This window comes from Stenotrophomonas sp. 3(2025) (genome assembly GCF_052665395.1).
In genome coordinates, this window is sequence record NZ_JBQOIF010000010.1 from 1 (window position 1) to 56271 (window position 56271).

At 66.8% G+C, this 56271-nt stretch carries 50 protein-coding genes and 1 riboswitch (1 of these 51 only partly in view); of the genes, 31 read left to right on the top strand and 19 right to left on the bottom strand.

Going from position 1 to position 56271, the window contains the following annotated elements:
• Window positions 1-503 (bottom strand): DUF2059 domain-containing protein (locus tag ACUXVE_RS09535; protein WP_445514301.1); only part of this gene is annotated, 503 nt, incomplete at its 3' end.
• Between the two features lie 134 nt (window positions 504-637).
• Between ACUXVE_RS09535 and arfB the strand changes: the two genes are divergently transcribed.
• The 3 genes from arfB to dcp all read left to right on the top strand — a co-directional run bounded on the left by arfB (window position 638) and on the right by dcp (window position 3944).
• Window positions 638-1069 (top strand): alternative ribosome rescue aminoacyl-tRNA hydrolase ArfB, encoded by a 432-nt coding sequence (gene arfB / locus ACUXVE_RS09540; RefSeq protein ID WP_025875829.1) that lies wholly within the window; start codon window positions 638-640, stop codon window positions 1067-1069.
• Between the two features lie 4 nt (window positions 1070-1073).
• Window positions 1074-1676, top strand: a complete 603-nt coding sequence (locus tag ACUXVE_RS09545; RefSeq protein WP_222387967.1) for a lysophospholipid acyltransferase family protein — start codon at window positions 1074-1076, stop codon at window positions 1674-1676.
• A gap of 111 nt (window positions 1677-1787) precedes the next feature.
• On the top strand, window positions 1788-3944 hold the full coding sequence (gene dcp, locus ACUXVE_RS09550; RefSeq protein WP_222387966.1) for a peptidyl-dipeptidase Dcp: 2157 nt from the start codon (window positions 1788-1790) through the stop codon (window positions 3942-3944).
• Between the two features lie 166 nt (window positions 3945-4110).
• Here dcp and ACUXVE_RS09555 read toward each other — a convergent pair whose 3' ends face one another.
• Together ACUXVE_RS09555 and ACUXVE_RS09560 are read right to left on the bottom strand one after the other, a co-directional pair.
• Window positions 4111-4557, bottom strand: a complete 447-nt coding sequence (locus ACUXVE_RS09555; RefSeq protein WP_025875822.1) for a hypothetical protein — start codon at window positions 4555-4557, stop codon at window positions 4111-4113.
• Window positions 4558-4560: 3 nt separating this feature from the next.
• A complete protein-coding gene (locus tag ACUXVE_RS09560; protein ID WP_032978120.1) occupies window positions 4561-4962 on the bottom strand; it encodes a hypothetical protein in 402 nt (133 codons plus the stop codon).
• Between the two features lie 233 nt (window positions 4963-5195).
• Between ACUXVE_RS09560 and lepB the strand changes: the two genes are divergently transcribed.
• Window positions 5196-5822 carry a signal peptidase I gene (gene lepB / locus ACUXVE_RS09565; RefSeq protein ID WP_445514302.1) on the top strand — a complete coding sequence of 209 codons (627 nt, stop codon included), beginning with the start codon at window positions 5196-5198 and terminating at the stop codon, window positions 5820-5822.
• Between the two features lie 120 nt (window positions 5823-5942).
• On the top strand, window positions 5943-7199 hold the full coding sequence (locus tag ACUXVE_RS09570; RefSeq protein WP_093820806.1) for an MFS transporter: 1257 nt from the start codon (window positions 5943-5945) through the stop codon (window positions 7197-7199).
• A gap of 84 nt (window positions 7200-7283) precedes the next feature.
• Here the strand turns inward: ACUXVE_RS09570 and ACUXVE_RS09575 are convergent, their stop codons facing one another.
• Both ACUXVE_RS09575 and ACUXVE_RS09580 read right to left on the bottom strand, forming a co-directional pair.
• The gene (locus ACUXVE_RS09575; protein ID WP_032978127.1) at window positions 7284-8192 is read right to left on the bottom strand and encodes a LysR family transcriptional regulator; all 909 of its coding nucleotides are present in this window, start codon (window positions 8190-8192) and stop codon (window positions 7284-7286) included.
• Window positions 8193-8522: 330 nt separating this feature from the next.
• Window positions 8523-9491: a LysR family transcriptional regulator gene (locus tag ACUXVE_RS09580; protein WP_033832747.1), complete on the bottom strand. Its 969-nt coding sequence runs from the start codon at window positions 9489-9491 to the stop codon at window positions 8523-8525.
• Window positions 9492-9600: 109 nt separating this feature from the next.
• Between ACUXVE_RS09580 and aceB the strand changes: the two genes are divergently transcribed.
• From aceB to ACUXVE_RS09600, 4 genes are all read left to right on the top strand, one after another.
• Window positions 9601-11223, top strand: coding sequence for a malate synthase A (aceB, locus tag ACUXVE_RS09585; RefSeq protein ID WP_445514303.1), 1623 nt, complete (start codon window positions 9601-9603; stop codon window positions 11221-11223).
• 69 nt (window positions 11224-11292) lie between these two features.
• On the top strand, window positions 11293-12594 hold the full coding sequence (aceA, locus tag ACUXVE_RS09590; protein ID WP_025875808.1) for an isocitrate lyase: 1302 nt from the start codon (window positions 11293-11295) through the stop codon (window positions 12592-12594).
• A 365-nt stretch (window positions 12595-12959) separates the two neighbouring features.
• Window positions 12960-14000 (top strand): GGDEF domain-containing protein, encoded by a 1041-nt coding sequence (locus tag ACUXVE_RS09595; RefSeq protein WP_080150337.1) that lies wholly within the window; start codon window positions 12960-12962, stop codon window positions 13998-14000.
• 15 nt (window positions 14001-14015) lie between these two features.
• Window positions 14016-16511 carry a putative peptide modification system cyclase gene (locus ACUXVE_RS09600; protein WP_445514304.1) on the top strand — a complete coding sequence of 832 codons (2496 nt, stop codon included), beginning with the start codon at window positions 14016-14018 and terminating at the stop codon, window positions 16509-16511.
• Between the two features lie 7 nt (window positions 16512-16518).
• Here ACUXVE_RS09600 and ACUXVE_RS09605 read toward each other — a convergent pair whose 3' ends face one another.
• Complete coding sequence (locus ACUXVE_RS09605; RefSeq protein WP_025875803.1) at window positions 16519-16815, bottom strand: NHLP-related RiPP peptide; 297 nt, start codon at window positions 16813-16815, stop codon at window positions 16519-16521.
• A gap of 146 nt (window positions 16816-16961) precedes the next feature.
• On the opposite strand from ACUXVE_RS09605, the gene ACUXVE_RS09610 reads away from it, so the two are divergent.
• On the top strand, window positions 16962-18119 hold the full coding sequence (locus ACUXVE_RS09610) for a putative peptide maturation dehydrogenase (protein ID WP_445514305.1): 1158 nt from the start codon (window positions 16962-16964) through the stop codon (window positions 18117-18119).
• A 64-nt stretch (window positions 18120-18183) separates the two neighbouring features.
• Here ACUXVE_RS09610 and ACUXVE_RS09615 read toward each other — a convergent pair whose 3' ends face one another.
• From ACUXVE_RS09615 to ACUXVE_RS09630, 4 genes are all read right to left on the bottom strand, one after another.
• Window positions 18184-18498, bottom strand: coding sequence for an NHLP-related RiPP peptide (locus ACUXVE_RS09615; protein ID WP_445514306.1), 315 nt, complete (start codon window positions 18496-18498; stop codon window positions 18184-18186).
• Window positions 18499-18718: 220 nt separating this feature from the next.
• Window positions 18719-20701 (bottom strand): acetyl-CoA carboxylase biotin carboxylase subunit, encoded by a 1983-nt coding sequence (locus ACUXVE_RS09620; RefSeq protein WP_445514307.1) that lies wholly within the window; start codon window positions 20699-20701, stop codon window positions 18719-18721.
• Between the two features lie 26 nt (window positions 20702-20727).
• Window positions 20728-22338, bottom strand: a complete 1611-nt coding sequence (locus ACUXVE_RS09625; protein WP_025875797.1) for a carboxyl transferase domain-containing protein — start codon at window positions 22336-22338, stop codon at window positions 20728-20730.
• Window positions 22339-22346: 8 nt separating this feature from the next.
• Window positions 22347-23510 carry an isovaleryl-CoA dehydrogenase gene (locus ACUXVE_RS09630; protein WP_445514308.1) on the bottom strand — a complete coding sequence of 388 codons (1164 nt, stop codon included), beginning with the start codon at window positions 23508-23510 and terminating at the stop codon, window positions 22347-22349.
• A 159-nt stretch (window positions 23511-23669) separates the two neighbouring features.
• Between ACUXVE_RS09630 and ACUXVE_RS09635 the strand changes: the two genes are divergently transcribed.
• The 3 genes from ACUXVE_RS09635 (at window position 23670) to ACUXVE_RS09645 (ending at window position 26596) form a co-directional block, all read left to right on the top strand.
• On the top strand, window positions 23670-24278 hold the full coding sequence (locus ACUXVE_RS09635; RefSeq protein ID WP_025875794.1) for a TetR/AcrR family transcriptional regulator: 609 nt from the start codon (window positions 23670-23672) through the stop codon (window positions 24276-24278).
• A 205-nt stretch (window positions 24279-24483) separates the two neighbouring features.
• The gene (locus ACUXVE_RS09640) at window positions 24484-25002 is read left to right on the top strand and encodes a c-type cytochrome (RefSeq protein WP_025875793.1); all 519 of its coding nucleotides are present in this window, start codon (window positions 24484-24486) and stop codon (window positions 25000-25002) included.
• A 154-nt stretch (window positions 25003-25156) separates the two neighbouring features.
• On the top strand, window positions 25157-26596 hold the full coding sequence (locus ACUXVE_RS09645) for an ExeM/NucH family extracellular endonuclease (RefSeq protein ID WP_445514309.1): 1440 nt from the start codon (window positions 25157-25159) through the stop codon (window positions 26594-26596).
• A 72-nt stretch (window positions 26597-26668) separates the two neighbouring features.
• Here the strand turns inward: ACUXVE_RS09645 and ACUXVE_RS09650 are convergent, their stop codons facing one another.
• A complete protein-coding gene (locus tag ACUXVE_RS09650) occupies window positions 26669-27529 on the bottom strand; it encodes an EamA/RhaT family transporter (protein ID WP_445514310.1) in 861 nt (286 codons plus the stop codon).
• 43 nt (window positions 27530-27572) lie between these two features.
• Between ACUXVE_RS09650 and ACUXVE_RS09655 the strand changes: the two genes are divergently transcribed.
• The 4 genes from ACUXVE_RS09655 (at window position 27573) to ACUXVE_RS09670 (ending at window position 33417) form a co-directional block, all read left to right on the top strand.
• A complete protein-coding gene (locus tag ACUXVE_RS09655; RefSeq protein WP_093820789.1) occupies window positions 27573-28244 on the top strand; it encodes an alpha/beta hydrolase in 672 nt (223 codons plus the stop codon).
• Window positions 28241-29341, top strand: coding sequence for a cell division protein ZapE (zapE, locus tag ACUXVE_RS09660; protein ID WP_025875783.1), 1101 nt, complete (start codon window positions 28241-28243; stop codon window positions 29339-29341). Before ACUXVE_RS09655 ends, zapE begins: the two co-directional genes overlap by 4 nt.
• 519 nt (window positions 29342-29860) lie before the next feature.
• Window positions 29861-32272, top strand: coding sequence for a ribonucleoside-diphosphate reductase subunit alpha (locus ACUXVE_RS09665; RefSeq protein ID WP_445514311.1), 2412 nt, complete (start codon window positions 29861-29863; stop codon window positions 32270-32272).
• A 125-nt stretch (window positions 32273-32397) separates the two neighbouring features.
• The gene (locus ACUXVE_RS09670) at window positions 32398-33417 is read left to right on the top strand and encodes a ribonucleotide-diphosphate reductase subunit beta (protein ID WP_025875781.1); all 1020 of its coding nucleotides are present in this window, start codon (window positions 32398-32400) and stop codon (window positions 33415-33417) included.
• 143 nt (window positions 33418-33560) lie between these two features.
• On the opposite strand, the gene ACUXVE_RS09675 is transcribed toward ACUXVE_RS09670, so the two are convergent.
• Window positions 33561-34196 (bottom strand): LysE family translocator, encoded by a 636-nt coding sequence (locus tag ACUXVE_RS09675; protein ID WP_222387958.1) that lies wholly within the window; start codon window positions 34194-34196, stop codon window positions 33561-33563.
• Between the two features lie 92 nt (window positions 34197-34288).
• On the opposite strand from ACUXVE_RS09675, the gene ACUXVE_RS09680 reads away from it, so the two are divergent.
• The 3 genes from ACUXVE_RS09680 (at window position 34289) to ACUXVE_RS09690 (ending at window position 36819) form a co-directional block, all read left to right on the top strand.
• On the top strand, window positions 34289-34699 hold the full coding sequence (locus ACUXVE_RS09680; RefSeq protein ID WP_025875773.1) for an acyl-CoA thioesterase: 411 nt from the start codon (window positions 34289-34291) through the stop codon (window positions 34697-34699).
• 43 nt (window positions 34700-34742) lie between these two features.
• Window positions 34743-35549 carry an NAD-dependent protein deacetylase gene (locus ACUXVE_RS09685; protein WP_025875771.1) on the top strand — a complete coding sequence of 269 codons (807 nt, stop codon included), beginning with the start codon at window positions 34743-34745 and terminating at the stop codon, window positions 35547-35549.
• Window positions 35550-35715: 166 nt separating this feature from the next.
• Window positions 35716-36819: an NADH:flavin oxidoreductase/NADH oxidase gene (locus tag ACUXVE_RS09690; RefSeq protein ID WP_105163262.1), complete on the top strand. Its 1104-nt coding sequence runs from the start codon at window positions 35716-35718 to the stop codon at window positions 36817-36819.
• A gap of 3 nt (window positions 36820-36822) precedes the next feature.
• Here ACUXVE_RS09690 and ACUXVE_RS09695 read toward each other — a convergent pair whose 3' ends face one another.
• Window positions 36823-37734 carry a LysR family transcriptional regulator gene (locus tag ACUXVE_RS09695; RefSeq protein WP_222387957.1) on the bottom strand — a complete coding sequence of 304 codons (912 nt, stop codon included), beginning with the start codon at window positions 37732-37734 and terminating at the stop codon, window positions 36823-36825.
• 195 nt (window positions 37735-37929) lie between these two features.
• Between ACUXVE_RS09695 and ACUXVE_RS09700 the strand changes: the two genes are divergently transcribed.
• The 3 genes from ACUXVE_RS09700 to purU are packed head-to-tail and all read left to right on the top strand — an operon-like array spanning window position 37930 to window position 40232.
• Window positions 37930-38445, top strand: coding sequence for a hypothetical protein (locus tag ACUXVE_RS09700; RefSeq protein ID WP_222387956.1), 516 nt, complete (start codon window positions 37930-37932; stop codon window positions 38443-38445).
• Between the two features lie 6 nt (window positions 38446-38451).
• Window positions 38452-39324, top strand: a complete 873-nt coding sequence (locus tag ACUXVE_RS09705; protein ID WP_222387955.1) for a hypothetical protein — start codon at window positions 38452-38454, stop codon at window positions 39322-39324.
• Between the two features lie 56 nt (window positions 39325-39380).
• Window positions 39381-40232, top strand: a complete 852-nt coding sequence (gene purU, locus ACUXVE_RS09710; protein ID WP_093820901.1) for a formyltetrahydrofolate deformylase — start codon at window positions 39381-39383, stop codon at window positions 40230-40232.
• A gap of 87 nt (window positions 40233-40319) precedes the next feature.
• Here purU and pncA read toward each other — a convergent pair whose 3' ends face one another.
• Both pncA and ACUXVE_RS09720 read right to left on the bottom strand, forming a co-directional pair.
• Window positions 40320-40946 carry a bifunctional nicotinamidase/pyrazinamidase gene (gene pncA / locus ACUXVE_RS09715; protein ID WP_093820777.1) on the bottom strand — a complete coding sequence of 209 codons (627 nt, stop codon included), beginning with the start codon at window positions 40944-40946 and terminating at the stop codon, window positions 40320-40322.
• Between the two features lie 57 nt (window positions 40947-41003).
• Window positions 41004-41675, bottom strand: a complete 672-nt coding sequence (locus ACUXVE_RS09720; RefSeq protein ID WP_093820775.1) for an epoxyqueuosine reductase QueH — start codon at window positions 41673-41675, stop codon at window positions 41004-41006.
• 142 nt (window positions 41676-41817) lie between these two features.
• Window positions 41818-42034: riboswitch (cobalamin riboswitch) on the bottom strand.
• Window positions 42035-42161: 127 nt separating this feature from the next.
• On the opposite strand from ACUXVE_RS09720, the gene ACUXVE_RS09725 reads away from it, so the two are divergent.
• A complete protein-coding gene (locus ACUXVE_RS09725; protein WP_445514312.1) occupies window positions 42162-44039 on the top strand; it encodes a patatin-like phospholipase family protein in 1878 nt (625 codons plus the stop codon).
• 49 nt (window positions 44040-44088) lie between these two features.
• On the opposite strand, the gene ACUXVE_RS09730 is transcribed toward ACUXVE_RS09725, so the two are convergent.
• Window positions 44089-45042, bottom strand: a complete 954-nt coding sequence (locus ACUXVE_RS09730) for a DUF1028 domain-containing protein (RefSeq protein WP_222387953.1) — start codon at window positions 45040-45042, stop codon at window positions 44089-44091.
• Window positions 45043-45318: 276 nt separating this feature from the next.
• Window positions 45319-46713, bottom strand: coding sequence for a helix-turn-helix domain-containing protein (locus tag ACUXVE_RS09735; protein ID WP_222387952.1), 1395 nt, complete (start codon window positions 46711-46713; stop codon window positions 45319-45321).
• 87 nt (window positions 46714-46800) lie between these two features.
• On the opposite strand from ACUXVE_RS09735, the gene ACUXVE_RS09740 reads away from it, so the two are divergent.
• The 5 genes from ACUXVE_RS09740 to mmsB are packed head-to-tail and all read left to right on the top strand — an operon-like array spanning window position 46801 to window position 52344.
• Window positions 46801-48306 (top strand): CoA-acylating methylmalonate-semialdehyde dehydrogenase, encoded by a 1506-nt coding sequence (locus ACUXVE_RS09740; RefSeq protein WP_025875748.1) that lies wholly within the window; start codon window positions 46801-46803, stop codon window positions 48304-48306.
• A gap of 15 nt (window positions 48307-48321) precedes the next feature.
• Window positions 48322-49488 (top strand): acyl-CoA dehydrogenase family protein, encoded by a 1167-nt coding sequence (locus ACUXVE_RS09745; protein ID WP_222387951.1) that lies wholly within the window; start codon window positions 48322-48324, stop codon window positions 49486-49488.
• Complete coding sequence (locus ACUXVE_RS09750; RefSeq protein ID WP_445514313.1) at window positions 49485-50282, top strand: enoyl-CoA hydratase; 798 nt, start codon at window positions 49485-49487, stop codon at window positions 50280-50282. Before ACUXVE_RS09745 ends, ACUXVE_RS09750 begins: the two co-directional genes overlap by 4 nt.
• Entirely contained in the window at window positions 50279-51457 is a 1179-nt protein-coding gene (locus ACUXVE_RS09755) for an enoyl-CoA hydratase/isomerase family protein (RefSeq protein ID WP_445514314.1), read from the top strand. The genes ACUXVE_RS09750 and ACUXVE_RS09755 overlap by 4 nt, the downstream gene beginning before the upstream one ends.
• Entirely contained in the window at window positions 51454-52344 is an 891-nt protein-coding gene (mmsB, locus tag ACUXVE_RS09760; RefSeq protein ID WP_093820763.1) for a 3-hydroxyisobutyrate dehydrogenase, read from the top strand. The genes ACUXVE_RS09755 and mmsB overlap by 4 nt, the downstream gene beginning before the upstream one ends.
• Window positions 52345-52611: 267 nt before the next feature.
• Here the strand turns inward: mmsB and ACUXVE_RS09765 are convergent, their stop codons facing one another.
• Window positions 52612-53037, bottom strand: a complete 426-nt coding sequence (locus ACUXVE_RS09765) for an organic hydroperoxide resistance protein (RefSeq protein ID WP_004153735.1) — start codon at window positions 53035-53037, stop codon at window positions 52612-52614.
• Between the two features lie 111 nt (window positions 53038-53148).
• Window positions 53149-54129: a cation diffusion facilitator family transporter gene (locus ACUXVE_RS09770; RefSeq protein WP_117309291.1), complete on the bottom strand. Its 981-nt coding sequence runs from the start codon at window positions 54127-54129 to the stop codon at window positions 53149-53151.
• A gap of 209 nt (window positions 54130-54338) precedes the next feature.
• Between ACUXVE_RS09770 and ACUXVE_RS09775 the strand changes: the two genes are divergently transcribed.
• Window positions 54339-55799, top strand: coding sequence for a SulP family inorganic anion transporter (locus ACUXVE_RS09775; RefSeq protein ID WP_445514315.1), 1461 nt, complete (start codon window positions 54339-54341; stop codon window positions 55797-55799).
• Between the two features lie 103 nt (window positions 55800-55902).
• Window positions 55903-56271 carry the 5' portion of a hypothetical protein gene (locus ACUXVE_RS09780; RefSeq protein WP_222387946.1) on the top strand. The gene runs 87 nt beyond the window's last position, so the window shows 369 of its 456 coding nt (coding positions 1-369); its start codon is at window positions 55903-55905; the stop codon falls past the right edge of the window.

The following is a 56271-nucleotide window of genomic DNA, read 5'->3' on the forward strand; positions in this document are numbered from 1 at the left end:
TCGTTGACGATCGCTTCCAGATCCTTCTGCAGATCGGCGAACAGCGGCTGCATGCGCGTCTGGATCGCCACCATCACGTTCTGCATCAGCGCCGGGGTCTTGTCGAGCAGGCTCTGGCCGGCCGGGCTCTCGTAGAACTCGGCCATGGCCAGCACGTCTTCCTTGCTGAAGGTCTTCTTGTACAGGTCCACGTACATCGGCCGCAGCTGCTGCCACGACAGTGCCTGGCGCAGGGTCTGGCTGGTACGGGCCTGGATGCGCTGCAGCTGTTCCTGCTGCTGGGCGTTGAGCTTGCGCTGTGCGGCGACCTGCTGGAACTGCTGCTGCTGCATCGCTTCGATCTGCGGCAGCATGGTGTCGATCATGCTCTGCGCACGCGAGGCCGACAGCAGGCGGTTGATGTCGCCATCGGTGGGGGCTGCGGCCAGCACCGGCGCGGTTGCTGCGGCCAGCACCAGCAGCAGGGTCGCGCGGCGCAGCAGGGAGGGAACGAAGCGGATCATGCGGAGCGTCCTGCAGTACACGGGATGGCAAGCATACCCCCGGCAAAGGCGAAGGCGGCGTGTTCGGTGCCTGATCGGCGGCATACGGGGCGTGATGGCAGCCACGGCAACGCGGCTGCCGCTACAATGCGCGGATGGGCAGTGGACCGGTCATCATCAGCGCGCAGCTTGAAATCCCCGACGGCGAGATCGTCGAGCGTTTCGTGCGTGCCAGTGGTGCCGGCGGCCAGAACGTCAACAAGGTCTCCACCGCGGTGGAACTGCGTTTCGACGTGGCCGGCTCGCCCTCGTTGCCCGAGCCGCTGCGCGAGCGCCTGTTGGCGCGGCGTGACCGGCGCATGACCGGCGAAGGCGTGCTGGTCATCGACGCGCAACGTTTCCGCACCCAGGATCGCAATCGCGAGGATGCGCGCGAGCGGCTGGCGGCCTTCATCCAGGCCGGGCTGAGCGTGCCCAAACCACGCAAGGCCACCAAGCCGACCTTCGGGTCGAAACTGCGTCGTCTGGACGCCAAACGCGGGCGTGCGCAGATCAAGCGCGGGCGCTCATCACGTGACTGGGAGTGATTGCTTGAACAACCCGACGCCGTTGCTGCCGGCCATTCCGCCGAACATGCCGCAGGTCAAGCCCAACCGATTCCTGCGCTGGCTGGCGCGCTGCACGCTGCGCATGGGCGGCTGGAAAGTGACCGGTACGCTGCCGAACGTTCCCAGGCTGGTCTTCATCATCGCCCCGCATTCGTCCAACTGGGACGGGCTGTGGGGCATGGCCGCCAAGATCGCACTGGGCATGAAAGTGAAGGTGCTGGGCAAGGCCTCGCTGTTCTGGTGGCCACTGGGCCCGCTGCTGCACAAGCTGGGCGTGATCCCGCTGGATCGCAGTTCGCCGCAGGGCACTGTCGGCCAGGCCGTGGACCTGCTGCGCAACAACGAGAAGATGTGGTTCGCCATCACCCCCGAGGGCACCCGCAAGGCGGTGAAGGACTGGAAGGCCGGCTTCCTGAAGATTGCGAGGATGGCCGACGTGCCGATCCTGGCCGCGTATTTCCACTACCCGGAAAAGATCATCGGCATCGGCCCGCTGTTCACGCCGACCGGCGATGACGCCGCAGACATGGCGACCATCCGCGAGTTCTACCGGCCCTGGATCGGCAAGACCCGCGGCACGGTCTGAGCCAGCCGCCGCCGGCAGCGTAGACGCCACGTCCGGCACATGCCGGGCGCCCGTGACAGGAGTAGGGTGGACGGCTGCCATCCCGTACCGTCTGCCCAAGGAGCGTTTTACATGTCGCGTACCGTAGTCCTGGCCGCCGCCATCAGCCTGGCGCTGGCGGCTTGTTCCGGCAAGGAGTCCACCCCCGTGTCCGAAGCCCAGAATGCACCGGCCCAGCAGCCGGCCGAAGCCTCCACCAATCCGCTGCTGACCGCCAGCAGCCTGCCGTTCCAGGCACCGCCGTTCGACAAGATCAAGGACAGCGATTACCTGCCGGCCTTCGAAGAAGGCATGCGCCAGCATCTGGCCGACGTGCGCAAGATCGCCGACAGCGCCGAGCTGGCCACCTTCGACAACACCATCGTGGCGATGGAGCGCAGCGGCGAGACCCTGACCCGCGTGTCGCGCATCTTCTTCGGCCTGGTCCAGGCCGACACCAACGATGCCCGCCAGAAGATCCAGGAAGAAGTGGCGCCGAAGCTGGCCGCGCACCAGGACGAGATCAACCTCGATCCGAAGCTGTTCGCGCGCGTGAAGTCGCTGTACGACCAGCGCGAGACGCTGGGCCTGGATCCGGTGCAGAAGCGCCTGGTCGAGCATTACTACGACGGCCTGGTGCGCGCCGGCGCGCAGCTGTCCGACGCCGACAAGGCGAGCCTGCGCAAGCTCAACGTGGAAGAAACCACGCTGTCCACCCAGTTCCACACCCGCTTGGTGGCTGCAACCGCCGCTGCTGCGGTCGTGGTGGACGACAAGGCCAAGCTGGCCGGCCTGGACGAGGGCGCGGTCAACAATGCCGCCGCCGCCGCCAAGGACCGCAAGCTGGAGGGCAAGTACCTGCTGCCGCTGCAGAACACCACCCAGCAGCCGGTACTCGGTTCGCTGACCGACCGCGACCAGCGCGCCGCCGTGCTGAAGGCTTCGGAAACCCGTGCCGAGCGTGGCGATGCCAACGACACCCGGCAGACCGTGCAGCGCCTGGCCCAGCTGCGTGCGCAGAAGGCCAAGCTGCTCGGCTTTGACACCTTCGCCGACTACCAGCTGGGCGACCAGATGGCCAAGACCCCGGCGGCCGCACTGAAGCTGCTGACCGACACCGTGCCTGCCGCCACCGCCAAGGCGCGTGCCGAAGCCGGTGAGATCCAGAAGGTGATCGACGCCCAGAAGGGTGGTTTCCAGGTGGCCGCCTCGGATTGGGATTTCTACGCCGAGCAGGTGCGCAAGGCCAAGTACGATCTGGACGAGTCGCAGATCAAGCCGTACTTCGAGCTGGACAACGTGCTGCAGAACGGCGTCTTCTACGCCGCCACCCAGCTGTACGGCATCACCTTCAAGCCGCGCACCGACATTCCGACCTACAACCCGGACATGAAGGTGTACGAAGTGTTCGACAAGGACGGCACCTCGCTGGCCCTGTTCTACACCGACTACTTCAAGCGTGACAGCAAGTCCGGTGGCGCCTGGATGGACGTGTTCGTCGAACAGGACGGCCTCACCGGTGCCAAGCCGGTGGTCTACAACGTCTGCAACTTCACCAAGCCGGCCGCCGGCCAGCCTGCGCTGATCAGCTTCGACGACGTCACCACGATGTTCCATGAGTTCGGCCATGCACTGCATGGCATGTTCTCGAACGTGAAGTACCCGTCGATCGCCGGTACCGCCACCTCGCGCGATTTCGTCGAGTTCCCGTCGCAGTTCAACGAACACTGGGCGCTGGACCCGAAGGTGTTCGCCAACTACGCCAAGCACTACAAGACCGGCGAAGCGATGCCGCAGGAGCTGGTCGACAAGATCCTCAAGGCGCGCAGCTTCAACCAGGGCTATGCGACCACCGAGTACCTGTCGGCGGCACTGCTCGACCTGGCCTGGCACACGCAGAAGGCCGATGCCCCGCTGCAGGATGTGGGCGCCTTCGAAGCGAGCGCGCTGAAGAAGTTCAAGGTCGACCTGCCGCAGGTGCCGCCGCGTTACCGCACCACCTACTTCGACCACATCTGGGGTGGCGGTTACTCGGCCGGCTACTACGCCTACTTCTGGGCGGAAGTGCTGGACCATGACGCCTACCAGTGGTTCACCGAACACGGTGGCCTGACCGCCGCCAACGGCCAGGAATTCCGCGACAAGATCCTCTCGCGCGGCAACAGCGTGGAGCTGTCGACCCTGTACCGCGATTTCCGCGGCAAGGATCCGTCGGTGGAGCCGCTGCTGAAGTTCCGCGGCCTGAAGTAAGCGCGGCCTGAAGTACGAAAAACAAAACGGCGGGGGCAACCCCGCCGTTTTTCATTGTGTCGCTCATCCACGCCATCCCACGCAATGCCCGCCTCCGCTGTTGCTGTTGTTGAGGTTGCCGGCCAGCGGCCGGCACTACCCCCGGGTGCCGGGCGCAGCCCGGCCATCACGTCCCTACATGCACCCGGTTCGCCTGCTCGGCCAACCCCAGGTGATCCAGCGCGATATCCAGCGCCAGCACATAGCTCTGCGCGCCATAGCCGGCTGCGATCCCCAGGCGCTGGCCCACGCCGGCCGGCAGGCACGGCTCGGCCACCGCGCCATCGTCATGCACTTCCACGTACGCGTTGTGCAGGTAGGGCAGCAGCCGCTGCAGGCGCAGGCTGTCGGCACATGCGCCCGGATCCAGCAGCGTCACCTCGCCACGGCTGTGGTCGGCCACGCGCAGCGCGTCCAGCAGTTCCTGCTCCGAACCGCAGGCGCGGATCGCCACGCTGGTGCCCGCATCGATCGCACGGTGCACCAGTGATTTCAGTACCGGCGCCGGCAGCGGCGCGGCGGTGCGGATCAACGCGCCAGCCGCTTCCGGGCCACGGATGATGAAGATCGACATGGCTCAGCCCTCCCGTGCCAGGCGACGGCTGACGATGGCCAATGACAGCGGATAACCCGCCTGCTGGCTGCGCTGGTCGACCACCACGGCGGCCGGGCCGTGCTGCAGGCGCAGGCGCGCTTCCAGGCCGGGCTGGTGTGGCGACTGCAGTTCGATGTACTCCGCCGGCAGACCGTCCAGCGCCGCCTGCAGCGCACCGCCCTCGGCACACCATTGCGCCTCGTCGGCGACGCCGACATCAAGCAGCACCCAGTCCGCGGTGCGCGCCTGCGGCTGGCACAGGCACTGGCGCACATCGGCCAGGCTGGCGCAGTCGGTGCACAGCACCGGATGGCCGGACAACTCGGCCGGCAGCAGCGGACGCGGCACCGACGGCGACGCATGCCGGATCACCAGGAGGGTCATACAACACCTTGCGCAAAGCGCCCTGCGGCGCGGTAGGCACACGATGCGCGTGGGGGCCGTAAAGGTGCGATGCCCAGTTCCCGGCCCGGGCGTAAAACCTTCATAACGTCCGGCCGGAATGCACCCGGTGGATGCCGACCGTTGGTCGGCAAGGGCGTGGAGACCTGGATGATGCCCGGGAACCTCACGCCTGTCCTGGCGGTCTGACGCCCACCCACCACCCGGAGCCTGACATGGATGCTGTAGCCCGCCCGCCGTTCCCAGAGCGCGCGCTCACCTGGCTGAAGAAGGAGGCACTGCCGCTGCTGGTGATGCTGGGCCTGCTCGCTGCCGCCCGCGACACCCTCGCCAACCACTACGTCGTGCCCAGCGGTTCGATGCAGCCGACGCTGCAACCGGGTGACCGGGTGGTGGTGGACATGCGCGCCTACGGCCTGCGCCTGCCGTTCACCAGCCAGGAACTGCTGGCTACCGGCACGCCGCAGCGGGGTGAGGTGGCCGTGTTCGATTCACCGGCCGACGGCACCCGCCTGATCAAGCGCGTCGCCGCCGTGGCCGGCGACCACGTGCAGCTGCGCGATGGCCACCTGAGCATCAACGGCCAGCCGCTGCAGATCGCCGACCTGGCCGACACCGAAGCTTTCGGTGAGCGCCGCGCCAGCCTCGATCTGGACAGCGGCGGTGGCCCGGACATCGCGGACCTGCAGGTGCCCGCCGGCAAGGTGCTGGTGCTGGGCGACCATCGTGGCAACAGCTTCGACGGTCGCTTCTTCGGCTTTGTCGATGCGGACACGATCTATGGTCGCGCAGTGGCGGTGTACTACCGCCGTGGCGACGGCTTCGAGTGGCAGCGGCTGTAAGCTTATCGATATGCCAGAAGTATCAATCATGACCTATCAGGTTATGGATCGACTGGATGGACGGGCCTAGTCTGGGGCCCGTCCCCTCCAATCCGGCCGCCCCCACGGCCCACCGCTCCCATGACTGGCGATACCCCGGCGGCCCTCGCCGACCGTCCCCGTACTGACCACGCTCCCGTCGACACCCGCATCCAGCAGGGGACGCCGGCCTTCCGCCGCACCGCGCTGGCGCTGTTCCTGGCTGGCTTTTCGACCTTTGGCCTGCTGTACACGGTGCAGCCACTGCTGCCCGAGTTCAGTCGCCACTTCGGTGTGTCTGCTGCCGGCAGCGCGATGTCGCTGTCGCTGACCACCGGCACCCTGGCCGTGGCCATGCTGCTGGCGGGCCTGCTGTCCGATGCGGTCGGCCGGCGCCCGCTGATGATCGTTGCGTTGCTGGCCTCGGCCACGCTGTCGCTGTGCACCGCACTGGTCGACGACTGGGCCACCCTGCTGGTGCTGCGCACCCTGTTGGGGCTGGCATTGAGCGGCGTGCCGGCGGTGGCGATGACCTACCTGGTTGAAGAGATGGACAGCCGCGCGCTGGGCCTGGCGATGGGCCTGTACATCGGCGGCAACGCCATCGGTGGCATGAGCGGGCGCCTGCTGGCCGGCATCATCGCCGACCACTGGGGCTGGCGCTGGGGCATCGGCGTGGTCTCGATCATCGCCATGGCCAGCACCGTGCTGCTGTGGCTGCAGCTGCCGCCTTCGCGCCACTTCCAGGCCAGTCGCAGTGGCCTGCGCCAGCTGCCCGCGCGCTGGCGCACGCTGTTCGCCGATCCCGGCCTGCCGTGGCTGTTCGCCACCTCGTTCGTGCTGATGGGTGTGTTCGTCACCCTTTACAACTACCTCGGTTACCACCTGTTGGCGCCGCCGTACCACCTCAGCCAGACCGTGGTCGGGTTGATCTTCAGCGTGTATCTGGTCGGCACCTTCAGTTCGGCGTGGATGGGCCAGCAGGCCACGCGCCATGGACGCGGTCGCATCCTGGCGATCTCCTTCGGCCTGATCGCCGCCGGCATCGTGCTGCTGGCGATGCCGTGGCTGCCGGCGATGGCAGTGGGCATCGCGCTGGTGACCTTCGGTTTCTTCGGTGGCCATTCGGTGGCCAGCAGCTGGGTCGGCAGCCGTGCTGGTTCGATGCGTGCGGAAGCGTCGGCGCTGTACCTGTTTGCCTACTACCTGGGCTCGAGCGTGCTGGGCGGCGTGGGGGGGCTGGCCTATGCCGCATGGGACTGGCTGGGCGTGTGCGCGTTCGCCGCGCTGCTGACCCTCATCGGTGGTGGCATCGTGTGGGCGCTGCAGCAGCGCGCGCCGCAGCCGGTGACCGCCTGACGCCCGCCGGGCATGGTCCCGGCGCTACCTGGGTGGGCCAGCGGTAGCGCCGGGCCGTGCCCGGCGAGCGCGCAGCGCGGCACTTCACGCTTCGGCAAACGCCTCGCGCAGCAGCCCGGCGAAATTGCGGATCAACGGTGTCACCCCCTCGCGGCGCCACGCCAACTGCACTTCCGAATGCGCGCCGGCATCGGCCAGCGGCACGAAGCGCGCACCTTCCACCCGGATGTGGTCGCACGACGAAGGCAGGATCGCCGCACCCAGTCCCGCAGCGGCCAGGCTGATCAGCGTTGACGCCTCACCGGCTTCCTGCACGATGCGCGGGGTGAAGCCCGCTGCCGCGCACAGCGCGATCATGTGGTCATGAATGCCCGCCCCGGCGCTGCGGCGGAACGCCACGAACGGTTCCTGCGCCAGATCACGCAACGCCAGCGTGCCGCCTTTGGACAGTCGACGCAGGGCAGGGTGGTCGGCATGCACGATCAACGCCAGCGGATCGACGAACAGGCTGTGCGCCACCAGCTCGGCCGGCAGCGTGCGCTTGCGGATGATGCCCACATCCAGGCTGCCATCGAGCAGCGCATCGATCTGCTGCAGGGTGTTCATCTCGCTCAGCTGCAGTCGCACCTGCGGATACTGCTGGCGGTACTGCAGGATCGAACGCGGAATCTGCGGTGACAGCGGCGTGGCCCGGGTCAGGCCGATACGCAGCTCACCCTGCTCGCCACGCTGCGCGCGCTGCACTTCATCCACCGCAGATTCCACCTGCTGCACGATGCTGCGCGCACGTTCCTGCAGCAGTTCCCCCGCAGCGGTCAGCTGCACACGCCGATGGCTGCGCACGAACAGGCGCGCACCGATCAGTTCCTCCAGCTGCCGGATCTGCTGGCTGAGCGGCGGCTGCGACATCCCCAACCGCTCGGCCGCCTGGCCGAAGTGCAGGGTATCGGCAACGGCGAGGAAGTAGCGCAGGTGGCGAAGTTCGATGGACATGGATGCAGTCTATCCAGCCCGACGCCGGGAATCGTCATCCACGCATGGCGTGGATCAACCGTGTCGACCAAGGTCGACACCCACCAACAGCAGGCCATGCCGTTCCGACGGATCGCGGAAATCTGTCAGAGGTGGGGCGGTGGGGGTGGGCAGGACCGTTGGCGCCATGGATGGCGCCATCGAGCCCCCAAGGACGGGTTTAGGGCGTGTCCTGCCCACCCACACCGCCCCGCCATCCCACGGAATCCCGCTGTTGCCTTTGACGTTGCCGTTGCCTTTGACGTTGCCGTCGATTCGGCAGGTGCAGGGCGCAGCCCTGCCGACAACCCCTCACCGCTCCGAATGCCCGCTCTGGTCGTAATCGCGCGGGCTGAACAACTCTGGCTGGATCAGCTCGATGAACGCCCGCGCCTGCGCCGACAGCGCCTTGCCACGCCGCACGATCACCCCATAACTCCGCTCCGGGAACCAGCGCTTCATCGACCGTGCGGCCAACCGTTCGCGGTCAGCATCGTTCAGGCACAGCGCCGGCACGATGGAAATGCCCATGCCCATCGCCACGTACTGCTTGATCACCTCCCAGCCGCCCACTTCCAGCGCAACGGTGTAGGCGATGCGGTGACGCTGGAACACCTGGTCCACCAGCCGGTAGGTGATCTGCCGTTTCGGCGGCAGCACCAGCGGGTAACGGGCGATGTCGGCCAGTTCCAGCTCGCCGCCGCTGGCCAGCGGATGGTCATGCGGGGCGATCAGCACCTGTTCGAAACGGTAGGCCGGCGCATAGCTGAGGTCGGCCGGCACATCGGTCATCGAGCCGATCGCCAGGTCGGCGGCATCCTCGCGCAGCAGGTCGGTGCCGTCGGCGCTGATGGCGTTGTGCAGGGTCAGGCGTACGTCGGGGTAATGCTGGCGGAAGCGTTCGACGATCTTCGGCAGCAGGTACAGGATGGTCGAGCTGTTGGCAGCGATGTTCAGCTCGCCTGCGTCCAGCCCGCGCACCTTGTCGCGGAAGCGCGCTTCCAGGCCGTCCAGGCTCTCTACCAGCGGCTGCGCCATTTCATACAGCAGCTGGCCCTCGCGGCTGGGTACCAGGCGCCGGCCGCTGCGCTCGAACAGCGGTACCCCCAGCTCACGCTCCAGCGCCTGCAACTGCAGGCTGATGGCCGGTTGGCTGACGAAAAGTGCCTCAGCTGCCCGTGAGACTGAGCCCAGACGCACCGTCTGGCAGAACGCGCGCAGCGGCTTCAGTCGATCGGATTTGTAGGAAAAACGGGGGCTTGGCGGGGTGCGCGTGGTCATGGCGTCACAAGTATTAGCACAAGTTATGTAAAGCATTGCAAAAACTGTTTTGCCAAATACAGGGCTGCGGCCGCACGGTGGAGTCGTTCCCCCACGCTGGAGTCCTGCCATGTCCGCCGTCGCTTCCGCTGTTCCCTCCACCGCTGCCAAGGCCACGCCGGGCATCGCCCTGGCGACCCAGGTGGCGGGCCAGGCCACCGTGCTGCCGGCGCCGTTGCTGGCCCTGCTGGTGTCCCTGCACCGGGCAGTGGAACCCGGCCGGCAGGCGCGGCTGCAGGCCCGTCGCGAGCGCCAGACGTTCTTCGATCAGGGCGGCCTGCCGGACTTCCGCCAGGACACCACCGCGATCCGCAGCGGTGACTGGACCGTGGCGCCGCTGCCGGCCGCGCTGCAGGACCGTCGCGTCGAGATCACCGGCCCGACCGACCCGAAGATGGTCATCAACGCGCTGAACTCCGGCGCCAAGGTGTTCATGGCCGACTTCGAGGATTCGACCTCGCCGACCTGGCGCAACCTGCTGGCCGGTCAGCAGTCGCTGGCTGCTGCGGTGCGCGGCGACCTGCAGTACACCGCACCCAATGGCAAGCATTACGCACTGCGCCCCTACGATGAGCAGGCGGTGCTGATCATGCGTCCGCGCGGCTGGCACCTGGACGAAAAGCATGTGCGCGTGGATGGCCAGTTCCTCGCCGGCGGCCTGTTCGATGCGGCGGTGTTTGCCTTCCACAATGCGCGCGCGCTGCAGTCCAGGGACCGCGGTCCGTACTTCTACCTGCCGAAGCTGCAGAGCATGGAAGAGGCGGCGCTGTGGGAAACCGCGCTGTCGCACATCGAAGGCATGCTCGGCCTGCCGCACGGGCAGATCAAGGTGACCGTGCTGATCGAAACGTTGCCGGCAGTGTTCGAGATGGATGAGATCCTGCACGCCCTGCGCGATCGCATCGTCGGCCTCAACTGCGGGCGCTGGGATTACATCTTCTCGTACCTGAAGACCTTCCGCCGCCACGCTGACCGCGTGCTGCCCGAGCGTGGCCAGGTGACGATGACCCAGCCGTTCCTGAAGGCGTATTCGGAACTGCTGATCCAGACCTGCCATCGCCGCGGCGCACATGCGATGGGCGGCATGGCCGCGCAGATTCCGATCAACAACGATGCCGCCGCCAACGAGCAGGCGATGGCGCGGGTGCGTGCCGACAAGCTGCGCGAAGTGAGCGCTGGCCACGATGGCACGTGGGTCGCCCATCCGGCGCTGATTCCGGTGGCGATGGCGATCTTCGACGAGCACATGCCCACGCCCAACCAGCATCACGTGCTGCGCCAGGATGTGCGCGTGGGTCGCGATGAACTGATCGCGCGGCCACCGGGCACGATCACCCGCGCTGGCTTCGAAGGTAATGTCGAAGTCTGCGTGCGCTACCTGGCCGCATGGCTGGATGGCAACGGCTGCGTGCCGATCCACCACCTGATGGAGGACGCGGCCACCGCCGAGATCAGTCGCAGCCAGCTGTGGCAGTGGCTGCATACCCCGGGCCAGCAGCTGGACGACGGCACTGCCATCGATCTGGCGCTGCTCGATACCACCCTGGCGCAGCTGCCGGCGCGCCTCGGCGACACCTCGGCGCTGCCCGGTGGCGGCCGCATCGAAGAAGCCATCACCCTGCTGGCCGAGTTGAGCCGCAGCAACGAACTGACCGACTTCCTGACCCTGCCGGCGTACGCGCGCATCGACTGACCGCTGCATGCCGGTTTTCCCGCCGCTTCCTTCCCCGCTGCATCCGCACGAACCGAACTGGAGATAGACATGAGCACGCTGCCCACTGCCGAACAGATCCAGCACGACTGGGACACCAATCCGCGCTGGGAAGGCATCCAGCGCAACTACAGCGCCGCCGACGTGGTGCGCCTGCGTGGCACCGTCCATATCGAGCATTCGCTGGCCCGGCTGGGCGCGGAAAAGCTGTGGAAGTCGCTGCATGAGCGCGACTTCGTCAACGCGCTCGGCGCGCTGACCGGCAACCAAGCCATGCAGCAGGTGAAGGCCGGGCTGAAGGCGATCTACCTGTCCGGCTGGCAGGTGGCGGCCGATGCCAACCTGGCCGGGCAGATGTACCCGGACCAGTCGTTGTACCCGGCCGATTCGGTGCCAGCGGTGGTCAAGCGCATCAACAACACGCTGCTGCGTGCCGACCAGCTGCACCACGCCGAAGGCAAGGATGACATCGACTTCCTGCAGCCGATCGTGGCCGACGCCGAAGCCGGTTTCGGCGGCGTGCTCAACGCCTTCGAGCTGATGAAGGCGATGATCGAAGCCGGTGCTGCCGGCGTGCACTTCGAAGACCAGCTGGCCTCGGTGAAGAAGTGCGGGCACATGGGTGGCAAGGTGCTGGTGCCGACCCGCGAGGCGATCGAGAAGCTCAACGCCGCGCGCCTGGCCGCCGACGTGCTGGGCGTGCCGACCCTGCTGGTGGCGCGTACCGACGCCGAGGCGGCTGATCTGCTGACCAGCGACATCGATGGCAACGACAAGCCGTTCGCCACCGGCGAGCGCACCGTGGAGGGCTTCTACAAGACCCGCAACGGCCTGGACCAGGCCATCAGCCGCGGCCTGGCCTACGCACCGTATGCCGACCTGGTGTGGTGCGAGACCGGCAAGCCGGACCTGGAATTCGCGCGGAAGTTCGCCGAGGCGATCCATGCGAAGTTCCCCGGCAAGCTGCTGGCCTACAACTGCTCGCCCAGCTTCAACTGGAAGAAGAACCTGGACGACGCCACCATTGCCAGGTTCCAGAAGGAACTGGGCAGCTACGGCTACAAGTTCCAGTTCATCACCCTGGCCGGTTTCCACGCGCTGAACTACGGCATGTTCAATCTGGCCCACGGCTATGCGCGCCGGCAGATGAGCGCCTTCGTGGAGCTGCAGGAAGCCGAGTTCGAAGCGGCCGAGCGCGGCTTCACCGCGGTCAAGCACCAGCGCGAAGTCGGCACCGGCTACTTCGATGCGGTGACCCAGGCGATCCAGCAGGGGCAGTCCTCGACCACGGCGCTGACCGGTTCGACCGAGGAAGAGCAGTTCCATGGCGAGCGCAGCGAACGGGCTGCGTGATCCGGTGTGCCGGCCGCTGGCCGGCACCCCTTTGTGTTCCCGCCGTCCTTGATGCTGTCGGCCAGCGGCCGGCGCGACCAGGGCTCGGGCTGATCAGGGTGGCCAGGGAAGGGCCAGACGACGCCGGCAGATCGGGGGATCTGCCGGCGTTGTTGTATCTGCGGCTGCTGCGACAATCGGCGTCGCGGTCACTGCAAGCTATTGATATGGCTTTCTTTCTTCCTGCGCCCAACGCGTGTGAATGGGCACGGATGAGTCATGCAGGGCGGGGCAACGCATCTTCACAAAACTGAGAAGCGGCGCACAGTTTGATTCACTGATATGCTCCGCGGCTCACCAGGGGACGCTGGCGGCGGGTGCAGGGAATGACCGGCAGGGGTGCGGCCGAGAACATCGACACGACAACCGGTATCGCCAAGGTGGCGATGGCCGAGATCGTGCATGCGCTGCTTTCCGACGAAGAGGTCGCCCTGTTTGCCCGGTTTGCCCAGCCCTGCAGGCTGCAGGCGGGCCAGTGGCTGTTCCACCGCGGCCATCGCGGCGAGTGCATGTACATCATCCTGGAAGGCCTGATCGAGCTGGATTTCGGCGAGGACCTGGTGCTCAAGACACTCGGCCGGCATGAGTTCTTCGGTGAGCTCGGCCTGTTGATGGGCGACCATCCGCGCAGCGCCAGCGCGCGGGTGATGGCCGACTGCCACGTGCTGGAGCTGGGACCGGCTGATTTCCATCGCCTGGTCGAGTCCGACCCGGGGCTGGTGGCCTACTTCCTGCGGCGCACGATCCTGCGTGTGCTGACCAACGAGCAGGCCCTGATCAGCCAGCTGCGGCGGCGCAACCACGACCTGGAAGCCGCGCTGGACAACCTGTACATCACCACCCACCAGCTGACCCACACGCGTGAGCTGGTGCGCACCGACGAACTGACCGGCCTGCACAACCGCCGTGGCCTGGCCCTGTTCCTGCAGGAATGCCGCACGCAGGAAGAGGGGCCGCCGCAGGCGCTGCTGCTGATCGATTGCGACCGCTTCAAGCAGATCAACGACCGCCACGGCCACCAGGCCGGCGACCGGGTGCTGCAGAGCATGGGCAACATCCTGCGCTCGATGGCCGGCGAACATGACCTGGCCTGCCGCCTGGGCGGCGACGAGTTCTGCCTGATCCTGCGCCGGGCCAATGTCGAGATCGTGCAGCACGCCGCTGAATTCATCCTCAGCGCGGTGCACGGCCTGCTCGAGCGCAGCCATGGCACCCCGCACGTCAGCTTGGCCAGCATCGGTGCCAGCCTGCTGGCCCCTGACGCGGACTGGAGCGAGTGGTACGCTCGCGCCGATCGTGCGCTGTACCAAGCCAAGCGCGCAGGCGGCAACTGCCTGCGGTGGACCGATGGTCCGGATGGACACTGAGCGGAGATCCTGGCGATGAATGGCGACAAGGGAACGTCGGCCCCGCATAACGCCCAGCTGCGGGCGCTGCTGTTCACCGACCTGTGTGATTCGCTGCAACTGGTGGAGCGTATCGGCGACGCTGCCGCAGCCACCCTGTTCCAGGAGCACGACCGTCTGGTGCTGGTGTTGCAGCATCGCTGGAATGGGCAGTTGATCGACCGTTCCGACGGTCTGTTCCTGCTGTTCGAACGCCCGGTGGATGCGCTCGGGTTTGCACTGGATTACCAGCGCGACCTGCAGGCACTGGGCGAGCAACGCAGGGTCGAGCTGCGCGCACGAGCGGGCCTGCATGTGGGTGATGTGCTGACCTGGGAAAACAGTCCCGAAGCGGTCAAGGTCGGCGCCAAGTCGATGGAAGTCGAAGGCCTGGCCAAGCCGATGGCCGCGCGCCTGATGACCCTGGCGCGCCCAGGCCAGATCCTGATGTCGGCAGTTGCCGAGTCACTGACCCGACGCGCCACGGATGCCTTGGGCGAGCGTGGCCAACGCTTGCTATGGAAGTCGCACGGGCGTTGGCGGTTCAAAGGCATGCCGACCGTCCAGGAAGTGATTGAAGTTGGCGAGATCGGCTTTGCTCCGCTGCGCCCGCCGCGCGCCAACGCCAAGGCACGGCGTGATCTGCCGTTGTGGCGGCAGCCGGTGGTGTTGCTGGCGGAAAGCCTGATCCTGGCTTCTGTGGTGGTGGGGGGCTGGTTCCTGCTGCGCCCGGAGCCGGCCATTGCATTCTCAGAGCGCGATTGGGTGGTGCTGGCCGACCTTGAAAATTTCACCGGTGAGCCGGTGTTCGATGAATCGACACGCCACGCGATCCTGATCGCACTGGAGCAGTCGCGCTACGTGAATGTGCTGTCCGAAGGCAAGATCCGCGAAAGCCTGGAAATGGCGCGCTTGTCCGGCGATACCCGCTTGAACCGCGGTGCAGCGATCGATGTGGCCATGCGCGAAGGCGCCCGAGCGGTCCTGCTGCCGACCGTACGCCCCAAGGCAGGGGGCTATCAGCTGGGAATCGACGTGGTGGCCCCCGGCAGCGGGCAGGTGGTGCGCAGCTTCACCGTCGCCGCCGACGGCCCCGACCAGATGATGTTCGCGGTGGACGATGTCGTCGGTCGTCTGCGCCGTGGCCTGGGCGAATCGGTGGCCAGCCTGGAGCAGTCCTTGCCGCTGCCGAAAGCCTCTACCCGTGACCTGCGTGCTCTGCGCGCCTATGCCCTGGCCGAGAATGCCCTGGGCCAGCGCCGCTTCGAGGAAGCACGCAATCTCTACCAGGCTGCGATCGACATCGATCCCGGTTTCGCGCTGGCCTACATGGGCGTGGCCAAGCTGCTGGCCCGCACCGAAGAAGGGCGGCAGGCCCGCGAGGCGATGCAGCATGCGCTCGCCCAGCAGGAACGCCTGCCACCGCGCGAGCGCCTGTACCTGAAGGCCTGGCAGGAAGAACTGGAACCGGGCGGCTGGGCCCTGGAGCAATGGCGGACGCTGGCCAAGGTCTATCCCGATTCCTTCGCCGGGCTGTCCAATACGTCCTGGCTTCTGTTGCAGGACAATCGTTTCAGCGAAGCCGAATCCTACGCACATGCGGCGTCCGTACCGCAGGATCCGCTGCGGCTGTATCCGATGGTGCAGTTGGCACGCATCCAGATCGCCCACAACCAACCGCAGCTGGCCGCCGAAACGCTGATGCAGGCACAAGGGCTGCGCGGCCGCGATGATCCCGATGACACCGGCGTCGATGTATTTGTGGCGCAGCGCCGTTACGTACAGGCCGGCCAGCTGCTTGTGAAGCTGCGCACCGGAGATGCGCTGGCGCAGCGGATGCGGCTGCGTGCACAGCTGCTGCTGGCTGCCGACCAAGGTGATTGCGCGTCGATGCAGGCGGCCGTGCGCGCGGACGCACCGGCACCTGAGCTTGCGGACATGCAGGTACAGCAGCGATTGCAGCACGCGAGCGTGACCACGTTGTGCGCGGCGGGCGACAAAGCCGAACTGCAGGCCATCGCAGCGCAGCTGCAGCCGCTGCTGGAAGATCGCGACGATCCCATGCAGCAGGCCCGCAGCCTGCAGTGGCTGGCCCTTGTCTATCTGGCTCAGCGGCAGGGACAGACCGATGTTGCCGAAGCCTGGCTGCATGCCAACGAGGCGCTGCTGCGCGCCCAGCGCAGCCCGATGGTCGGTAAATGGATGCGCGTGGTTGCGGCGATGGGCGAACTGCAGAGGCAACGGCCGGACGCTGCGCGGGCCCTGATCGAGCCGATGCTCGATGGCAGCGAGCCGGTGCAGGCGCACGTGGTACTGCTGCATGCGCTACGTGCGCAGAGCGATGAAACAGGCGTGCGCCGCGAGCAGGAATGGCTGGCCCGCCACCGTGGCCAGGCCATTGCCGAAGTCTCGGCGATGCAGGTCTGGCAGCCGCTGAACGTGCACGATGTATCGAGCTGGGCCGCACCGGTGAAGGCGGGCGGCGCGCCCTGAGCCGGTATCAGCCGCCGATGCAATCGTCGACTTTGCCTGCTTCGAAGCAGAACACCACATTCATCGCGGTCAGCGAGCTGGCGAGGTGTTTCTGCAGGCCGTCGCGAACGCGGCGAAGCTCCTCCACCGGGGCGAGCGAGTCGATCTTCATGCAGTCCTTCTCACCCAAGGCAGCATCCAGACCGATGCTGGAGAGGGCCTTGGCCGGCGATTCGGCGAAGCGTTCGCGGAAGGCTGTATCGTTGATGAGGTTGTCCAGCAGTACGCCGGCATCTTCGGCGGAAAGGCGAGGGTCGGTAGCCATGTCGATCATCCAGAGTAGAACTTACGGTATCGGCCACCAACGCTCGGCATTTAGGGCGATGTGTGCATTGCACAGAAGCGCCTCCACAGTACCGCGGCGGTTGCGGGCAACCCGCATACTACGGTTCCACTGGTGGATGATGAAAAATGCAGATCCGACGTTGCGCTATCGTGATGTTCGAACCCCGCAGCGAGGTCTCGCTGGACCTCTCCCTGCTGCTGCAGGGCCAGGCGGAACTGGTAACACGCATGCATTGGCAGGCCCTTGCCGCCCATCTGGACGCACCCGTGGAGGTGAGCATCGAGGAAATCGATGTGCTGGGCCGCATCGAGCCGGATCGTTGGGTGGAGCCTGCACAGGTCGGCCTCGAAGGCACTGCGCTGGCACGCCTGCTGGAGATCGGTCTGGTGATCAGCCAGGAGCCAGGTGAGGCTTCGCATCGTGACCGCGACCAGCGCGTGCGCGACGCCAACTGGTGGCCGCTGTCGGCGTTGCAGCACCGGATGGGACGCTGGGGCGGCATCAACAGCGCGCGTGAGATGCGCGAGCACAAGCTGGTCACGGCGCAGGATCTGCATGCCAGGTTCGGTGCACCGCCCGCCGCAGTGGATGCGCCCGGTACCGACCCCTTGATGTTGCCCGATACGCCTGACGATGCGCGCGACGAGCTGCTGCGAAAGCGTGCAACCTGCCGAAACTTCGACGCGCAGCGCGCGTTGGCGCTGCCGCTGTTGGCGCAGGTACTCAAGCGTACCGTGCAGGCACACGCCGCATTGCGGCCGGGTGATGGCATGGAGTTCCTGAAGAAGAACATTCCTTCCGGCGGCGGTCTGCATCCGTTGGAAACCTATGTGGTCGCTCTGGCTGTCGATGGTCTTGCGCCGGGCGTCTATCACTACCACCCGATGGAACACGCGTTGCGACCGGTCGCCGTTGCCACCGACGACCTGCGCACCTTGATGCTGGGTTTTGTTTCCGGGCAGGACTGGTTCGCCGACGCCCCGCTGCACCTCATCCAGGTGGCACGCTTCCCACGCAGCTTCTGGAAATACCGCCACCATCCAAAGGCCTACCGGGCGGTGCTGCTTGATGCGGGGCACCTGTCGCAACAATGGATGCTGTCAGCCACCGAGCTTGGACTGGCCGCTTATGTGACCGCGGCGATCAACGAGATCGACGTGGAGAAGGCGCTGGGGCTGGATGGCATCGATGCCAGCCCGGTGATGATATGCGGCCTGGGGTGGCGCGCGGACGCCCAGGTCACCAGTGAATTCGACCCGCTGCAGCAGGTCTGGCGCGGGTAGGCCGCTGAAGCAGCCGCGCCTGGCGTAGCTGCCAGGCGCGTCCGACTCGTCATGTGATGCGCCGTCAGGCCACCTGTTTCATGGCGTCTGGAGCCAACACCAATCCCAGTTGTTCCGACTCGAACATGAAGGGGACCTTGAAGGGACCACTGCACACCAGTGATGCCACGAGCTGGGAACGGACGGCGGAAAACTCTTCCTTGCTGGCCAGCACGCCGTGGATTGCACAGGGACTACCACCCGCCAGTGGCTGCAGAGCATGTCGAACCAGGGCTGCGGTGGGATCGACGGAGAATTCATTGCGGAACGCGTCATCGTCGCACAGCAGATCGAGCAGGCGTACGGCGTTCTCGGCGGACAGCGGGGGCTTTCGGTACATGATGACTCCTGTGATAGCCGAATTGATGGATGCGCCGCAGAGCGGCAAACGAAGCCTATCAGGTGGCGGCAAACTGCTGAAATGACCAGGGCATCGCATGTGCCGGGAGGGCAGCGCGTTGCAGGCTGTAGGTGAGAGGACGCTGTGCAAGTCCGTCCTCGTTCCGTAGGCGCAAGACGCCCAACGATTTCTGGGCCGGGCAGCGCCCGGCCCACCCCCATCACGCTGCTTCGAAATCCACCAGCACCGCTCCGTCGCCCACCTGGTCGCCGGCCTTGGCCCGATAGCCCTTCACCGTGCCATCGGCCGGTGCCTGCAGGGTGTGCTCCATCTTCATCGCTTCCAGCACCACCAGCGGCGTGCCGCGCTTGACCTGCGTGCCCGCCGCCACCAGCGTTGCGACGATCCTGCCGGGCATCGGTGCCAGCAGGCTGCCGGCATCGGCGCTGGCCTGCTCGGATTCGCCCACCGGGTCGTGCAGGGTGAAGCGGTGCTGGCCATCGCTGGCGAACAGGTACAGCTGATCGCCGTCGCGCTGCAGCTGCAGCCGCCAACGACGCTCGTCCATCTGCACCGACAGGGTCTGGCCATCGGCATGGCCGACCACCTGTTTCGGCGCTGCGTCACCGCACTGCACGCGCCAGCCATCGGCAGTGGTCCACACCTTCAGCGTGTGTGCCCGCTCTGCCTGCTGCAGCGGCACCGAGCGCGCGGCAGGCACGCCCAGCCGCCAGCCATCCTGTGCCTGCCACGGTGAATGCGGGTCGCGTGCATCGGCGGCAGCGGCAGGTGTGCTTGCTACGGCGGCGATCGCCGCCAGTTCCCACAGCGCCTGCTCACCGTCACCGGTGACCGCCAGTGCGGCCTGCTCGCGCTCGATCAGCGCGGTATCCAGCTTGGCGTTGGCGAACGAGTCGGTCTGCACCAGGCGCCGCAGGAAGCCGGCATTGGTGGTTACGCCCACCACCTGGCAGTCGGCCAGGGCCTGGCGCATGCGCCGCAGCGCGGCGTCGCGGTCCACGTCCCAGACGATCAGCTTGGCGATCATCGGGTCGTAGTACGGGGTGATGCTGTCGCCTTCTTCCACACCAGTGTCCACCCGCACGTTGGCCGACGGGGTCGGCAGGCGCAGGCGGCGCAGGGTGCCGGTGGAGGGCAGGAAGCCGCGGTCGGCATCTTCGGCATACAGGCGCGCTTCGAGAGCGTGGCCGTGGATGGCCAGTTCGTCCTGGCGCTTGGGCAGCGGCTGGCCAGCGGCCACGCGCAGCTGCCACTCCACCAGGTCGGTACCGGTGATGAACTCGGTGACCGGGTGTTCGACCTGCAGGCGGGTGTTCATTTCCATGAAGTAGAAATCGCCGTCCGGGCCGGCGATGAACTCTACCGTGCCGGCACCGACGTAGCCCACTGCGCGCGCGGCATCGACGGCGGCCTTGCCCATCGCGGCGCGGCGGTCGGCGCTCATGCCCGGGGCCGGTGCTTCTTCCAGCACCTTCTGGTGGCGGCGCTGCACCGAGCAGTCGCGCTCGAACAGATACACCGCCTCGCCCTGGCCACCGCCGAATACCTGGATTTCGATATGGCGCGGGCGCTCGACATACTTCTCGACCAGCACGTGGTCGTTGCCGAACGCCGAGGCCGCCTCGCGCTGGCAGCTGGCCAGCGCATCGACGAAGTCCTCGCTGCGCTCGACCTTGCGCATGCCCTTGCCGCCGCCGCCGGCGCTGGCCTTGATCAGCACCGGATAGCCGATGCCGTCGGCCTGGGCGCGCAGGAACTCCGGCGCCTGCTGGTCGCCGTGGTAGCCCGGCGTCAACGGCACGCCGGCCTTGGCCATCAGTGCCTTGGCTGCACTCTTGTCGCCCATCGCGCGGATCGCACTGGCCGGCGGACCGATGAAGGCGATGCCGGCCGCCACGCAGGCGTCGGCGAAGTCGGCGTTCTCGGACAGGAAGCCGTAGCCGGGATGGATGGCCTGCGCGCCGCTGCGGCGTGCGGCGTCGAGGATGGCATCGCTGCGCAGGTAGCTCTCGCGCGCGGCCGCCGGGCCGATGTGGATGGCTTCGTCGGCCAGCCGCACGTGGCGCGCATTGCGGTCGGCATCGGAATACACCGCCACGGTGGCGATGCCGAGGCGGCGGCAGGTGGCGATGACGCGGCAGGCGATCTCGCCGCGGTTGGCGATCAGGACTTTGCTGAACATGGCAACAGACTCGGTCATGGCACAGGTCACATGCGGAACACGCCGAAGCGCGTCTGCTGCGGGGGAGCGTTGAGGCTGGCCGACAGGGCCAGGGCCAGTACCCGGCGGGTATCGACCGGATCGATCACGCCGTCGTCCCACAGGCGCGCACTGGCGTAGTACGGGTGGCCCTGCTGCTCGAACTGGTCGCGGATCGGCGCCTTGAACGCATCCTCTTCTTCGCCCGGCCACTGCCCGCCCTTGGCTTCGATGCCATCACGCTTGACCGTGGCCAGCACGCTGGCGGCCTGTTCGCCGCCCATCACACCGATGCGTGCGTTGGGCCACATCCACAGGAAATTGGGCGAGTACGCACGGCCGCACATGCCGTAGTTGCCGGCACCGAACGAACCACCGATCACCACGGTGAACTTGGGTACCTTGGCGCAGGCCACCGCCATCACCAGCTTGGCCCCGTCCTTGGCGATGCCACCCTGTTCGTATTTGCGGCCGACCATGAAGCCGGTGATGTTCTGCAGGAACACCAGCGGAATGTTGCGCTGGGTGCACAGCTCGATGAAGTGCGCGCCCTTCAGCGCGGACTCGGAGAACAGGATGCCGTTGTTGGCGATGATGCCGACCGGATAGCCGTGCAGATGGGCGAAGCCGGTGACCAGCGTTGCGCCATAGCGCGGCTTGAACTCGTCAAAGCGCGAGCCGTCGACCAGTCGCGCGATCACTTCGCGCACGTCGTAGGGCTTGCGCGTATCAGCCGGGATCACCCCGTACAGTTCGTGCGCCGGCAGCAGTGGTTCTTCCACCGGCTGCAGCGCCATCGCCGCTTCGGGCTTGCGCCAGTTGAGCTGGGCGATGATCGCGCGCACCCGTGCCAACGCCTGCAGGTCGTTGTCGGCCATGTGGTCGGCCACGCCGGAAATGCGCGTGTGCACGTCGGCACCGCCCAGTTCTTCGGCCGTCACCACTTCACCGGTGGCCGCCTTCACCAGCGGCGGGCCGCCGAGGAAGATGGTGCCCTGCTCGCGCACGATCACCGTCTCGTCGCTCATCGCCGGCACATAGGCACCACCGGCGGTGCAGCTGCCCATCACGCAGGCGATCTGCGGGATGCCCTGCGCGGAGAGATTGGCCTGGTTGTAGAAGATGCGGCCGAAATGGTCGCGGTCCGGGAACACCTCGTCCTGCAGCGGCAGGAAGGCGCCACCGGAATCGACCAGGTAGATGCACGGCAGGTGGTTCTGCTCGGCGATCTCCTGCGCGCGCAGGTGTTTCTTCACTGTCACCGGGTAATAGGTGCCGCCCTTGACCGTGGCATCGTTGGCCACGATCACGCACTCCACGCCGCTCACCCGGCCAATGCCTGCGACCACGCCGGCAGCGGGCACGGCATCGTCATACATGCCGTGCGCGGCCAGCGGTGCGATCTCCAGGAACGCGCTGCCCGGGTCGAGCAGCGCATCGATGCGGTCACGCACCAGCAGCTTGCCGCGTGCGGTGTGCTTGGCCCGCGCCGCCTCGCTTCCACCCAAGGCGGTGCGGGCGAGGGTGGCGTGCAGGTCGTCGACTACGGCCTGCATCGCCGCGCGGTTGCTTTCAAATGTTTCGCTGCCCGGTTGCAGCTGGCTGCCTAGGATGCTCATGGGGTGCCTTACAGGGTGCGCTGGAACAGTTCGCGGCCGATCAGCATGCGGCGGATCTCCGAGGTGCCGGCGCCGATTTCATACAGCTTGGCGTCGCGCCACAAGCGGCCGGTCGGGTATTCATTGATGTAGCCGTTGCCGCCGAGGATCTGGATCGCCTGGCCGGTCAGCCACGTGGCCTTCTCGGCGGCGTACAGGATCGCGCCGGCCGCATCCTGGCGGGTGGTACGGCCCTGGTCGCAGGCGCGCGCCACGGCATAAACATAGGCGCGGCAGGCACCCAGGCCCACGTACATGTCGGCGATCTTGGCCTGGATCAGCTGGAAGCTGCCGATCGGCTCACCGAACTGGTGGCGTTCGTGCACGTACGGCATGACCACGTCCATGGCTGCAGCCATCAGGCCCAGCGGGCCGCCGGACAGCACCACGCGCTCGTAGTCCAGGCCGGACATCAGCACGCGCACGCCGCCGCCGACCGCGCCCAGCACGTTTTCTTCGGGAATCTCGCAGTCCTGGAACACCAGTTCGCAGGTGGGCGAGGAGCGCATGCCCAGCTTGTCCAGCTTCTGCGCGGTGGAGAAACCCTTCATGCCCTTCTCGACCAGGAACGCGGTGATGCCCTTGGCGCCGGCTTCGACATCGGTCTTGGCGTACACCACCAGCACGTCGGCGTCGGGGCCGTTGGTGATCCACATCTTGTTGCCGTTGAGCACGTAGCGGTCGCCGCGCTTGTCCGCGCGCAGCTTCATCGACACCACGTCCGAACCCGCACCCGGTTCGCTCATCGCCAGCGCGCCGACCTTGGCGCCGCTGCACAGGTCCGGCAGGAAGCGCTGCTTCTGCGCTTCGGTGCCGTTCTTGCGCAGCTGGTTCACGCACAGGTTCGAGTGCGCGCCGTAGGACAGGGCGATGCCGCCGGAGGCGCGGGAGATTTCTTCCATCGCCACCACGTGGGCCAGGTAGCCCATGCCGGTGCCGCCGTATTCTTCTTCCACGGTCAGGCCCAGCAGGCCCTGTTCGCCCAACTTGGGCCATAGTGCCAACGGGAACTGGTTGGTTGCATCGGCCTCGGCCGCGAGCGGCGCGACCTCGGCAGCGGCAAAATGGGCCACGCTCTGGCGCAGCAGGTCGATATCTTCGCCGAGGTCGAAGTTCAGGGATGGCACGTGCATTGCGATGGCTCCACGAGGGAAGGTGGGGAATGGACGCACCCGGAAGGGGAAGCGGGCGGCTGTTCACAGCAGCAGCCCGCGCGGGCGATTGGACCCCAGCGTAGCGGGGTTCGGGTAAGAAGTGAATACAAATTCAAAAATTGAAACCAGACTCAGAACATGGCCTACAAACGCTCAGCATTGATGGAAGAACGCCTGGCCGGGGCCCGTGAACGGATCCTGCTGGCCACCCGCGAACTGGTCGCCACCGGCGGCTGGCGCAACGCGCCGGTAACCGCCGTGGCCACCCAGGCCGGGGTCTCCACCGGCCTGATCTACCGCCACTTCCCGTCCAAGGCCGAGCTGTTCGTGGAAGTGCTCAACGCTGCCGTGGCCCATGAGGTGGCGATCATGGAGCGCATCGCCAGTGCGCCGCAGCCGGCCAGCGTGCGCCTGCGCCAGGCCATCACCGCCTTCGTCCGCCGTGCCCTGGCCGGCCCGGGCCTGGCCCATGCCTTCATCGTCGAACCGGTGGACCCGGACGTGGAAGCCGAGCGCATGCGCGGCCGCCGTGCCTTCGGTGACGTGTTCCTGCGCCTGGTGGAAGAGGGCGTGGCGGCCGGTGAACTGCCGGCACAGGACGCGCACGCTGCCGCCGCGTGCCTGGTGGGTGCCTTCACCGAAGCGATGGTGGGCCCGACCGCACCCAGCCGCGAAGCGCACCGCGACGAGGACGCACTTGTAGAGGCCATCTGCAGTTTCTGCCTGCGGGCTGTTGGCGCAGGGTGATGCCGCCGTTGCGCGTGCCGGGCGGCTTCTGCCGCGCTTCGCGCTCGCCGGGCGCGGTCCGGCGCCACCCGCACGCGGCCACGGCCGCATGCTGCGCCGCACCAGCCGTGATGCCTGTTGTCGTGCGTGGCGTGCGTTCTATACTCGGCCCATCACGCAGTCGCTCAGCCGTGGTCCAACGACTATCAGCCAGGGGTAACGAAGAGTGCGGAATTACGATCTGGAGTTCCTGAAACGCTTCTCCATGGTGATCGCGCTGTTGATGGCCATCACCCTCGGTCTGATCCTGCTGGCCGCGTTCATCCACACCCGGATTCCGCCCGAGGTGTCGCCCACCGCCGCCAAACGCACTGAACAGCGCATCTCGCCCACTGGCGCGGTATACGCCGGCAGCACCGGCGCCGCCGCGCAGGCCGCGGCCAAGGCCGCAGCGCTGGCCAAGGCCGCCTCGCAGGTGGCCTACGGCGGTACCAAGGACGGCAAGGTGATCTTCGACAACCTGTGCACCGCCTGCCATACCACTGGCGTGGGCATGGCGCCGACGCTGGACCACTCGCACTGGGACAAGCGCCTGGCGCAGGGCAAGGACACCCTCTACAAGCACGCCATCGAGGGCTACACCGGCCCCGACGGCGGCATCATGCCGCCCAAGGGCGGCAACCCGGCGCTCACCGAGGAGCAGATCCACGCCACCGTGGACTGGATGCTGGGCAATCTGAAATAGCGGACGCCGCCGCGTCCGCTGGTAGTGCCGGCCAGCGGCCGGCACTGCCCGGCTTTGCCCACCGAGGCCTGATCGCCCCTATGCCCCCGCTGCGCAGGCGGGGTTTCGCATTTCAGGGTTAGTCTGTGCGCCTCTTCCGTGGAGTCGTCTGTCGATGCGTCGCCGTTCCCTCGCCCTCGCCCTGTCCCTGCTGATGCCGGCATCCGCTTTCGCCCAGGCCCAGCCACAGGTTGCGCCGACCTCGGCGCCTGCGCCACGCAGCCCAGCCACCGTCACCCTGGCCGCCGCGCCGGCCGACTGGCGTGCACTGGATGGGCAGCACGTGCGCATCGCCGCGCCGCTCACCCTGGCCGGCACCGATGGCCTGGAACGCTTCGGCCAGCTCACCGTCGCCTTCGATGGCCGCCTGTGGCAGCCGACCGAAGTGGCCGCGCCCGGCAGTGCCGGGATCGATCAGGTGATGGCCGACAACCAGCGCCGCCGCCTGCTGCTGGACGATGGCAGCGATGTGCGTGATCCGGACAGCGTCGCCTACCTGCCGGGCAACCCGGTGCTGCGTACCGGCATGCAGCTGCGCAACGTGGAAGGTACCGTGCGCGTGGACGCGCAGGGCCGGCCCAGCCTGCAGGTGGACGGTGTCCTGAAGCTGCCGGACCTGCAGCGCCCGGCCGTGCCGAGCGTACCCGGCCGCCTGCACATCGCCGCGTTCAACCTGGAGAATTTCTTCAATGGTGACGGCAAGGGCGGTGGGTTCCCGACCCTGCGCGGCGCGCGCACGCTGGACGAGCACAAGGCGCAGGTCGGCAAGCTGGTCGCCACCGTCAACGCGCTGGGCGCCGACATCGCCGCGCTGATGGAACTGGAGAACGACGGTTACGGCCCGCAGTCGGCCATCGCCGAACTGGTGGATGCGCTCAATGCCGGCCTCGCCGCAGACAGACAGTGGGCGTTCGTCGATGCCGGCCAAGGCCCCGGCAGCAATCCGATCCGCGTCGGCATCATCTACCGCAAGAGCGAATTCAAGCCGCTCGGCACGCCGCTGACCATGCTCGACGGCCCCTTCGTCGAACACAGCCGTGCGCCGCTGGCACAGGCCTTCCAGGGCAAGGGTGCGCCGTTCATGGTGGTTGCCAACCACTTCAAGTCCAAGGGCTGCCGCGATGCCAGCGGCGCCGACGCCGACCGCAATGACGGGCAGGGCTGCTGGAACGCCACCCGCGTGGAATCGGCCAGGCAGCTCAACTCCTGGGTGCAGGCCGAAGCCGCGCGCCTTAAGGTGAAGGACGTGGTGCTGATGGGCGACTTCAACGCCTACGCCATGGAAGATCCGATCCGCACCCTGCACGACCTGGGCTGGCAGGATGCCTTCAAGGTGGCCAAGGTCGAACAGCCCTACAGCTACGTCTACAACGGCTACACCGGCCGCCTCGATCATGCGCTGCTCAGCCCGACCATGGCCAAGCGCCTCGCCGGCGCCGCCGAGTGGCACAGCAATGCCGACGAGCAGGACGCCAGCGGTTACCAGGGCCGCAACGTGCAGGGCCCGTGGCGCAGCTCCGACCACGACCCGCTGCTGCTGGGCTTCGACAAGTAAGCCCTCGCCGGGGTAGCTCGACATCGCCGGGGTCGGACCCCATTCCTACGGAATGGGCTCTGACCCCGGTCATCACTTACCCCAGGCGATCAACCCGATCGCCAGCACCGCCAGCGCCAGACCGGCCCGGTTCCAGCGCGTAGTGGCCTCGCCGAAGGCGAACACACCCACCAGCGCACCCAGCACCACCACGCCGATGTTCATGCCGGCAAACACGGTGGCCGGGCTGTCCGGCATCGACTGGTGTGCATGCACATAGAAAAGAATGTTGCCGCCGTTGAGCAGGCCCAGCAGCGCACCCGCACCCAGGTTGCGCCAGGCCAGGCGGCTGCGCCCACTGAAATGCCGCCACAACTGCAGCGCCAGCATCAGCACGAAGGCCACGCTGAAACTGGCCAGCACCGCCGCCATCGACGGCGTGCCCGACAGCGCCACCTGCTTGAGCAGCACGTCGACCACCGCGAAGCCGGCCCATACGCCCAGCAGCCAGCCCCAGCCACCGGGCGAGGCCGCCACTGCCGGGCCGCGCGGACGCAGGCTGATGGCCACCATCGCCAGCAGGCCCAGGCCCAGCCCCACCAGCTTCCACGTGCTGGCGCTCTGGCCAAAGAACAGGAACGCCGCCGCCAGCGACAGCAGCAGCGACAACCGCTGCGCCACATCACTGCGGACGATGCCGGCCACCGCCACCGCGCGGCCCAGCACCAGGAAGATCGAGGGCAGCACCACCGCCAGTGCCAGCAGCGAAACCCACGGCGCATGCGGGGCGCGCAAGGCGTCCAGCGGCGGCTGCAACACCACCGTCGTCATCGTCGCGGCGACCAGATAGTTCCAGGTCACCATCTGTGCAACATCCAGCTGGCGACGGCCAGCCAGCTTCAACAACACCGAAACCAGCACACTGCAGATCACGGCCAGGGACAGGTAGAACATGGGGCGGGCACAGGGCTGGGGCGGGGGACGTTATCATGGTGCCATGCACAAGCCCTCGTTCCCTGTCGCCGCTGGCGAAACCGCATGCCTGGTGCTGGATGGCCCGGTTGGTCCGCTGGAAGTGGTCGTCGACCTGCCCAAGGCCGATGTGCCGATGCAGCCGATCGTGGCCGTCATCTGCCATCCGCTGTCCACCGAAGGCGGCACCCTGCACAACAAGGTGGTCACCATGACCGCCACTACCCTGCGCGAGCTGGGTATCGCCACGGTGCGCTTCAACTTCCGCAGCGTCGGCGGTTCTGCCGGTGAATTCGACCATGGCGTGGGTGAGCAGGAGGATTTGAAGGCTGTTACCGCCTGGGTCCGCCAGCAGCGTCCCGACGACCGACTGTGGCTGGCCGGCTTCAGCTTCGGTGCGTTCGTTTCACTGAAGGCTGCCGCCGAGCTGCAGCCCGAAGCGCTGATCTCGATCGCGCCGCCGGCGGGCCGGTGGGACTTCGGCGGCATTGCGCCGCCGGCCCGCTGGCTGGTGATCCAGGGCGAGCAGGATGAAATTGTCGACCCGCAGGCCGTCTATCAGTGGTTGGACACTCTCGATGCGCCGCATGAGCTGGTGCGCATGCCGGACACAAGTCACTTCTTCCACCGCAAGCTGATCGACCTGCGCGGCGCGCTCACCCACGGCGTCAAGCATTGGCTGGGCACGGCGGCATGAGCGAGGTGGAACTGACCCCGACGCAGCGCTACGCGGCCGGGGTGGAACGCGGCGATTGGCAGAACGACCCGGCCCAGCATGCGGCGCTGGCCGAGCTGGACCGGATCCACCTGGCCCTGGTGGACAGCGCCGAGGACGGCTGGCTGGACCGCCTGTCCTCGTTCTGGAAGAAACCCGAGCCGGTCAAAGGCCTGTACTTCTGGGGCGGCGTCGGCCGCGGCAAGACCTTCCTGGTCGACCTGTTCTACGACGGCCTGCCGATCAAGCAGAAGTACCGCACCCACTTCCATCGCTTCATGCGCAGCGTGCACGAGCGCCTGCGCGAGCACCAGGGCCAGAGCGATCCGCTGGCGAAGATCGCCCAGGAATGGCGCAGCAACCTGCGCGTGCTGGTGCTGGACGAATTCTTCGTCACCGACATCGGCGATGCCATGCTGCTGGCGCGCCTGCTGGAGCGGATGTTCGCCGAGGGCGTGACCCTGGTCACCACCTCCAACACGGCGGTGGAAAACCTGTACCTCAACGGCCTGCAGCGCGAGAGCTTCATGCCGGCCATCGGCCTGCTGCAGCGCTACTGCGTGGAGCTTTACGCCGAAGGCACCGAGGACTACCGCATGCGCGCGCTGACCCGTTCGCCGGTGTACCGCGCGCCGCTGGCCGCCGACAGTGACACCTGGCTGGCTACGCGCTGGGGCGAGTTGAGCGGTGGCCAGCCGGCCAAGGCGGGCAACATCGAAATCGAGAGCCGCAAGATTCCGGTGCGCGCGCGCGGCAAGAGCATTGCCTGGTTCGACTTCGCCGCCCTGTGCGAAGGCCCGCGCGGGCCGTCGGACTACATCGAGATCGCGCACGAGTTCAACACCGTGCTGCTGGGGGGCATTCCGGCCTTCGATCGCCTGAACGAGGATGCCGCGCGCCGCTTCGTCAACCTGATCGACGAGCTGTACGACCGCCACGTCAACCTGGTCTGCACCGCCAGCACCTCGCCGGTCGAGCTGTACACCGGTACCCGGCTGCAGGGCGCGTTCGAGCGTACGGCCTCGCGCCTGATCGAAATGCAGAGCGCCGAGTACCTGGGTACCCCGCACCGGGCGTGACGACCGGGGCGGTGCCGCCCCGTCCACCGGCTGCCCACTGTCTGCCCACCACCTATCCACAGACTTGTCCCTCGCCTGCGTGGTCCTGTCATGTGAAGCTGTCATCGTTCCGCTGGTGGGGCGCTGATTGCCACCGCGATGACGTGTTTCGGGCTTGACTGCGCAGCCCGTTCCAGCAGGTCCAAAGCGTCCAAACCGGGCGCCGATGGCACGATCCTTGCGGCGCAAGGGATTGCCGAATTTCACTACATTTGGCGTTGACGGACCCAACTACCCCCACTATCTTGTGGCTGTCGGTTGTGGGGACCCCAAGTCGCCGGGTCCATGGAATGGATCGCCGGATCCTCCGGTGATACGCCCTCCATGCCCGCAGCGGCACCGGTCAGCACTGCCAGCGGCAGCCACAGGCGCAGGGTCTCAATTCCTGCGACACCGGTCTGCCACCCTGGGCTGTCACGTCCCGGGCCGCGTCACCCGATGCTCCGAGCCACCATCCATCACGCCAAGAGGACACACGCCGTGACCACCGAGACCAGCGCCACCATCGAGAAGGAAAGCGAATTCCTGTTGACGTCGCCGCCGACGTCCAACGCGATGAGTGTGACCAAGCGCAATGGCACGACCGAGCTGGTGGATCTGAACAAGATCGTCCGCGCGGTGCAGCGTTCCTCCGAGGGCCTGCACGCCGTCGATCCGATGCGTGTGGCCACCCGCACCATTTCCGGCCTGTACAACGGCGCCACCACCCAGGAGCTGGACGAACTGTCCATCCGCACCGCGGCGCTGCTGATCGGCGAAGAACCCGAATACGGCCGCCTGGCCGCGCGCCTGCTGGCCAACTTCATCGCCAAGGAAGTGTCCAACCAGGAAATCCACGCGTTCTCGCAGTCGGTGGGTCGTGGCCACGAAGTGGGCCTGATCAACGACCGCCTGCTGAACTTCGTGCAGACCAACGCACGCAAGCTCAACGATGCCATCGACATCTCGCTGGACCTGAACTTCGATTACTTCGGCCTGCGTACCCTGTACGACCGCTACCTGCTGCGCCACCCGCACACCCGCAAGGTGATCGAGACCCCGCAGCAGTTCTTCCTGCGCATCGCCAGCGCGCTGAGCGAGGACGTGCCGGAAACCCTGGCGCTGTACAAGCGCATGGGCAACCTGGACTACCTGCCGTCCAGCCCGACCCTGTTCAACTCCGGCACCACCCACGAGCAGCTGTCCTCGTGCTTCCTGCTGGACTCGCCGCAGGATTCGCTGGAATCGATCTACGCCAAGTACGGCGACATCGCCCAGCTGTCGAAGTTCTCCGGCGGCATCGGCGTCAGCTACACCCGCGTGCGTTCGCGTGGCTCGCTCATCAAGTCCACCAACGGCCATTCCAACGGCATCGTGCCGTGGCTGAAGACCATGGATTCGTCGGTGGCTGCGGTGAACCAGGGGGGCAAGCGCAAGGGCGCGGCCTGTGTGTACCTGGAAACCTGGCACGCCGACATCGAGGACTTCCTCGAGCTGCGTGACAACACCGGCGACGAATCGCGCCGTGCGCACAACCTGAACCTGGCCAACTGGATCCCGGACCTGTTCATGAAGCGTGTCGAGTCGGACCAGGAATGGTCGCTGTTCGATCCGCGCGTGGTGCCCGAGTTCACCGACCTGTTCGGCGAAGCCTTCGAGGCCGCCTACCTGCAGGCCGAAGCACAGGGCAAGGCCAACCGCACCATCTCCGCGCGCAAGCTGTACTCGCGGATGATGCGCACCCTGGCCGAGACCGGCAACGGCTGGATGACCTTCAAGGACAAGTGCAACCGCGCCAGCAACCAGACCCTGCGCGCCGGCAACGTGATCCACCTGTCCAACCTGTGCACCGAGATCCTGGAAGTCACCTCGGCTGAAGAAACCGCGGTGTGCAACCTGGGTTCGATCAACCTGGGCAACCACTTCGACGGCAACGGCGAGTTCGATTTCGACAAGCTGGCCGACACCGTGCGCCTGGCCGTGCGCCAGCTGGACCGCGTGATCGACCTGAACTTCTACCCGATCGAATCGGCGCGCCGCGGCAACCTGCGCTGGCGTCCGGTCGGCCTGGGCTGCATGGGCCTGCAGGACGTGTTCTTCCGCAAGCGCCTGCCGTTCGATAGCGCCGAAGCCCGCGCGCTGTCGAAGAAGATTGCCGAGACCATCTACTTCCACGCGCTGGAAACCTCGGTCGAACTGGCCCAGGAACGCGGCAAGCACCCGTCCTTCGCCGACACCCGTGCGGCCAGCGGCGAGCTGCAGTTCGACGCCTGGAACGTGGTGCCGGAAGATGCCGCGCGCTGGGATGCCCTGCGTGAGCGCATCAAGGAACACGGCCTGCGCAACTCGCTGATGATCGCGATCGCCCCGACCGCCACCATCGCCTCCATCGCCGGCTGCTACGAGTGCGTGGAACCGCAGGTGTCCAACCTGTTCAAGCGCGAGACCCTGTCCGGTGACTTCCTGCAGGTGAACCGTTACCTGGTGAACGAGCTGAAGAAGCTGGGCCACTGGACCCCGGAAATGCGCGATGCAATCAAGCTGGCCGACGGTTCGATCCAGGCCATCACCCAGATTCCGGAAACGCTGCGCCACGTCTACCGCACCGCATGGGAACTGCCGATGCGTTCGCTGATCGACATGGCCGCCGACCGTGGTGCCTTCATCGACCAGTCCGCCTCGCTCAACCTGTTCATGGAAAGCCCGAGCATCGGCGCGATGTCCTCCATGTACATGTACGCCTGGAAGCAGGGCATCAAGACCACCTACTACCTGCGTTCGCGTCCTGCCACCAAGATCGCCAAGACCACCGTCAGCCACACGGCCAGCGCTGCGCCGGAAAAGGTGTTCAGCCCGGAGGAGGCCATCGCCTGCTCGCTGGAGAACCCGGAAGCCTGCGAAGCCTGCCAGTAACACCGCGGTGGATTAACGCGCGGTGGGTGCCGACCGTTGGTCGGCACTGCTGCCCGACTACGGAAACAACAAGGTAGCGCCGGGCCATGCCCGGCGTTTTGACCCGAGAAGACAAGGAAACACCCATGGCCGACAAGCCCAAGCAGATGCTGCTCGATCCCGGTTTTGAACTGACCCTGCGCCCGATGCGCTACCCGCAGTTCTATGACATGTACCGGAATGCGATCAAGAACACCTGGACGGTGGAAGAGATCAACTTCCAGATCGACATCAGCGACCTGCACAGCAAGATGTCGCCGGGCGAGCGCCACCTGATCCACCGCCTGGTCGCCTTCTTCGCCACCGGCGATTCGATCGTGTCCAACAACCTGGTGCTGAACCTGTACCAGCACTTGAACGCGCCCGAAGCGCGCATGTACCTGTCGCGCCAGCTGTATGAAGAAGCGCTGCACGTGCAGTTCTACCTGACCCTGCTGGACAACTACCTGCCGGATCCGGACGAGCGCGTCAAAGCCTTCGCCGCGGTGGAGAACATCGACTCGATCAAGAAGAAGGCCGATTTCTGCTTCAAGTGGATCGATTCGATCCAGGACCTGAAGCGCATCGAGACCCGCGAAGAGCGTCGCCAGTTCCTGCTCAACCAGATCTGCTTCGCCGCGTGCATCGAAGGCCTGTTCTTCTTCGCCGCCTTCGCCTACGTGTACTACTTCCGTTCGCGCGGCCTGCTCAACGGCCTGGCTTCGGGCACCAACTGGGTGTTCCGCGACGAAAGCGCGCACATGGAGTTCGCCTTCGAGTGCGTGGACGTGATCCGCGAGGAAGAGCCGGACCTGTTCGACGACAAGATGAAGCAGGATGTCTATGACATGCTGGCCGAGGCCATCGAGTGCGAAGTGCAGTTCGCCGAGGACGTGCTGTCCGGTGGCGTGGCAGGCATTTCCACCCGTGACATGCGCCAGTACCTGCAGCACTGCGCCGACAACCATTTCCATCGCCTGGGCATGGAGCGCAAGTACAACGTGCGCAACCCGCTGAGCTTCATGGAACTGCAGGACGTGCAGGAACTGACCAACTTCTTCGAACGCCGCGCCTCGGCCTACCAGGTGGGCGTGAAGGGCGAAGTCGCCTTCGACATGAACTTCTGATCGATCCGATCAGGTCTGTCGCGAAAACCCCGGCCAACGCCGGGGTTTTTCGTTTTTACGGTAGCGCCGGGCCACGCCCGGCGAGCGCGCAGCGCGGAAGTTTTTCAGGGCGCCGTGCGCAATCGGCCGGGCATAGCCCGGCGCTATCGCCGCCCATCCACCGCCATGCGCACGGCCAACCCGGCCAGCACCGTGCCCATCAACCACCGTTGCACCGCCTGCCAGGTGGGGCGGGCCGCCAGGAAGCCGGCGATGCTGCCGGCCATTATTGCGATCACCGCGTTCACGCTCACGCTGACCAGCAGCTGGGTGGAGCCCAGCACCAGCGACTGCATCAGCACGCTGCCCTCGCTGTCCGGGTGCAGGAACTGCGGCAGCAGGGACAGGTACATCACCGCGACCTTGGGGTTCAGCACGTTGGTCAGGAAACCCATCGCGAACAGCTTGCGTGGGCCGTCCACCGGCAGGTCACGCACCGCAAACGGCGAGCGGCCGCCGGGCTTCAGCGCCTGCCACGCCAGGTACAGCAGGTACAGCGCGCCGCCGATGCGCAGCGCGTCGTAGGCAAACGGCACGGTCATCAGCAGCGCGGTGATGCCCAGCGCCGCGCACAGCATGTAGAACACGAAGCCCAGCGCCACCCCGCCCAGCGAGATCAGCCCGGCCATGCGGCCCTGGCAGATCGAGCGCGAGATCACGTAGATCATGTTCGGCCCGGGCGTCAGCACCATGGCCAGCGAGACAAGGGCGAAGGCCAGCAGGTCGGACGTGGCGGGCATGGTGGGTTCACGCAGTGGGGGTGCCGAAGTGTAGCGCCGCCTGCACACCACCTGCCTTAAAATCCGTCTCACCCCACACCCGAACCGCCCCCATGACCCCCATCCCCGAGACCGTGCCGCCGACCGAAGTGCGCATGGCCGAAATCGTCTTTCCCAACCACACCAACCACATGGGCACCCTGTTCGGTGGCCAGGCACTGGCATGGATGGACAAGGCCGCCTTCCTCGCCGCCGCCCGCTATTCGCGCCGCACCGTGGTGACCGCGCGCAGCGACCAGGTCGATTTCAAGCTGCCGATCCGCATCGGCCAGATGGTGGAAACGATCGGCCGCATCGTCGAGGTCGGCCGCAGCTCGATGAAGGTCGAGGTGGAGCTGATCGCCGAGGACCTGCACAGCGGCGAGCGCAAGCTGTGCACCCGTGGCCACTTCGTGATGATCGCCCTGGGCGACGATGGCCACCCGGTGACCGTGCCGCAGCTGCCCGGCGCGCCGGCGGCCTGAGCCGATGCTTGCGGGGGCGCCGGTGCGCCCCCATCTGGCTGCCATGACCCCGCCGCTCACCGACTTCATCGACCGCGCCCAGCGCCTGTTCGTGCTGACCGGCGCCGGCTGCAGCACCGCCTCGGGCATCCCCGATTACCGCGATGCCGATGGCCAGTGGAAGCGCACGCCGCCGGTGACCTACCAGGCCTTCATGGGCGAGGCCGCCACCCGCCAGCGCTACTGGGCGCGCAGCCTGCTGGGCTGGCCGCGCTTCGGCCAGGCCCGGCCCAACGGCACCCACCAGGCGCTGGCCGCACTGGAGGACAGCGGCAAGCTGCAGGTGCTGCTGACCCAGAACGTGGATGGCCTGCACCAGCGCGCGGGCAGCCAGAACGTGATCGACCTGCATGGCCGCCTGGACCTGGTGCGCTGCATGGGCTGCGAACGCCGCAGCGAGCGTGAGGCGTTCCAGCAGCGGCTGCTGCAGGCCAACCCCGGCTGGGAACTGCTGCAGGCCGGTATCGCGCCCGACGGCGACGCCGATCTGGAAACCGACTTCTCCGCGTTTGCGGTGCCCGACTGCCCGCACTGTGGTGGCCTGCTGAAGCCGGACGTAGTGTTCTTCGGCGAAAACGTGCCGCGTGAACGCGTGGCTGCGGTGCATGAGCACCTGCAGCAGGCGGATGCAGTACTGGTGGTGGGTTCCTCGCTGATGGTCTATTCCGGCTTCCGCTTCGTGCAGGCCGCGGCCAAGGCGGGTCTGCCGGTGGCCGCGCTGAACCGTGGCCGCACCCGTGCCGACGACCTGCTGCAGTTCAAGGACGAGCGCGACTGCGCCGAGGCGCTGGCCGGGTTCGTCATCGGGTAGCGCCGGCCCATGCCCGGCGGAAACGGGCTGCCGCGCTGTGCGCTCGCCGGGCGTGGCCCGGCGCTACCCACAACGCGCCCCCACGAAACAGCGATCCACCCACACGGTTGATCTATCGGCCGCACAGCGGTGCAATACGCACCCCCTTTGGTACACCCCCACTGCCGTGAGCCAGCTGTTTTCGCCGATCTCCTTCGGCCCCCTGACCCTGTCCAACCGCATCGTCGTCGCGCCGATGTGCCAGTACTCCGCCGAAGACGGCCGCGCCAGCGACTGGCACGCCATGCATCTGGGCAACCTGGCGCAGTCCGGCGCGGGCCTGCTGATCCTGGAGGCCACCGCGGTCGAAGCGCGCGGCCGCATCAGCTGGGCCGATCTGGGCCTGTGGGATGACGGCACCGAAGCGGCCCTGGCGCAGGTGCTGGCCAGCGTGCGCCGCTGGTCGCCGATGCCGCTGGGCGTGCAGCTGGGCCATGCGGGCCGCAAGGCGTCGGTGAATCGTCCCTGGGACGGCGGTGGCCAGCTGCCGGCCGATGATGCCCGCGGCTGGGCGACCGTGGCCCCCTCGCCGCTGCCGTTCCATGCCGCCGATCCGGCACCGCAGGAACTGGACGAGGCCGGTATCGCCGAAGTCGTTGCCGCCTTCGCCGCCAGTGCGGTGCGCGCCGAGCGCCTGGGCTTCGAGCTGATCGAGATCCACGCCGCGCACGGTTATCTGCTGCATCAGTTCCTGTCACCGCTGAGCAACCGCCGCACCGATGGCTACGGTGGCTCGCTGCCGAACCGCCTGCGGATGCTGGTGGAAGTGTTTGACGCAGTGCGTGCTGCAGTGTCGGACAAGGTCGCCGTAGGCGTACGCATCTCCGCCAGCGACTGGGTCGAGGGGGGTTGGGACATCGTGCAGAGCGAGGCGCTGGCACAGGTGCTGGACGCGCGCGGCTGCAATTTCCTGCATGTGTCCAGCGGCGGCCTGCACGAGCGCCAGAAGATCAGTGTCGGCCCGGGCTACCAGGTGCCGTTCGCGGCGGCGATCAAGGCCAAGAAGGTGCGCATGCCGGTGATCGCGGTGGGCATGATCACCGAGCCGGAGCAGGCCGAATCGATCCTGCGCCACAACCAGGCCGATGCCATCGCGCTGGCCCGGGGCATCCTGTACGACCCGCGCTGGCCGTGGCACGCCGCTGCTGCACTGGGCGACAGCGTGGTGCCGGCACCGCAGTACCTGCGCTGCGAACCGCGCGACGCACGCGGCGTGTTCAGCCCGCGCTGAGCACTACACCTGCCAGGCCGGCGGCAGGCCGGCCTGAAGGTGCTCGAACAGCGCGCGGATCTTGGCGGTGAAATCGCGGCGGTCGCTCACGCAGAAGTAGATGTCCATCGGTTCCGGCTGCCAGTCGGTGCCGCAACCGAACACGCACTGCAGGCGACCATCGCGCAGGTAGGGCTCGGCCACGAACGCCGCCAGCCGGGTGATGCCGGCACCGGCGGCGGCCAGCTCGGCCAGCGCATCGATGTCATCGCAGACCATGCTCGGCGGCAGCGCGGCATCCACCCGCTCGCCGTCCTTCAGCAGGCCCCAGCGCAGTGGCCGGCCATCGGTGGGAAAGCGATGCAGCAGGCCGCGATGGGCGGCCAGCTGCGCCGGTTGCAGCGGCGTGCCGTGCGCCTGCAGATACGCCGGCGAGGCGCAGAACACGAACGGGATGCGCGCCAGTGGACGTGCCACCAGCCCGTCCTCCAGCTGCGCGCCGATGCGGATGCTGGCATCCACCGCCTCGGCACCGTGCTGCACGGCGCGATCGGTCAGGCGCAGCTCCAGCTGCAGCTGCGGGTACCGATGCTGCAATGAGGGCAGCAGCGGTGCCAGCACGTGCCGGCCGAACGCGCTGCTGCTGGCGATGCGCAGGGGCCCGGCCGGCTCCACGTCGCCGGCGGTCACCATCGCCTGCGCGCGCGCCAGGTCGGCTTCGATATGCCGCACCTGCGCCAGGTACACCGTGCCGGCTTCGCTCAGCGCCAGCTGACGCGTGCTGCGGTTCAGCAGGCGGACGCCCAGGTGGGCTTCCAGCCGGTTGATGTTCTGGCCCACGGCGGTGGCGCTGATGCCAAGGGTGCGCGCCGCAGCGGCAATGCTGCCGGTCTCTGCGGTGCGGGTGAAGCTGCGGATGAGCTGCAACAGGTTCATGACCGACCAGCTTGCCATGCGGAAGGCCAAGTATCGCTTGGGTCTGTCCCAAGCAGTCGCTTTGCCCGCGAACCCCGGCGGCCGGTGGCATAGGAATTGTTGCAATGCAGGCGTTGCGAGACCGGACGCACAATCCTGCCGCAACGCCCCGCACTACGCTGACCACGGCACGTTCGCCGCATACAGGAGTTCATCATGCAGAACTGCACGCGCGTCTCTTTGCTTGCACTGGTGCTTGCCTACTCCGCTTCCGCTTCCGCTGCCGCCCAGACGGGCGATGGTGTGCGGGAGTCACTACGTGAGCAGATGCTCGTCGCGCAGAAGAACGCGCAGATATCCAGCGCAGCGCGCCTGGACAGCTACCTCGCCGCCATTCCCGTGGATTCGCCGCTGACGCTCCTGTCCGCCGACGGGCTGGAGCAGTTCCTGACCTCGCTGTCATTCAACGAGAACGGCCTGGTTGGTTACTCGACGGACGCCATCGCCAGCGAGCTGAGCTACAGTCAAGCCCGCCGGCTGCTGTCGCTGTTCGGTGCCGAACGCACACTTCGGCTGATGCCAGGGTTGCGTGTCGATACTGAAGTTGATCGCGATATCCGCCGCTCGTATGTCCAATCCGGTGAGCTCGTGGAGGATCACATGGGATATCGATGTGTCGCCCGTGCCACGTGCAGAGAGTCCACAGAGTTCGTCTGCATGTCGGGTTGCTGAGCGCGCATGCTGCTCCTCGAATGGATGCTTGTTCTAGGAGCTGCGTCCAGTATCAGCCCTGTATCCATATGCAAGGCCGATACCTACACACAGCTGTTGAAGGCGGAGGCGACAACGCTGAATGCATCTGCACGTGATCGCATCGAGGCGCTGTCGCACATCTACGTTGCGGGTCGAAGGGCATCACGTGCGGTCGGCTGCAGAAACAAGGACCGCGTCATCGAGGACCAGTTCAAGGCTGCTTCGCTGTTCGCCAACTACGTACCGGATGCCGAACCACTGCGCAATGCGTTGGCACAGTACGGCCTGTTGGTCGAGCGCGGCACCGCCGGCGCTGAGCATCATCGCAGGCTGATAGGGCTACATGTGGCAAGGGGAGATTTTGCCCAAGCAGAACGGTTGCGTCGCCAGTGGCTCAGCAATGTCCCGGCGTTTCCGCGGGTTTTTCCGGGCCGCTTCCCGCCCGGCCTGCCCGTGTACGCTGTCCAGGCTGACGGTTCCCTCGTTCGTGATTCGATACGGCTGAGCGGAGACCAGGTTGTCGCCATCGTTCATCCGCGTTGTGGTCACTCACGAAGAGCCCTGCAGAACATTGTCGCCCAACCTGCCTACCAGGGGCTCCGCGATAAGCTGGTGTTGGTAGTGCCCAATGGCCCGCACTGGGCCGGCGATAGCATCGCCGAATGGAATGGACTTCATCCTGAGCTGCCGATGAGCGTGATGTACATGGACAAGAGGTGGGCGGATTTCGACCGTCAGCAGACTCCGGTCTTTCACCTTGTTCGCGAGGGTCGGGTCATTGAAACTGGAACCGGTTGGCGAGGTGCGGGGGAAGAAGTTGCCCCAATCATTCGCGCTCTGCGCCTTGCCTCTGATTGATGGTTGCATTTGACAGCATCGTGCACCGCGCAGCGGTGCTGCCCTACACTCCGGCGATGCGCCCCGATTCCATCCTCACTCTCTCCTGTCCCGACCGCACCGGCATCGTCTACCGCGTGTCGGGCCTGTTGTTCGACCACGGCTGCAACATCCTCGACGCCCAGCAGTTCGGCGACGAGGAGAGCGGTCGCTTCTTCCTGCGCGTGCACTTCGACCGCGATGCGGGTCTGCCGCTGGACACCGTGCACGCCGCGATGGCCGCACTGGCCGCAGACTTCGGCATGGACTGGCAGCTGCATGATGGCCGCCGCCGGCCGCGCCTGCTGGTGCTGGTCAGCAAGCAGGGCCATTGCCTGAACGATCTGCTGTTCCGTGCGCACAGCGGCCAGTTGAAGGTGGACATCGCTGCGGTGGCCTCCAACCATGCCGACTTCGCAGCACTGGCAGCGTCCTACCAGGTGCCGTTCCACCACCTGCCGGTGAACGCCGACACGCGCGCGGCGCAGGAACAGCAGATCATCGATCTGGTCGAGCGCGAGCGCATCGACCTGGTGGTGCTGGCGCGCTACATGCAGATTCTCTCGCCCACGCTGTGCCGTGCGCTGGCGGGCAGGGCGATCAACATCCACCACAGTTTCCTGCCCAGCTTCAAGGGCGCGCAGCCGTACCACCAGGCGCACGCGCGCGGGGTCAAGATCATCGGCGCCACCGCGCACTACGTCACCGAAGACCTGGACGAAGGCCCGATCATCGAACAGGACGTGGCCCGCGTGGACCACGCGATGACCCCGCGCGAACTGGTACGGCTGGGCAGCGATACCGAATCGCAGGTGTTGGCGCGGGCGGTGCGCCGGCACGTGGAGCACCGCATCCTGCTCAACGGGCACCGCACGGTGGTGTTCAGGTAACGGCCGCGTCGCCCGCTCGCCGGGCATGGCCCGGCGCTACCAGGATCGGACGACGGGTAGCGCCGGGCCATGCCCGGCGGAAGCGGGTCAGAGGATCGCGATCCTCGCCTTCGCCAGGGCTTCGCGCACCATGCCGTCATTGGCCTCGGTCACCGGCCGGGTCAGCTCCCACAGGAATTTCACCCGGAAACCCGACTTCACCGCGTCCTGCGCGCTCCACAGCACGCAGTAGTCGCGGGCCAGCCCGCACAGGTGCACCTCGCGGATGCCGCGTTCGTGCAGCCAGCCGGCCAGCCCGGTGGCCGGGCGCGTGCCGTCGGGGCCGTGGTTCTCGCGGAAGGCACTGTAGGAATCCACCTGCTGGCGGCTGCCCTTGCGCAGGATCAGGTCGGCCACGGTCCAGTCCACGCCGGGGTGCAGGGCGGCGCCGGTGCTGCCCTGCACGCAGTGGTCCGGCCACAGGGTCTGTGGCTGTGCATGCAGCAGGATGGCTTCAAAAGGCAGGTGGCCCGGGTGCTGGCTGGCGAACGAGGCGTGGTTGGCCGGGTGCCAGTCCTGGGTGGCCACCACGGTGCGGTAGCGGCGCTCGGCCAACAGCGCGTTGATCGGTGCCACCAGCGCATCGCCCTGTTCGCAGGCGAGGGCGCCACCGGGCATGAAGTCCGGCTGCAGGTCGATCACCAGCAGGGCGACATCAGCGGGCAGGGTGGTCATGGCAGGTCCGGTACAACGCAGGAGGGGCGACCAGCGTGGCCGCCCCTCGCGTGCACGTCAATCGCCGCTGGCGTCGTCGTTGTCCTGCCCGTAATACAGCAGACCGATCCTGATGCGCTCGCGGCCGTTCTCGCGACGATGACGGTTGGCATCGCGCAGCGAGTAGACGCAGCCGCAGTATTCCTGCTGGTAGAACTGCTCGCGCTTGCTGATCTCGATCATGCGGCTGGCACCGCCGCCCTTGCGCCAGTTGTAGTCCCAGTACTGCAGGCCTTCGTAGCGCGAGGCGGCGCGAATACCACAGTCGTTGATCTGTGCCATGTTCTTCCAGCGCGAGATGCCCAGCGAAGAGCTGATGGTGTCGTAGCCATGCTCGTGCGCGTACAGCGCGGTGCGCTCGAAACGCATGTCGAAGCACATGGTGCAGCGGATGCCACGCTCGGGTTCGTTCTCCATGCCACGTGCACGGCTGAACCAGTTGTCGGTGTCGTAGTCGCAGTCGATGAAGGGGATGCCGTGCTGTTCGGCGAAGCGAATGTTCTCCTGCTTGCGCAGCTCGTATTCCTTCACCGGATGGATGTTGGGGTTGTAGAAGAAGATCGCGTAGTCGATCCCGGAGGCAGTGATCGCCTCCATCACCTCACCCGAGCAGGGCGCACAGCATGAGTGCAGCAACAGGCGCTGGCCGTTGTCGGGAAGGGTCAGGGTGGGGCGTTGGAGCTCGGTCATCGTCGGGTGCATCTGGGCGTTGGCAGCAGGTCTGGACGGAAACCGTGAACAGGACGCGCGCGGCCACATCGCCTGCACGCGCAGGACGACGACGGCCCCGGCAACCTCCCCGCGGAGATTCCAGGTCGAGTCAGGGGGACGGTCGTGTCCCCCGGCCGGGGCCGGTATTCGGGCTGATGGACACGGGCCGGCTGGCCCACCTACTACCTGCCGCTTCCCAGGCGCGAGCCCAGTGCTGTTGGCAGGATTCGTTTCCATTCACCGCTGCGGGGCAGCTCCGGAATGGGCGCGCAAGGCGCCTTCACCGGATTCCCGTTTAAATCCCTGCCGCCATCGATGCCACGGCAGGGATACCTTCGACGTGCTCACGGTGGACGCGTTGGCGGCAATGGTCAAGGGTCGATGAAAACGCAGGGCTGTGGCGCGTTTCTCAGGCTGTGAGAGTGCCTCTTGCCATACTGGGCACCGACAGACGGGAGGTGGCTCGTGGCGGCGAAGTACTGCGATCTGGTCATGAAAGGCGGCATCACCAGCGGCATCGTGTATCCCAACGCGGTGCTCGCATTGGCTCGCGAATACCGTTTCAAGAGCATCGGCGGCACTTCGGCCGGTGCGATCGCCGCAGCCGTGGCGGCCGCGGCGGCGTACGGCGACCGGCGCCAGCAACGGGGCGAACAGCTGCCTGGCGACGCCGGCTATGGCGGTCTGTCGGCAGTGTCGGCGCAGCTGTCGCGGCGCGGATTCATCTACAGCCTGTTCCAGCCCGCCGCCGGCGCGCGCGCGGCATATCGACTGCTGGTGGTGCTGACCGGCAACGCCGGCTGGCCACGCAAGCTGCTGTGCCTGGCCATCGCGGTGTTCCAGATCGCGCCGTTGGAAGTGCTGGTGTCGCTGGCACTGCTGCTCGGCCTGGGCTGGTGGGGTGGTGGCTGGAGCGGCGTGGCCGCGACCCTGCTGCCGTCGCTGCTGTGTGCCTACGGCGCGGGCGTGGCCGCCGCTGCGCTGCGCGTGGCCCGGGTGGCGCGGCGCAACCTGCTGGGCCTGTGCAGCGGGCTTAGCCGCAGTGCAGGCAGGCCGGCGCTGACCGAGTGGCTGCATGAAAGCCTGCAGCAGCTGTCGGGCAAGCCGATGGATGCACCGCTGACCTTCGCCGACCTGCACGACGCGCCGCGCTATGCAGGCGAACCGGACAGCCCGCATGCGATCACCCTGCAGATGATCACCACCTGCGTATCGCACAACGAACCACGCACGCTGCCGTTGGGCGGGGCGCAGTTCTGGTTCCTGCGCGAGGAGTTCGAGCAGCTGTTCCCGGCCAGTGTGGTGCAGTGGATGGTCGACCGCGCCGGACCACCGCGCGAGGTTGAAGGCCGCAACTACTTCCATCTGCCGCAGGGTGCGTCGCTGCCGGTACTGGTGGCCACGCGCATGAGCCTCAGCTTCCCGCTGCTGATCAGCGCGGTGCCGCTGCATGAGCCCTCGCGTCGCGAACGTCGCTGCGAGCCGACGTCGACGGCGGCAGATGAGGGCGGGCAGAACGTGGCCGACAGCATGGAAGGGCTGACCAGCGCGGGCCAGGCCTGCGGTCCGGTGATCACCGCGTTCCGGGTGTGCTGGTTCTCCGATGGCGGGATCAGCAGCAACTTCCCGATTCACCTGTTCGATGCCGCACTGCCGCGCTGGCCGACCTTCGCCATCAACCTGGTCTATCCGCAACGTCCCGAGCCGGTGGTGCGCGAGAGCGACAGCCGACAGACGCTGGAACGCGCGGTGTTCCTGCCTACCGAGAACCGGCATGGATGGCAGCGGCACTACCAGTCCATCGCCACGCCGCTGGCGGCCGGTGAGCTGGGCCGCTTCCTGTTCGCGGTGGTGGCCACCATGCAGAACTGGCGCGACCTGCTGCAGGCGCGTGCGCCTGGGTATCGCGACCGCATCGTGCATGTGAGCCTGCAGGGCGACGAGGGTGGCATGAACCTGGACATGCCACAGGAGGTGCTGACCCGCATCGCCGACAAGGGCAGCCTCGCCGGTGCACGCTTCTGTTCGTTCTCGTTCGAGAACCATTACTGGATCCGTTGGCGCAACCTGGCCTCGGCTTACCAGCGCTACACGCTGGAAATATCGCGCACCGATGATCCGGCGCAGCAGGTGCTGGCCTATCGCGCGGCCTATGCGATGGTGGCCACCGGCACGCCGCCACCGCCGTCGTACAAGCTGGGTTCGGAAGACAAGCGGCTGGCGTCGCAGCAGCTGTGGGGGCTGATGGTGGAACAGGGCCGCAGCTGGGATGACCTTGGCCCGGACCTTACCGACGGCTCGCCACGGCCGTTGCCGCAGATGAAGGTGACGCCGATCTATTGATCGCGGTGCGCTGCTGCGCTCGCCGGGCATGGTCCGGCCCTACCGTTGGCTATCGCCACGCCTCGACCACCGCATCGCCGCGCAATGGCGCATACAACGGCAAGGCCAATTCCTGCTTCACCCATCCCGGGTTGAGCGCGCGCAATCCCGCCAGGAATTCGCGGGCCAATGCGGTTTCACCCTCCGACATCGCCAGCCGCGCCGCGCGTGCCCACGTCCGGTCCCAGCCATGCGCCAGCGCCAGCGAGGTGGCCAGCGACGCACGTGCGCCGGCCACGTCGCCCTGTTCCCACTGCTGCTCGGCGCGGATGATCGCTTCATTTGAAAGCCGCATGTCGTACAGCTCGCGCAGGCGCGCCACGGCACGCGGATCGGCATCCACGCGCAGGTCGGTGTCCTGCCAGTCGCCGCCAGGCGTGCGCACCAACAGTGCCGCCGACCATTGCCCGCTACGTTGCCCACCCGCCGCTTGTCCCGCTTCCAGCGCTGCCAACAGGCGCGCGGCAAGCGCACCGTGGGTGGTCGTAAACGCGCGTTGCGTCGCCGCCAGCACGTCCGGCCCAGCCAGTCCATTGCCTTGCACGCTCACCTTGCCCTCGCCAACGGCACCGGCCCAATCGGCCCGCTGTGCAGTGGCGCCGGTGTACTGCGCATTGCCGCCTCGCGCACTGACCAGCCCGACCTGGCGCTCGGCGATGGTGGTGCCATCGAAGTCGCCATCCTCATCCAGCAACTGCTTGAGCACCTGTGCCGGCGTGCGACCTTCGGCCAGCAGCGCCAGCCCCTTCGAGCCGTAGGTCGGGTTGGTTTCGAACTGGCTGGCGACCGCGCCGACCTTCGCCTGCGCCCACGGCACGCCGACACCGCCGACGGCGAGATTGTGGGTGGCGACAGCCACCCCGCAGTCGCCGGCTTCGTTGCAGGCGGCAATGGAAAAGGTCGCCCATGCCGGCGCAGCGACAGCAGCGAGCAGCAAGGCCAGGCAGGGGCGCAGCATGAACATGGTCGTCTCCGGTGAAGGCGTTGAACTGGGATGCAACGGATGCGCGGAAGGTTTAGTAGATCCACGCCATGCGTGGATGAATCCCCATCGAAATCGAATATTTCGACAATTCGTCGAAGAGCATCCACGCATGGCGTGGATCTACCGTGTCGACCAAGGTCGACACCCACCAAAAGCAGGCCATGCCACCCCGCCATCCCACGGAATGCCCGCTGTTGCTTTTGCTGTTGCCTTGGATTGAAGCAGGTGCAGGGCGCAGCCCTGCCGGACCGCCCCCTACCGCCCCGGCAACTGGGTAAACGCGCGCTGCATGCAGTCCTCGCGCGGGCACACCCGGCAGCCCGGCCCGATCGACACCGAGTTGCCCGGGCTCTGCACGTCCAGCCCCAGTGAATACACCAGCCGATCCGCATGCTGCAGGTCACACCCCAGTGCCACCGCGAAGGTCTTGCGTGGCTGGCCGTGGCCGACCGGGCCGCTGCTGACCTGCCGTGCCAGCCAGAAATGGCGGCGGCCATCGGGCATGCGCGCGGTCTGGGTGAGGATGCGTCCGGGCTGGTTGAACGCCTCATAGACGATCCACAAAGGGCAGGAACCGCCCACCTGCGAGAAGTGGAAATCGGTGGCCGAGTGGCGCTTGGACACGTTGCCGGCGCGGTCCACGCGGATGAAGAAGAACGGCAGCCCCGGCGCACTGCGGCGTGCCAGCGTACTCAATCGATGGCAGACCGCCTCGAATCCCACACCGAACTGATGCGCCAGCAGCTCGATGTCATAACCGCTGGCCTCGGCCGCGCGCAGGAAACGCATGTACGGCATCACCAGCGCACCGGCGAAATAGTTGGACAGGCCGATACGCGCCTGTGCGATGCGGGCCTCGTCGGTGAAGCCGGTGCGCGCGATCACCGCATCGATCTGCGGCAGGTAGCCGCGCAGCGCCAGCTCGACCGCCATCTGGAACGCCTGCTGCCCCGGCTCCAGGTAGTCGGGCAGCCACAGCGTACGGCTGCCGGCATCGTACTGGCGCTTCTCGCGCCCGGCCTGCAGCGCAGCCACTTCCACCAGCACCCCGTGACGGTCGGCCAGCAGCTGGCGCAGCCGTGGCGCCACGTGTCCCGGCGCCAGCCCCCATTCGGCGAACAACTGCTCGGCCAGTTCGTCCAGCTCGGGGATGTGGTTGTGCATGCGGTTGAAGAACTCGCGCACCTGGTCGCCGGCCGGCAACGTGCTGCCCGCGCCCGGCTCGCCCAACTGGAACTCCAGCGCGGCGGCATGCTCGCGCAATGCCAGGTGGCGGCGATGCAGGTCCAGCAGCGCGCGGCTGACCTGCGGCAGGTTGCCGGCCAGCGCGCGCAGTTCGGTGGCGCTGACGTCGGCCAGGCCCAGATCGCGCAGGGTCTCGCCCAGCGACTCCTGCAGCGCGGCGGGCTCATCGTCGTCGAACAGGGCGGAAACATCGCCCAACACCTCGCCCAGCTTCTTCTGCACCGCAGGCGTCAGCGGGCGCTTGTTGCGCTCGATCTGGTTCAGGTAGCTGGCCGACAGCCCCAGGGCGCGGGCGAGGTCGGCCTGGCTGTAGCCGCGCTGCTCGCGCAGGCGCAACAGGCGCAGGCCGAGCTGGCGCTGGGGAGCTGAATAATTCACAGGATTAACAGGAATCGTGGCGGACATTGGCCAGATTAAGCGGATTCAGGCCGGAAATCGAGGCGTCGCCTGTGAATAATGCCAAGCATCTTTCGCACCTCGTGGATTGTCGTCATGACTGTTGCAGCGCCCCGTATCCGCATGCTGATCGATGGCCAGTTCGTTGAATCGGCCACCTCCCACTGGCAGGACGTGATCAACCCGGCCACCCAGGACGTGCTGGCCCAGGTGCCGTTCGCCACCACGGGCGAAGTCGATGCCGCCGTGGCTGCCGCCAAGGAAGCCTTCAAGACCTGGCGCAAGACCCCGATCGGTACCCGCGCGCGCATCTTCCTGAAGTATCAGCAGCTGATCCGCGAAAACATGAGCGAGCTGGCGCACATCCTCACCGCCGAACAGGGCAAGACCCTGCCAGACGCCGAAGGCGATGTGTTCCGCGGCCTGGAAGTAGTCGAGCACGCGGCCGCCATCGGCAACCTGCAGCTGGGCGAACTGGCCAACAACGTGGCCAACGGCGTGGACACCTACTCGATCATGCAGCCGCTGGGCGTGTGCGCAGGCATCACCCCGTTCAACTTCCCGGCGATGATTCCGCTGTGGATGTTCCCGATGGCCATTGCCACCGGCAACACCTTCATCCTCAAGCCGTCCGAGCAGGACCCGATGGTCACCATGCGCCTGGTCGAACTGGCGCTGGAAGCGGGCATTCCCAAGGGCGTGCTGAACGTCGTGCACGGTGGCGAGGAAGTGGTCAACGCCATCTGCGACCACCCGGACATCAAGGCGGTGTCGTTCGTCGGTTCCACCCGCGTCGGTACCCACGTGTACAACCGCGCCTCGCTGGCCGGCAAGCGCGTGCAGTGCATGATGGGCGCCAAGAACCACGCCGTGGTGCTGCCGGACGCCAACAAGGAGCAGACCCTCAATGCGATGGTCGGCGCGGCCTTCGGTGCGGCGGGCCAGCGCTGCATGGCCGCCTCCACCCTGGTGCTGGTCGGTGAAGCACGCGGTTGGGTGCAGGACCTGGTCGAAAAGGCCAAGACCCTGAAGGTCAGCGGTGGCACGGTCGCCGGCACCGACGTCGGCCCGGTCATTTCCTGCAGCGCCCGTGATCGCGTCGAAGGCCTGATCGCTTCGGGCGTGGAGCAGGGTGCCAAGCTGGTGCTGGATGGCCGCAAGCCGCAGGTCGATGGTTTCGAGAAGGGCAATTTCGTTGGCCCGACCATCTTTGCCGGTGTCACCACCGACATGCGCATCTACCAGGAAGAAATCTTCGGGCCGGTGCTGGTCATCCTCGAAGCGGAAACGCTGGATGAGGCCATCGCCATGGTCAACAGCAACCCGAACGGCAATGGCACCGCGCTGTTCACCCAGTCCGGCGCCGCTGCACGCCGCTTCCAGGAAGACATCGACGTCGGCCAGGTCGGCATCAACGTGCCGATCCCGGTGCCGGTGCCGCTGTTCTCGTTCACCGGTTCGCGTGCTTCCAAGCTGGGCGACCTGGGTCCGTACGGCAAGCAGGTGGTGCTGTTCTACACGCAGACCAAGACCGTCACCGCGCGCTGGTTCGACGACGAGACGCTGAGCCACGGCGTCAACACCACGATCAGCCTGAAGTAACCGCAGGGAGCAGCCATGAGCCACTCGATGACGACGGAACAGGAAGAAGCGCAGCAGGCGTACCGCGAAGCGGCGCGTGACTTCGCACAGGCCGAACTGGCGCCGCACGCCGCGCGATGGGATGCGGAGGGCATCTTTCCGCGCGAGGCGATCGCCAAGGCCGGTGAACTGGGCTTCTGCGGTCTGTACATGGACCCGGAAGTGGGCGGCAGCGGCCTGAGCCGACTGGACGCCGCCGTCGTCATCGAGGAGCTCGCCAACGTCGACCCGTCGACTGCGGCCTATATCAGCATCCACAACATGGCCTCGTGGATGGTGTCCACGTGGGGCCAGCCGGCGCTGCGCGACGCGTGGGGCAATGACCTGTCTTCTGGCAGCAAACTGGCCTCGTACTGCTTGACCGAGCCGGGCGCCGGTTCGGATGCAGCCTCGCTGAAGACCACCGCCGTGCGCGATGGCGATTTCTACGTGTTGAATGGCGCCAAGGCCTTCATCTCCGGCGCAGGCGCCACCGAGCTGCTGGTGGTGATGGCACGTACCGGCGGTGCCGGTGCAGGCGGGGTCAGCGCGATCGCGGTGCCGGCCGACCTGCCGGGCATCAGCTATGGCCGCAAGGAAGAGAAGATGGGCTGGAACAGCCAGCCCACCCGCGGCATCACCTTCGAAAACGTCCGCGTACCGGTCAGCCACCTTCTGGGAGAGGAAGGCGGCGGCTTCAAGCTGGCGATGAAGGGGCTCGATGGTGGCCGCATCAACATCGCCGCGTGCTCGCTGGGTGCTGCGCAGGGCGCGCTGGATGCCGCACGCCGCTACATGGGCGAGCGCCGCCAGTTCGGCAAGGCGTTGTCCGAATTCCAGGCGCTGCAGTTCAAGCTGGCCGACATGGCCATCGACCTGGTTGCCGCGCGGCAGATGGTGCATACCGCCGCGCGCAAGCTCGATGCCGGCGCCAGCGATGCCAACGTGTGGTGCGCGATGGCCAAGCGTTTCGCCACCGATGCCGGCTTCACCATCTGCAACGAAGCCCTGCAGATCCACGGAGGCTACGGCTACATCCGTGAATATCCGATCGAGCGCCTGCTGCGCGATTCGCGCGTGCACCAGATCCTGGAAGGCACCAACGAGATCATGCGGGTGATCGTTGCCCGTCACCTGCTCAACACCGAAGAGGAACTGCGATGAAGGATTGGCGTACCCAGGAACACGTGGGCCTGAAGGTCGAGGCCGATGGCCACACCGCGGTCATCACCCTGAACAACCCGCCGGCACATACCTGGACCGTGCACAGCCTGTCGGCGCTGCGCGACCTGGTGGGCGCGCTCAATGCAGACCGCGACATCTACGCGCTGGTGATCACCGGTGATGGCGAGAAGTTCTTCTCCGCGGGTGCCGACCTCAACCAGTTCGCTTCCGGCGACAAGGCTGCCGCACGCGAAGCGGCACGCCGTTTCGGCGAAGCCTTCGAGGCGCTGTCCGCGTTCCGTGGCGTGTCGATTGCTGCAATCAACGGCTACGCCATGGGCGGCGGCCTGGAATGCGCGCTGGCCTGCGACCTGCGCATCATCGAAGAGCACGCCCAGGTGGCATTGCCCGAAGCGACCGTCGGCCTGCTGCCGTGCGCCGGTGGCACCCAGAACCTGCCGCGCCTGGTCGGCGAGGGCTGGGCCAAGCGCATGATCCTGCTCGGCGAGCGCATCAACGCTGAAACCGCCGTGCGGATTGGTCTTGCCGAAGAAAAGGTTGGCAAGGGCGAAGCCAAGGCGCTGGCACTGGAATGGGCGAAGAAGGCCGGCAAGCAGAGCCCGACCAGCATTGCCGCCTGCAAGACCCTGGTGCAGTCCACCCGCACCGGCACCCATGCGTCGGCGCTGGTGGCCGAGCGCGAGGCCTTCGTCGATCTGTTCGACACCGCCGATCAGGTCGAGGGCGTGAGTGCATTCCTTGAAAAGCGCGCCGCGCAGTGGAAGAACGCATGACCGAGGTCGACACAAACGCTGCCGAAGCACCGGTGCTGTTCGAAGAGCGCGTGGCCGGCAACGGCACGCGCATCGGCATCGCCACGCTGAACGCACCGCGCACGCTCAACGGTTTCTCGCTGCCGATGGCGCACCTGCTGTTGCAGCAGTTGAACGCCTGGGCCGACGACGAGGGCATCGCCATGGTGGTGCTGCAGGGCGCCGGTGAGAAGGCGTTCTGCGCCGGCGGTGACCTGCACAGCCTGTACCAGAGCATGCGTGCCTACCGCGACGCCGGCCAAAGCGATATCCGCGGGAACGACTACGCCGCCGAGTTCTTCGACGTCGAGTACCGCGTCGACTACCTGATCCATACCTACGCCAAGCCGATCCTGTGCTGGGGCCACGGCATCGTGATGGGCGGCGGCATCGGCCTGATGTCCGGTGCCAGCCATCGCGTGGTCAGCGAACGCTCCAAGCTGGCCTTCCCGGAAATCACCGTGGGCCTGTTCCCTGACGTAGGTGGCAGCTGGCTGCTGCCGCGCGTGCCGGGCAACGGTGGCCTGTTCCTGGCCCTGACCGGTGCGCTGCTCAACCCGGGCGATGCGATCTATGCCGGCCTGGCCGACGTGCATGTGGCCGAGGAACGCCGCAGTGCGGTGTTCGACGCGCTGCTGCAGGTCGCGTGGTCGGCCGATGCCGCACGCAACCACGAGCGCCTGTCACAGCTGCTGCTGTCGTTTGCCAGCGATGCGGCTACCGGCCCGCTGCTGGCCAATGCCGCGCAGGTCGATGCGCTGTGCGCAGGCGATGACCTGGCCGCCATCGTCGAACGCATCAGTACCCTGCAGACCGATGATGCGTGGCTGCAGGCCGCACAGAAGACCCTTGCCGCCGGTGCACCGGGTTCGGCACGGTTGGCCTTCGAACTGCAGCGCCGCAGCGCCGGCCAGGACCTGGCCAGCGTTTACCGGCTGGAATACATCACCGCCCTGCATTGCGCCGCGCATGGTGATTTTGCTGAGGGCATCCGCGCGCTGCTGATCGACAAGGACCGCAATCCCTCGTGGAATCCGGCCACGCTGGCCGATGCCGACCGCGCATGGGCCGATACATTCTTCGCTTCTCCCTGGGCCGATGCTGCGCATCCGCTGGCCGACCTGGGTACCTCTCTCGCTGAAAGGAGCCTGGCATGAGCCGCATTGCATTCATTGGGTTGGGCAACATGGGTGGCCCGATGGCCGCCAATCTGGTCAAGAACGGCCACACCGTACGTGTGTTCGATCTGGTGCCTGCCGCGGTGCAGGCGGCGGTCGACGCGGGTGCCAGCGCAGCGGCATCGGCACGCGAGACCCTGGCCGATGCCGAGGTGGTGATCTCGATGCTGCCGGCCAGCCGCCACGTCGAAGGCGTATACCTGGGCGACGACGGCATCCTTGCCGCGATTCCCGCCGGTGCGCTGGTCATCGACTGCAGCACGATTGCCCCGGCCAGCGCGCGCAAGGTATCCGAAGCGGCCGCCGCACGCGGCCTGCAGATGATCGACGCGCCGGTGTCCGGTGGCACTGCCGGCGCACAGGCCGGCACGCTGACCTTCATCGTCGGTGGCGAAGAGGACGCGCTTGAACGCGCCCGCCCGGTACTGCAGGCGATGGGCAAGAACATCTTCCATGTGGGTGCCAGTGGCGCCGGCCAGGTCGCCAAGCTGTGCAACAACATGGCACTGGGCGTGATCATGGCTGTCACCGGCGAAGCCATCGCCCTGGGCGTGGCGCACGGGCTGGACCCGAAGGTGTTGTCGCAGATGATGGCGGTCAGCACCGGCCGCAGCTGGGCCACCGAAGTGTGCAACCCGTGGCCGGGCGTGCTGGAAAACGCGCCGGCGTCGCGCGGTTACAGCGGCGGCTTCGGCAGCGATCTGATGCTGAAGGACATGGGCTTGGCGGTGGAGGCGGCGATGAGCGTCGGCGCCTCGATCCCGCTGGGCGAAATGGCCCGCAACCTGTACTCGATGAACCACCAGGCCGGCCGCGGCAAGCTGGATTTCTCCAGCGTCGTGCAGCTCATCACCAGCGACCGGTAACCGGTCGCCGGTCCGCGCATTCCACCTTATCCCCGCGCCGTTGGCGCACCCCCTTGAACAACAAGGGGGTTCTCCTCCAGAAGGATGGATGCGCGCCGACCGTGTAGTGCCGAGCCCATGCTCGGCACTACAGAAAGCGAATGCGTCCCCGGCCACGTGCCGGGGCCCACCCGAGGTGGGATGGGCGGATGCCCGGTTTCGACCGGCATCCGCCCATTTTCTTGCCCAGCCGCTTGGTAGTGCCGGCCGCTGGCCGGCATCACCGCATCAGGCAACGATCAGCGTCACGTCGATGTTGCCGCGGGTAGCGTTGGAGTACGGGCAGACGATGTGTGCCTTCTGCACCAGTTCTTCCACCTGCTCGCGTGGCACGCCCGGTACGTTGATGGTCAGCTCGGCTTCGATGCCGAAACCGGTCGGGATCTGGCCGATGCCGACCTTGCCGGTCACGGTGGTGTCGGCCGGCAGCGCGACCTTGGCCTGGCCGGCGACGAACTTCAGTGCGCCGAGGAAGCAGGCCGAATAGCCGGCCGCAAACAGCTGTTCCGGGTTGGTGCCCGGGCCGCCAGCGCCGCCCAGCTCGCGCGGGGTCGACAGCTGGATGTCCAGCACGTTGTCGGAGGACACGGAACGGCCTTCGCGGCCGCCGGTGGAGGTGGCCTGGGCGGTGTACAGAACCTTTTCGATGGACATCGGGATGCTCCTGGTCAGTGGGTGGGTGGTGCGTTGGAGCCTACTTTGCCCGGATTTTGCAGACGGTGGGTGACAGTTCGTCTGCAAAACTTGACGGATCGTCCGCCGGGCCTAGATCGTCCATTCCCGATCGGTGGTGAACATGATGGTCAGCCAGCGGTCCGGCGACGATTCGCCCAGCGCATCGCCGATCTCGTCACGCAGGTGATCCCACTCCAGCAGGGGCCGCGGCGGATCATCCTCACGCACCACGAAGAACAGCTCGATCTGCTCGCCCCGGCCCACCTGCGCCACGTAGCTGCGGTGCTCGACGAAGCCATGCTTTGCAACGATTGCCCGCGCCACCGCATCCACATGCGCCTGCAGTTCGGGCGGAGTGACCAGCAGGATCCCGGCCAGCGCGCGCCGCACGGTGCCCAATGGCGCGATCATCACCAGCACGCAGACGAAGGCGAGGATGGCCGGATCGATGTACGGCCCCACCCATGCCCACGACGTGCCGTGCACCAGCACACCGCCTAGGAAAGCAGCCAGGTAGCAGGCCGACATGCTCGCGGCGATCACCCAGTTCTTCGCATCCAGTGCGATGAACTCCGAACCGATGCGACGGTTCGCACGCAGCACGAACCACGCCAGCGCGCTTTCAGCCACGATCGACAGTGCCGCGAAGATGATTGCCGGGCCAAGCGCGATCTGTCGCCCACCCGACATCAGCGCATCGACTGCATTGACCAGTGCGTACAACGCCGCACCGATCATCAACGTACCGCTCACGCCCAGCACGATCGGCTCCAGGTGCCAGAAGCCCATGGTGAAGCGCTGGTTGAGTCGTGACTGCAACGCATCGGTCTGCGTGGACAGCGCGATCAGCCGCGCGACCAGCAGTGACAGCCATGTCATCACCACGTCGATCAGGCCGTAGATGCCATCGAAGATGATCAGCGATGAATTGGCCAGCAGGCCGAATACCACTGCGGCAGCCGCCAGCAGCAGCGAAGCGGCAATGGACAGCCGCAGCACACCCTGCTCGGTTGCCGGGTTGAAGAAGTGCGGTCGGTCAGTGGTCATGCCGCGATTGTAGAGCGCAGCCATGCTCCGCTGCTTCCAGAAGGCGCCTCGCTACCCCGGCGGCGGATGTTCCCGTAGACTGCGCCCCTTCCACGCTCCCCGACGACGCACTGCAGTGACCACGCCACCCTGACCCTTGCCGCCCCTTGGCAGCCGGCCCAACCGGCTCAGGAACCCGTGTCTTTCCACTGCAGCGCCACGTGGCTTCGCCCGCGTGTGTGCGGAGTTTTCCCATGCAAACGTCCTATCCCCTGCGCCAGCAATGGTTCGGCAACCTTCGTGGTGATCTGCTGTCCGGCACCGTCGTCGCCCTGGCGCTGATTCCCGAAGCCATCGCGTTTTCGTTGATCGCCGGCGTCGACCCCAAGGTCGGCCTGTACGCTGCTTTTTCCATTGCCGTCATCACCGCGATGGCAGGCGGCCGCCCCGGCATGATCTCCGCCGCCACCGGCGCGATGGCGCTGGTGATGGTCGACCTGGTCCGTGACCACGGCCTGCAGTACCTGTTTGCCGCCAGCATCCTGGCCGGCCTGCTGCAGGTGCTGGCCGGCGTGTTCAAGCTGGGCTCGCTGATGCGCTTCGTCTCGCGCTCGGTCATCACCGGCTTCGTCAATGCGTTGGCGATCCTGATCTTCCTGGCCCAGATGCCCGAGCTGATCGGCCGCGGCCCCACCGTGTACGTGCTGTGCGCTGCCGCGTTGGCGATCATCTACCTGCTGCCGCGCATCACCCGCGCAGTGCCTTCGCCGCTGGTGGCGATCATCGTGCTCACCGCCGTGGTCATCGGCTTCGGCATCGATGTACGCAGCGTGGGCGACATGGGCCAGCTGCCCGACAGCCTGCCGTACTTCCTCATCCCCGATGTGCCCTTCACCTGGGAAACGCTGCGCATCCTGCTGCCGGTGTCAGCCACCCTGGCGGTGGTCGGCCTGCTCGAATCGATGATGACCCTGCAGATCGTCGAGGACATCACCGAGACGCCCAGTGAGCGCAACCGCGAGTGCGTCGGCCAGGGCCTGGCCAACACGGTCACCGGTTTCCTCGGTGGCATGGCCGGCTGCGCGATGATCGGCCAGTCGGTGATCAACGTGACCTCCGGTGGGCGAGGCCGCCTGTCCTGCCTGGTGGCTGGCGTGCTGCTGCTGGTGCTGGTGGTATACGGCAGCGACCTGGTGCGGCAGATCCCGATGGCCGCACTGGTGGCGGTGATGATCATGGTCAGCATCGGCACCTTCAGCTGGCGCTCACTGCGCGACCTGCGCACGCATCCGCGCAGCTCGTCGGCAGTGATGCTGCTTACCGTGGTGGTCACCGTGGTCACCCACGACCTGGCCAAGGGTGTGCTCAGCGGCGTGCTGTTGTCTGCCCTGTTCTTCGCCCGCAAGGTGGGCCGCATGCTCGACGTGCAACGCGAAGACGTTGCGGACATGGACATGCAGGTTTACCGCGTGCGCGGCCAGGTATTCTTCGCCTCCGCCGGACAGCTGGGTGCGGCGTTCGATTACCAGCACGTGACGTCGAAAGTGCAGATCGACCTGCGTGATGCCCATCTGTGGGACCTGACTGCCGTGGCTGCGCTGCAACGCGCGCAGGAAAAGCTGGTCGCGCATGGTGCCGAGGTCAGTGTTGTCGGCCTCAATGCCGCCAGCCAGACGCTGATCGAACAGGTGGGGGGCAGGAGCAGCGCGCACTGATGGACGCTTGCTGTTTTCGTCTGCAAGTTTTCTGATTGAGGCCCGCCTTCACCGGATGCACTGTGATTTCGTGCATTCGGCACAGATCGGAAAAGGACGAGAGATGATCGAAGTACGTGTGTTTCCGGCACTTCTGTACTCCGCACTGGGGCTTGGCTTGACGGCGCTATCGCCCATTGCGGTTGCGACCTCGCCCCGCGTCATCATCGAACATGTGTCCCACCACCGCGCAGGAACCGCTGAGGCGGCGGCGATCGCACGGTGGCTGGACAGCATCCCGGATGCGGATCGGCGGACGATGGAGCTGGGCACGATTACGGTGCAGCAGCGCCGGCTCCCCTCCGATGCGCGGGCCTCTGTCGCAGTGGCCCCTCCCGTTCCGCTTCCGGCCTCGGGTGCTGCCGGTGAGAAGATCACCATCACCAATGAGCTTCCCGGTGGCTTCGTGGAAACCTGGACGTTCCAGTGGGGT

Excerpts from the sequence above, each read along its gene's own strand:
- ACUXVE_RS09740 (WP_025875748.1), top strand. The coding sequence starts at position 46,801 with ATGACTGTTGCAGCGCCCCGTATCCGCATGCTGATCGATGGCCAGTTC.
- zapE (WP_025875783.1), top strand. The coding sequence starts at position 28,241 with ATGAGCGAGGTGGAACTGACCCCGACGCAGCGCTACGCGGCCGGGGTG.
- ACUXVE_RS09610 (WP_445514305.1), top strand. The coding sequence starts at position 16,962 with ATGCAGATCCGACGTTGCGCTATCGTGATGTTCGAACCCCGCAGCGAG.
- ACUXVE_RS09730 (WP_222387953.1), bottom strand. The coding sequence starts at position 45,042 with ATGTTCATGCTGCGCCCCTGCCTGGCCTTGCTGCTCGCTGCTGTCGCT.
- aceA (WP_025875808.1), top strand. The coding sequence starts at position 11,293 with ATGAGCACGCTGCCCACTGCCGAACAGATCCAGCACGACTGGGACACC.
- ACUXVE_RS09670 (WP_025875781.1), top strand. The coding sequence starts at position 32,398 with ATGGCCGACAAGCCCAAGCAGATGCTGCTCGATCCCGGTTTTGAACTG.
- pncA (WP_093820777.1), bottom strand. The coding sequence starts at position 40,946 with ATGACCACCCTGCCCGCTGATGTCGCCCTGCTGGTGATCGACCTGCAG.
- ACUXVE_RS09745 (WP_222387951.1), top strand. The coding sequence starts at position 48,322 with ATGAGCCACTCGATGACGACGGAACAGGAAGAAGCGCAGCAGGCGTAC.
- ACUXVE_RS09580 (WP_033832747.1), bottom strand. The coding sequence starts at position 9,491 with ATGACCACGCGCACCCCGCCAAGCCCCCGTTTTTCCTACAAATCCGAT.
- ACUXVE_RS09720 (WP_093820775.1), bottom strand. The coding sequence starts at position 41,675 with ATGACCGAGCTCCAACGCCCCACCCTGACCCTTCCCGACAACGGCCAG.
- ACUXVE_RS09655 (WP_093820789.1), top strand. The coding sequence starts at position 27,573 with ATGCACAAGCCCTCGTTCCCTGTCGCCGCTGGCGAAACCGCATGCCTG.
- ACUXVE_RS09770 (WP_117309291.1), bottom strand. The coding sequence starts at position 54,129 with ATGGCTGCGCTCTACAATCGCGGCATGACCACTGACCGACCGCACTTC.
- ACUXVE_RS09700 (WP_222387956.1), top strand. The coding sequence starts at position 37,930 with ATGCAGAACTGCACGCGCGTCTCTTTGCTTGCACTGGTGCTTGCCTAC.
- ACUXVE_RS09765 (WP_004153735.1), bottom strand. The coding sequence starts at position 53,037 with ATGTCCATCGAAAAGGTTCTGTACACCGCCCAGGCCACCTCCACCGGC.
- ACUXVE_RS09775 (WP_445514315.1), top strand. The coding sequence starts at position 54,339 with ATGCAAACGTCCTATCCCCTGCGCCAGCAATGGTTCGGCAACCTTCGT.
- ACUXVE_RS09680 (WP_025875773.1), top strand. The coding sequence starts at position 34,289 with ATGACCCCCATCCCCGAGACCGTGCCGCCGACCGAAGTGCGCATGGCC.
- purU (WP_093820901.1), top strand. The coding sequence starts at position 39,381 with ATGCGCCCCGATTCCATCCTCACTCTCTCCTGTCCCGACCGCACCGGC.
- ACUXVE_RS09635 (WP_025875794.1), top strand. The coding sequence starts at position 23,670 with ATGGCCTACAAACGCTCAGCATTGATGGAAGAACGCCTGGCCGGGGCC.
- ACUXVE_RS09750 (WP_445514313.1), top strand. The coding sequence starts at position 49,485 with ATGAAGGATTGGCGTACCCAGGAACACGTGGGCCTGAAGGTCGAGGCC.
- dcp (WP_222387966.1), top strand. The coding sequence starts at position 1,788 with ATGTCGCGTACCGTAGTCCTGGCCGCCGCCATCAGCCTGGCGCTGGCG.
- ACUXVE_RS09575 (WP_032978127.1), bottom strand. The coding sequence starts at position 8,192 with ATGTCCATCGAACTTCGCCACCTGCGCTACTTCCTCGCCGTTGCCGAT.
- aceB (WP_445514303.1), top strand. The coding sequence starts at position 9,601 with ATGTCCGCCGTCGCTTCCGCTGTTCCCTCCACCGCTGCCAAGGCCACG.
- mmsB (WP_093820763.1), top strand. The coding sequence starts at position 51,454 with ATGAGCCGCATTGCATTCATTGGGTTGGGCAACATGGGTGGCCCGATG.
- ACUXVE_RS09685 (WP_025875771.1), top strand. The coding sequence starts at position 34,743 with ATGACCCCGCCGCTCACCGACTTCATCGACCGCGCCCAGCGCCTGTTC.
- ACUXVE_RS09675 (WP_222387958.1), bottom strand. The coding sequence starts at position 34,196 with ATGCCCGCCACGTCCGACCTGCTGGCCTTCGCCCTTGTCTCGCTGGCC.
- ACUXVE_RS09705 (WP_222387955.1), top strand. The coding sequence starts at position 38,452 with ATGCTGCTCCTCGAATGGATGCTTGTTCTAGGAGCTGCGTCCAGTATC.
- ACUXVE_RS09695 (WP_222387957.1), bottom strand. The coding sequence starts at position 37,734 with ATGAACCTGTTGCAGCTCATCCGCAGCTTCACCCGCACCGCAGAGACC.
- ACUXVE_RS09650 (WP_445514310.1), bottom strand. The coding sequence starts at position 27,529 with ATGTTCTACCTGTCCCTGGCCGTGATCTGCAGTGTGCTGGTTTCGGTG.
- ACUXVE_RS09560 (WP_032978120.1), bottom strand. The coding sequence starts at position 4,962 with ATGACCCTCCTGGTGATCCGGCATGCGTCGCCGTCGGTGCCGCGTCCG.
- ACUXVE_RS09595 (WP_080150337.1), top strand. The coding sequence starts at position 12,960 with ATGACCGGCAGGGGTGCGGCCGAGAACATCGACACGACAACCGGTATC.
- ACUXVE_RS09755 (WP_445514314.1), top strand. The coding sequence starts at position 50,279 with ATGACCGAGGTCGACACAAACGCTGCCGAAGCACCGGTGCTGTTCGAA.
- ACUXVE_RS09570 (WP_093820806.1), top strand. The coding sequence starts at position 5,943 with ATGACTGGCGATACCCCGGCGGCCCTCGCCGACCGTCCCCGTACTGAC.
- ACUXVE_RS09605 (WP_025875803.1), bottom strand. The coding sequence starts at position 16,815 with ATGGCTACCGACCCTCGCCTTTCCGCCGAAGATGCCGGCGTACTGCTG.
- ACUXVE_RS09615 (WP_445514306.1), bottom strand. The coding sequence starts at position 18,498 with ATGTACCGAAAGCCCCCGCTGTCCGCCGAGAACGCCGTACGCCTGCTC.
- ACUXVE_RS09625 (WP_025875797.1), bottom strand. The coding sequence starts at position 22,338 with ATGAGCATCCTAGGCAGCCAGCTGCAACCGGGCAGCGAAACATTTGAA.
- arfB (WP_025875829.1), top strand. The coding sequence starts at position 638 with ATGGGCAGTGGACCGGTCATCATCAGCGCGCAGCTTGAAATCCCCGAC.
- ACUXVE_RS09630 (WP_445514308.1), bottom strand. The coding sequence starts at position 23,510 with ATGCACGTGCCATCCCTGAACTTCGACCTCGGCGAAGATATCGACCTG.
- lepB (WP_445514302.1), top strand. The coding sequence starts at position 5,196 with ATGGATGCTGTAGCCCGCCCGCCGTTCCCAGAGCGCGCGCTCACCTGG.
- ACUXVE_RS09645 (WP_445514309.1), top strand. The coding sequence starts at position 25,157 with ATGCGTCGCCGTTCCCTCGCCCTCGCCCTGTCCCTGCTGATGCCGGCA.
- ACUXVE_RS09600 (WP_445514304.1), top strand. The coding sequence starts at position 14,016 with ATGAATGGCGACAAGGGAACGTCGGCCCCGCATAACGCCCAGCTGCGG.
- ACUXVE_RS09620 (WP_445514307.1), bottom strand. The coding sequence starts at position 20,701 with ATGTTCAGCAAAGTCCTGATCGCCAACCGCGGCGAGATCGCCTGCCGC.
- ACUXVE_RS09735 (WP_222387952.1), bottom strand. The coding sequence starts at position 46,713 with ATGTCCGCCACGATTCCTGTTAATCCTGTGAATTATTCAGCTCCCCAG.
- ACUXVE_RS09555 (WP_025875822.1), bottom strand. The coding sequence starts at position 4,557 with ATGTCGATCTTCATCATCCGTGGCCCGGAAGCGGCTGGCGCGTTGATC.